Below are 45,841 nucleotides of genomic sequence, written 5' to 3' on the forward strand. Positions count from 1 at the left end.
GAAGTCGGCGCTTTTTCGTGGGTAACCGGTACCGGATCTCTCCCCTATCAGCGTGTCGGCGCGATCCGCCACAGGGTGTTGGAAAGGTCGTCGGCCACCAGCAGCGCGTTGCCGACGGGATCATAGGCGACTCCCACCGGCCTTCCGCGTGCGTGGCCATCCTTGATGAAGCCGGTGAGGAAATCCTGCGGCTTGCCGGAAGGCCGTCCTTTTGCGAAAGGCACCCATACGACCTTGTAGCCCGACAGGTCCTGCCGATTCCAGCTGCCGTGCTCGCCCACGAAGGCTCCTTCCGCGTAGCCACTGCCCAGGCCCGCCCCCGTCACGAAGGACAGGCCGAGCGCAGCAACGTGAGAGCCCAAGGCGTAATCGGGCCGGATCGCGGCTCGAACCAGGCCCGGCTTCTGTGGGTGAACGCGCGGATCGGCATGCTGGCCCCAGTAACTATACGGCCATCCATAGAAGCCGCCGTCCCTTACCGAGGTCAGATAATCCGGCACCAGCTGCGGGCCAAGCTCGTCGCGTTCGTTGACGACGGACCAGAGCTGCCCATTGGCCGGATTGATGGCGAGCGCGGTGGGGTTGCGAATACCGGAGGCGTAAGTCCGGCGCGCACCGGTCTGCCGGTCGATCTCCCAGATCTGCGCGCGATCCTCCTCCACATCCATGCCCCGCTCGCCGACATTGCTGTTCGAGCCGATCCCGACATAGAGCTTCGCCCCGTCGGGAGAAGAGGTCATGGCCTTGGTCCAGTGATGGTTGATGCGCGAAGGCAGCTTCACCAGTTCCTGCCCCGGCCCCTGGGCCTGAGTCAGACCGTCGCTGTAGGGAAACCGGACGATGGCATCCTGATTGGCGACGTAGATGCTACCGGCCGCATAGGCGAGGCCGTAGGGCGCGTTCAGACCCGACGCGAACACCGTGCGCAAGTCGGGCTTGCCGTCCCCGTTCGTGTCGCGCAGCAGGGTCACGCGATTGCCGCCTTTCACCGGAGTCTTGCCGGTCGACTTGATGTAGCCGGCTATCACGTCCTTGGGACGGAGGGTCGGCGCGTCCTGACCGCCCATGCCTTCGCCGATCAGGATGTCGCCATTGGGCAGAACCAGGATCTGGCGCGGCACCTTGAGGCCTGTCGCCATGGCCGTGACCGTGAAGCCCGGGGGAGCCTTCGGCGCTTCTCCCTCCCAGCCGGCCGGTGTCGCGATGTTCATCGGCGGCAGCAGGGTCTGCCGCTGCTTGGGCAGATCGGGCCGCGCGCCGGTCTGGTCGAGGCCGGGCTCGCTGCTACCGCAGGATGCGAGCGCCAGTGCGGAGACGCCGATGAGGATGGGACGCATGCTCATCGCGCGGCCTCCATGGCCGCCGTGCGGCTTTGCGAGAAGAACACCATACCGGCAGCCAGCACGAACAGAGTGCTCAGCACGGACAGCGCGAGACCCAAGGTTCCCACCGAACTCCATCCGTCATGACTATGCTGGAAGGCATTGAAGAGACCGGCGATCCACGCGAGCGCCAGCAGGAGCAACGAAACGCCCTTCCGGCGCCGCAGTGCTCCCCGGCTGACGATAGTCCCGATCGCGCTCCAAAGCAGAGTGAAGCCTCCGAAAACCAGCGCGCCGGTAATCAGCCAGGCGGAGAAGTTCGTCCACTGGATCTGCGAGGTCTGCACATAAGCGATATCCGACAGCAGGGCGGCGGGGAACAGCGCGACCGGGAAGGCCAGCAGCACGGCATGAAGCGGATGGGGCGAGAGACGCGGTGGACGAGTGGCCCGGAGTACCGGCGACGCGCTGGGCAAGGAACATCTCCCGATCGGAACGGCATTGTGACCCCTGCAATGCCCAAACTGCCGTTTTGTTTCCCGAAAAGGCCAAGCAACGCGCACGGCCGAAGCGGATCGGCCCTGACGTCGCTTCGGCGGTGGGCTGTCGGTTCCCGCCGAATCCTGTAGGCTGCGGCAATGAATGCTCCAGATACCGGCAAGCGCATTATCATCGAAGGCGACGCCATCCGCGATATCCCGTCCTTCTATGACGAGATCAACCGTGTTTTCATGGCGGGCGAGCACTGGAAGCTCGGGCAAAGCCTCGATGCCCTGGCCGACCTGCTATACGGCGGCTACGGCGCGATGGCAGGCGCACGCCAGGCCACCATCCTCTGGCGCGACATCGCGCTCAGCCAAGCCGCCCTTGGCATCGAAACGACACTGGACTTCCTGCGCGGCCGCGTTCTTGCGCGCAGCCAGTTCAACGGCAGTTCCATCGCCGGGCAGATCGCCGCGCTGGAAGCCGGGCGCGGCAAGACATACTTCGACATCGTGCTCGAGGTCTTCGCGGATCATCCGAACATCCGCTTCGCGCAGGCACCGCATGGACCCGACGGCTACTTCCACTTCGCCAGGGGAGCGCCCTAGGACGGCTTCTGCTTGCTCTTGAGCATTTCGACGGCGATCAACGAAGCTTCGTGCACATGTTCGCGGCAGGCCTTTGCCGCGGCGTCGGCATTGCGGCTGGCGATCGCATCGACGATCTTGGAGAGCCGCTTGAGCCCCGCCGCCTGACGCCCCACGACGGACAATGTCATTGCCCGCATCTGGCTGATCCGGCTGTTGAGGCGCTGGACGATTTCCCAGGCGATCTCATGCCCGCCAGTCTTGAAGATGACCTCGTAGAAATGAGTCGTGGCCGCCAGTGCGGCGATGGCGTTCTTGTCTTGGTGGGCGGCTTCGATCGCGCAAAGCGCCTCGCGCAGGCTGGCGACGGTTTCGGCCGAGGAATGCTCCGCGCAGGCGGCCGCCGCCGATGATTCGAGCTGCATGCGAATCTCGTAGATCTGCTGCGCCTGCTCCGGCGAGATCGAGGAAAGCCGCGGACCGGACGGCGTGCTTTCGACCAGCCCCTCTGACTCCAGATTACGGATGACTTCGCGGATGACGGATCGACTCACCCCCAGCCTGTCCCCGAGAGTGCGCTCCACCAGCCGCTCGCCGGGAGCGATCTGCCCCTGCATGATGGCATCACGCACACGATCCAGCGCGATAAGCCTCAAAGTCTGCGGCCGCGCTTCGATCCGTTCCAAAGTCATTCTCCACAAGGGTTTCGCTGTCTTCAACCGCTCATGACAAGAACCGTTGCAAGTGTCCAGTCTTCTGGTATACCACCATACAACATTCCAAGGAGGTTGCCCCAATGGCTCTGAAGATTCGCAAGCTGGTATCCTATGTCGAGGAAGTCCGGATCGAAGGCGGCAAGGATGCCGAGCGTCCCGTGACGACCGTGCTCGTGGCTGCCGTCGTGAAGAACCCCTGGGCCGGCCGCGACTTCGTGGAAGATCTCCAGCCCGAGATCCGCGCCTATGCCTCGGACCTTGGCGCGCTCATCGTCGAGAAACTGACGACCACCATCGGCGGCGCGGACAAGATCGAGGCCTATGGCAAGGCTGCCGTCGTCGGCGGCGCGGGCGAGATCGAACATGCCTCGGCGATGATCCACACGCTGCGCTTCGGCAACCACTTCCGCGAGGCGGTGAACGCCAAGTCCTACCTCAGCTTCACCAACAAGCGCGGCGGGCAGAACACCTCGATCCAGGTGCCGATGATGCACAAGGACGACGAAGGCCAGCGCTCGCACTACATCACCGCCGAGTTCGCCATTTCCGACGCGCCGCTCGACGATGAGATCGTCATCGTGCTCGGCGCTGCCGATGGTGGCCGCGTCCACCCGCGTATCGGCAATCGCTATCTCGACCTGGAAGCCATTGCCGCGGAAAAGGCCGCGCAGCAGGGCTGACCGTGCGGGCGGACACTTTCCCCACCGCATATGAGGATACGGGCGGCAACAAACCGCCCGTGATCCTGATCCACGGCGTCGGGCTGTCGCAGGCGATGTGGATCGCGCAGAAGACCGCGCTGGCGCAAGACTATCGCGTCATCACGCTGGACATGCTGGGGCACGGCGGAAGCCCGGCTCCCGCTACCGACGCCGGGCTGGACGACTATGCGGACCAGGTGGCGGGACTGATGGACCACCTGGCCGTCGACAAGGCGATCCTGATCGGCTTCTCGATGGGCGCATTGGTGGCGCGGGCCTTTGCCCTGCGCTTCCCGGCCCGTCTGTCGGGGCTGGTCCTGCTCAACGGCGTGTTCAACCGCTCCGAGGCTGTGCGCGCCACGATCCTCGGCCGGGTGGACGAAGTACGGCTGGCGGGACCTGCGGCCAACTCGGACGCCGCCATCGAACGCTGGTTCACGCCGGAGTTTCGCGCGGCTCAGCCCGGTTACATTGCCGATCTGCGTGCCCATATGGCGGGCAACGATCATCACGGCTATCTGACGTCCTACGGCCTTTTCGCAAGCCAGGACAATTTCGGTGCCGACCGCCTCGGCGAGATCGCCGTGCCGACGCTGGTCGCCACCGGAGAGTTCGATGTCGGCTCCACGCCGGAGATGACCCGCGAACTGGCCGCGCGCATCCCCGGCGCGAAGGCTGAAGTCATTGCCGATGCACGCCATATGATGCCGGTGGAAATGCCGGAAGAGACCAATGCCTTGCTGCTGGGCTTCCTCGATACGATCGCCCAGTCGCCCATAACTGCCGGAGAGGCTTCATGACGACACGTAAATTCCAGATGCTGGTGAACGGCGCGTGGATCGACGCTGGATCCGGTCGAACTTACGAATCCCGCTATCCTGCCACCGGCGAAGTCTGGTCCGTCCTGCCCGATGCCGACGAAGCGGATGCCGATCGTGCGGTTCGCGCCGCCGATGCCGCATTCCGCAGCCCGGCCTGGCGCGGCCTTACCGCCACCGCGCGCGGCAAGCTGCTGCGCCGCCTCGGCGACCTGGTCGCCGAGCATGCGGGCGAACTCGCCGAGCTCGAAACGCAGGACAACGGCAAGCTGATCCGCGAGACGCGCGGGCAGCTTTCCTACCTGCCCGAGTTCTTTCACTACAGCGCCGGTCTGGCCGACAAGCTGGAAGGTAGCACGCTCCCCATCGACAAGGCGGACATGTTCGCCTTCACCGTGCCCGAGCCGCTGGGCGTCGTCGCCGCGATCATTCCGTGGAACAGCCCGCTTTACCTGACCGCGATCAAGCTGGCGCCCGCCCTGGCGGCAGGCAACACGCTGGTCATCAAGCCCTCCGAGCATGCCTCTGCCAGCATCCTGCGCTTCGCGGCACTCGTCGAGGAAGCCGGTTTCCCGGCAGGCGTGGTCAATGTCGTGACCGGTCTCGGCCCCAGTGCAGGTGCGGCGCTCACGAAGCATCCGCTGGTGCGCCGTATCGCCTTCACCGGCGGTCCGTCCACCGCACGACACGTCATCAAGGCCAGTGCCGAGAATTTCGCCAAGCTCTCGCTGGAACTGGGCGGCAAGTCGGCAAACATCGTCTTCGACGATGCCGACCTCGAAAGCGCAGTGAATGGCGCCGTCGCGGGCATCTATGCCGCTTCGGGCCAGAGCTGCGTCGCCGGTTCGCGCCTGCTGGTGCAGGACGGCATCTACGACCGCTTCGTGGCCGCGCTGACCGAGCGCATGGCCCGCATCCGCATCGGTGATCCGCTCGACTCCAATTCGGATATGGGCCCCATGGCGACCGAGCAGCAGCTTGGCATCGTCGAAGCCATGGTCGGCCGCGCGCGCGAGGAAGGCGCCGAAGTGCTCGCCGGGGGCAAGCGTCCTGCCGGGCGCGACGGCTGGTATTACGAGCCGACGCTGCTCGCCTGCGATTCCGACCAGTTGGACGTGGTGCAGAACGAGGTGTTCGGCCCGGTCGCGGCGATCATGCGCTTTTCCGGCGACGCCGAGGCGCTCGCCCTGGCGAACGGCACCGAGTACGCGCTTGCGGCAGGTATCTGGACGCGCGACATCGGCCGCGCCCACCGGTTCGCGCGCGATGTCCATGCCGGGATCGTCTGGGTCAACACTTACCGCGCCGTCTCGGCCATGGCCCCGATCGGCGGCTACGGCGCAAGCGGCTACGGGCGCGAGGGCGGCATCCATGCCGTGCTCGACTACACCGAGTTGAAGACCGTCTGGGTCAACCTGTCGGAACAGCCGATGGGCGATCCCTTCGTGATGCGGTGAGAGGAGAGAACACGATGACCACGACCGTAATCGATACGGCTGAGTTCCGGAAAGCGATGGCCGAATTTCCCTCCGGCGTGACGGTGGTCACGGCCCTCGACGAGCAGGGCGGGCTGGTTGGCTTCACCGCCAGCGCCTTCTCCTCGCTGTCGCTCGACCCGCCGCTGGTGCTGGTCTGCCCGGCGCTGACCTCCGCCACCTATCCGCACCTGGTGCGCGGTGGCCGTTTCGCGATCCACATTCTCGCTTCCGACCAGAAGGACCTTGCCATGGCCTTTGCCTCGAAGGGCATGGACAAAGTGGCGGCGCTGGAATGGACGCTCAGCGATCTCGGCAATCCGCTGCTGAAGGGCGCGAGCTGTGTGCTGGAATGCAGTCTCTGGCGTGAATACGAAGGCGGCGATCATGCCATCCTCGTAGGCGAAGTCCTGCGCATCGACCGCTGCGAGAGCGGTGTCCTGCTCTACCACCGCTGGCAGATGAGCAACCATGCCGTTCCGGAAGTGGAGATCGCATCGGCATGACCATTCGCAATCTTCATCCTTTCCGCGAACAGGCCTTCGTCGGCGGGATCTGGACTGCCGCGCCTGAAACGGTGCCGGTGACGGACCCGGCCACCGGCGAGGTCATTGCACAAGTCCCTCACCTCGGTGCCGACGAGACCCGGACCGCGATCGACGCGGCGGCAAAGGCTCAGGCCGAATGGCGCCATCGTCCCGCGGGCGAGCGGGCCGACCTGTTGCTGCGCTGGCATGGCCTTATGCTGGAACATCAGGAGGCGCTCGCGGCGATCCTGACGGCGGAACAGGGCAAGCCTCTCGCCGAAGCGCGGGGCGAAGTGCTCTATGCCGCCAGCTTCGTGCGCTGGTTTGCCGAGGAAGCTCGGCGCATCGAAGGCGAGGTGATCCCCGCGCCGCGTTCCAACCAGCGCATCCTGGTCTGGAGCGAGCCGGTCGGCGTCGTCGCGGCGATCACGCCGTGGAACTTCCCGGCGGCAATGGTGACGCGCAAGGTCGCCCCGGCGCTCGCGGCGGGCTGCGCCATCATCGTCAAGCCCGCGCCGGAAACGCCGCTGACCGCGCTTGCTCTGGCGGCTCTGGCCGAAGAAGCGGGCCTCCCGGCCGGACTGCTCAGCGTCGTCACCGGAGAGGCGACCGCCATCGGCGGAGCGTTCATGGCCAGTGACGTCGTGCGCAAGCTCTCCTTCACCGGCTCGACCGGCGTGGGCCGCAAGCTCTACGAGCAGTCGGCACCGACGCTGAAGCGGCTTTCGCTTGAACTGGGCGGAAATGCGCCGTTTCTCGTCTTCGATGACGCGGATGTCGATGCGGCTGTCGAGGGTGCGCTGCTGGGCAAGTACCGCAATGCCGGGCAGACCTGCGTCTGCGTCAACCGCTTCCTGGTGCAGGACGGCATTCATGACGCCTTCGTCGAGCGGCTGCGGCAGCGGGTCGAGGGCCTTGTCGTCGGTCGCGGCACGGAGGCGGGCGTGACGATCGGACCGTTGATCAATGCGCGCGCGGTCGAGAAGGTCGAGCAGCATATCGCCGATGCCGTGGCACGCGGCGGGCGCCTGCTGGCGGGCGGTGCCCGGCAGGAGGGCCTGTTCTTCCCGCCCACGCTGATCGCCGACGTTCCGCGCGATGCGCTGGTGGCATCGGAGGAGACCTTCGGCCCGCTCGCCGCCGTGATCCGCTTCGAGACCGAGGAAGAGGCCATCCGCATGGCCAACGATACCGAATTCGGCCTGGCCGCCTATGCCTATACCCGCGACATCGGCCGCGCCATGCGCGTTGCCGGGGCGCTGGAATACGGCATGGTCGGGCTGAACGAGGCGGCGATCTCCACGGAAGTCGCGCCGTTCGGCGGCATCAAGGCATCGGGCATGGGCCGTGAGGGATCGCGCCATGGCATCACCGACTATCTCGAACTCAAATACGTGATGATGGGCGGTCTCTGACCGCTTCGACGAGGATCCCCTTGGGTCGCACAAGGGAAGCGCCGGCATCTGCAAGGATGCCGGCGCTTTTGTCTGTCGGTCCATGGCATCGTCCGGACTCGATCCGGGACCGGTGTGGTCTTTAGGCGCTACCTCGCGCCTGGCCGCCGTTTACGGAAGGACGCGCCCCGCCGGACAGCAGGCGCCTCAAGACGGCCAGCGGTCCCGGATCAAGTCCGGGACGACGTGATTGCCTAGCGCATCACCCTCGCGGCATCACCCCTGCGCGTCTATCTCCGCGAAGACCTCGCGCGCCAGGCGGAAGCTGTCGACGCCTGCGGGGATGCCGACATAGACGGCGATCTGCAGCAGCACCTCGCGGATTTCCTCGCGCGTCAGCCCGTTGTTCAGGGCGCCGCGTATATGCGCCTTGAACTCATGGCTGCGATTGAGCGCCGCGATCATGCCGAGGTTGAGGATCGAACGGCTGCGGCGATCGAGGCCGGGCCGGTTCCAGATCTCGTCCCAGCAATATTTCGTCGTCAGTTCCTGCATGGCCCAGTTGAAGTCGTCCGCGCCGTCCAGCGCCTTGTCGACATAGGCGTCGCCCAGAACGGCGCGGCGGGTGGCAAGGCCCTGCTCGAACTTTTCATCCCTTGGCTTGTCGGTCATCAGTCCAGTCCTTCGACGATCAGGATTTCCACCTCGGCCGCCCCGTGCCGCTTCTCGCGCGCGGCGCGGTATGCGGGCGAGTCATGGCAGGCCTGTGCGGCCTCCATGCTGGGGAACTCTATGACGACCGTGCGCTCGGAAGGCTCCGGGCCTTCGAGCGCCACCGAACGCCCGCCCCGCGAGAGCAGCGTCCCGCCGCCCGCGATCAGGGCGGCGGGGCCGAGGGCCATGTAACCGGCGTAGGCCTGCGGGTCGCTCACGTTGACCCGGGCGATCCAGTAGGCTTTCGGCATGGCTCAGGCGAAAGCCGGAAGCACTTCGTCGATGAAGAGACGCAGCGAGTCGCGCTTTTCCTCGAACGAGAGGCTGTTATCGACCCAGATGCTGTACTCGTCGACGCCCAGCGCCTCATAGCCCTTGAGGCGTTCGATCAGTTCGTCCGGCTTGCCGATCATGACGTTCTTGCGGAGCGTCTCTGGCACGTATTCGGGGAACTTCTCGGGATTGACCGGCGGTACGGCCTTCTGGAAACCGTTGACCGGCGGGACCTTGTTGACGAACCAGGCGCCGAACGAGCGGAAGAAGTACGAAATGCCCTCGGCCGCCGCCTGCCAGTCGTCGTCGCCCGTGTGGACGTGGGCGTGCTGCAGGATCATGATCTTCGGGCGCTGCGTGATGTGCGGCGCGGCGGCCACGGCGTTCTCGAACTTGTCCATCAGGTCGGCCACTTCGGCATCGCCCTTGGCCAGCGGGGTCGCCATCACGTTGCAGCCGTTGGCCACGGCGAACTTGTGCGATTCCGGGTCGCGCGCGGCGATCCACAGCGGCGGGCGCGCCTGAACAGGCTTGGGCACGCTGGTGGAGGCGGGGAACTTCCAGATTTCGCCGTCATGCTCGACATCGCCTTCCCACAGCGGCTGGAGCAGCGGCACCATCTCGCGCAGGTACTTGCCGCCGTCGGTGGCGGATTCGCCGTTGAGCATGCGGTCGAATTCGAACTGGTAGGCGCCGCGCGCCAGGCCCACTTCGGCCCGGCCGTTGCTGATCACGTCGAGCAGCGCGGCTTCGCCGGCCATGCGAATCGGATGCCAGAACGGCGCGATGAAGGTGCCGGCACCCAGGCGGATGCGTTTGGTGCGGCCCGCGACGGCCGCCAGCAGCGGGATCGGGTTCGGGGAGATGGTATATTCCATCGCGTGGTGCTCGCCGATCCAGACTTTGTCCATGCCGCCGGCCTCGGCCATGTCGCACAATTCCAGCAGTTCCTGGAACAGCTTAGGGTGCGAAACGGAGTCGTCGTAGCGCTCCATGTGCAGAAAGATCGAGAACTTCATCTTCCATCCTTTTCCCTGCCTCGCTGAGGGGAGGCTCAAAATTTCTCTTGCGACTCACTCGAAGCAAGAATACCGTCCGATGGTATACCACAAAAACGATGGTGCAAGAGGATAACTGAAGCATGGCTAAAGCGGGCGACACCTCGGCCGGCGTGATCGAGGAAAACAGCATCGGCTTCGTGCCGCTGGCACAGCGCCACGGCAAAGTGCGCGATCTCTTCACGCTCTGGTTCACCACCAACATCGCCCCGCTGCCGGTCGTCACCGGCGGCATGGCCGTGCAGGTCTATCACCTGCCGCTGACCTGGGGCATCACTGCGATCGTGCTCGGCCATCTCGTCGGCGCCCTCGTGCTCGGCGCCTGTTCGGCGCAGGGACCGCAGATGGGTCTGGCGCAGATGATCCAGAGCCGCGGGCAGTTCGGCCGCTACGGCGCGCTGCTGGTGGTGACGTTCGCTACCCTGCTCTACGTCGGGTTCTTCATTTCCAACATCGTCCTGGCCGCCAAGTCGGTCCATGCGCTGCAACCCGCCGTCGGCCTGCCGGTCGGCGCCGTGATCTGCGCGCTGGCGGCCGCTGGTATCGGCATCCTGGGCTACAACGTCATCCATCTGCTCAACCGGGTGGGCATGTGGTTCATGGGCGCGGGCCTCATCTTCGCTTTCGCCAATCTCGTGGCGCTCATGCCGTCCGAACTCTGGACCCAGGGCCAGGGCTCGATGATCGGCTGGCTGGCGATGTTCTCGCTGGCAGCGGTATGGCACATTTCCTACGCTTGCTACACTTCCGATTACTCGCGCTACCTGCCGCCCAGCGTCGGCATCCGCGCGCCCTTCCTGGCGAGCTTCGCCGGCGCGGCGCTGGGCGCGGGCGCCTCGTTCATCCTGGGCGCGGTGGCCGTTGCCGGAGCCCCGGCCGACGCCGATCCGATGGCGATCGTCAGCGGTGCGACCGGCGCGCTGGCACCGGTGCTGATGGCGCTGTTCGTCTTCAACATCATCAGCCACAACGCCCTCAACATCTACGGCGCAGTGCTGTCGCTCATCACCATGGCGCAGACCTTCTTCGCTTCCTGGCACCCCGGCCGCAAGGCGCGCGTCGTGCTCTCGACCCTGGTGCTGGCGGTCTGCCTGGTCATCGCGACGACCTCTGCGGACAACTTCGTGCCCCGCTTCATCGGCTTCGTGATCGGCCTGATGGTCGTCCTGGCGCCCTGGGCCACGATCAACATCGTCGACTTCTACTTCATCCGTAAGGGCCGTTATGACATCGACTCGTTCTTCCGGGCGGACGGAGGCATCTACGGCCGGATCGACCTGAAGGCTTCGGCGGCCTACCTCGCCGGCATAGCCGTCCAGCTGCCGTTCCTGGCCAGCAGCTTCTACACCGGTCCCCTCGCCGCGGCGATGGGCGGCGTGGACGTGGGCTGGCTGATCGCCCCGGTCGTCACCACGGCCGTCTACCTGGCCCTCGGCGCCAAGCGGAAGGCGGAACTCACCGCCGCCGCCTGCCCGGCCGAATGAACACGCACACCTGGGAGAGCGACATGGCCACGATAGCCCCCGATCACGACATCAAAGCCTTCCTCTCCAGCGCGGAGGAAATCATCGACGAGGCCCGCAACGGCCGGATGTTCATCCTCGTCGATGACGAGGACCGCGAGAACGAGGGGGACCTCGTGATCCCCGCGCAAATGGCGACGCCCGAGAAGATCAACTTCATGGCGCGCTACGGTAAAGGCCTGATCTGCCTGGCCATGACCGAGGCGCGTGTCGGCCAGCTTGGCATCGGGCTGATGAGCGCGCGCAACGGCACGCAGTACGGCACGGCCTTCACCACCTCGATCGAGGCGCGGGTCGGCGTCACCACCGGCATCTCGGCCGCGGACCGGGCAAGGACCATCGCCGTCGCCATCGACGGTAGCAAGGGCAGCGAGGAGATCGTCACGCCCGGCCACGTCTTCCCGCTGATCGCCCGCGAAGGCGGCGTGCTCGTCCGCGCCGGCCATACCGAAGCGGCTGTCGACGTCGCGCGGCTGGCCGGGCTCAACCCTTCGGGCGTGATCTGCGAGATCATGAACGAAGACGGCACCATGGCGCGTCTCGGCGACCTCCTGGCCTTTTCGCAGCTTCACGGCCTCAAGGTCGGCACGATCCGCGATCTCATCGCCTATCGCCGCCGCCACGACAATCTGGTCGAGCGCACCGCGCAGGTCAAATTCCAGAGCCGCTGGGGCGGCGAGTGGCAGGCCATCACCTATCGCAACCGCGCCACCGACACCGAGCAGATCGCGCTGGTGAAAGGCAGGATCGACCCGGCAAAGCCCACGCTGGTAAGGATGCATGTCATTTCCACGCTCACCGATATCTTCGCGGGAGAGACCGGCGGATCGGGCGTGCTGGAAACCGCCATGCAGACAATCGCGGAGGAAGGCAGCGGGGTGGTGATCGCCATCAACCGCGCACGCAACGACCGCTTCACCATGGCACTGAAAGCACAGGCCGGCACGCTCTCGCCCGCCGACATGGACGAACTGCGCGACTACGGCGTGGGTGCGATGATCCTCACGGACCTCGGGATCGAGAAGATGGTGCTGTTGACCAATACGCACCGTACGCCGGTGGCGCTGGCGGGCTACGGCCTCTCGATCGAAGGCGAGCGGCCTATAAAACCGCGCGGCTGAACCCGGAAAGGCGAGGCGCCGCCTAAAACGCATATTCGACAGTCCCGTCATCCTCGCTGCGGCCGCCTTGCCGCAAAGGAAGAGTCATGCTCCCCGTCATCGCCCCCGTCCTCGCCCCCGTCGTCCTGGCCGCAACCGCGCCGACGACGATCCCCGCTTGCACCGATCCCGCCACTTGCCCGGCACCGAGCGCCGAAGCCGCAGCTTCGGCCGACCCCGCGCCCGCTTCGAAACCGGACGCTCCGGCGCAAGTTCCGGCCGCGGAAGTTCCGGTGAAGGCCAAGCTGAACATCGGCGCGGCGCTGCGCGGTCGCTTCGATTTGCGCTTCAACGATGTGGGCAGCGCCGGTCAGCGCCGGACGTCGAACCACCTCTCGTTCGACACGCTGGCGCTCACCGCCGACTACGATTCCGAGAAATTCTTCGGCGCCGCGCAGTACCGCTTCTACGGCGCCAGCTTCATCTACGGCAAGAACGGCGGCTACGAAGGCTATCCCGGCGAAGTCCAGTTCCTGATGTACGCCTATGCCGGTGCCAAGCTGAGCAAGGAGGACAGCGTGACCGTCGGCATTCAACCGGTGCCGTTCGACGATCGCTACTGGGGCTCCTCGATCCTGGACGACCTGGGCTTCGTCTACGGCATGGAGGAAGTCTACAACCTCGGCATCAAGTACAAGCGCCAGACCTCCGACCTGCGGGTTGAACTCGGCTTCTTCCCCGGCAGCGGGCCTGCCGTGATGGGCATCAGCCGCGATGCCGCACGCTATTCCACGAACATCGCCAGGGCCGACAGCTACGTCCCCAACGGCTCGCAGAACGACGAACGGAAGATGGTGATCGGCAACGTCCAGTACGCGCTGATCAACCAGCCGAATACCACGCTGAAGGCCACCGCCTCGGCCTGGGTGTCCAGCATCTACAACTTCGACACGAACGACGAAGGCAGCAAGCACCTCTTCGCCTTCAGCCTCACCGGCAGCCACGGTCCCTGGAGCGCCAAGGCGCTGGTCGCGCGGCAGGACATCGATCCGCGTAATGCCGGCCGCAACGACATGATAACCATGGGCGGCTTCGACGGCAGCTACAATGTCGCCGCCAAGGGCACTTACGCTTTCGGTGAGATCGGCCGAACGATCGATACCGGCAAGTTCCCTTTCGATCTGCTCGTCTATGCCAACTACGGCAAGTTCATGAAGGACGCCGCCGGCTTCAAGGACAGCGAGCGCTTCGACCTGGGCGCAGTATGGACCGCCAAGGACAAGGGCAGGATCAAGGTCTATTCCGAATTCCTGCTCGGCCGGAACGATCCGTTCGTCGGAGCCGGACAGTTCATCTCGGGCGCGGCGCAAGGCGGCGACGACAAGTGGAAGGCGGCCTTCATGATGATCTTCGGCTACTATTTCTAGAGCGGTTTCCGAGTCATCAGGTAATTCCACCTGATTGGAAAATGCTCCAATGGGCGATCTTCCGGCAAACGGCTGAACGCCCTTCCCGGTCAGGCCGCGACCTGGCGGGCCGGATCGCTTGCGGCATCGTCCAGGGCCCTGCGGATTGTCGCCTCGCAGAGGCCGAAATCGGCGATGTCGTAGTGGTGGCGGCGCAAGCGGGCATGGCTGCGGCGCGCGGCGAAGCGGGCCATCCGGCGCTCCACGTCCGACGTGAAGGGCATGCCCAGGCTGTGGTAGACCCGGCGCATCTCGCTGCGCCAGTCTAGCTGCATTTCGTGGAAATCGACCGTCACGCTCGGCCCGGAATGACGGCTCAGGCCTTCGTCGATCCGCTGTTTGCGCAGCGCGGTCTTGGCCAGCCATTCCCGCCCGATCCACAGCGGATCGGCGCTGCGGCTCTGTACCGCCATCTGATTATGGACCAGCGAGGCGGACGACCCCACCACGCTCACCGGATCGCGCTCCAGCACGACAAGGCGGGCGTCGGGAAACACCTCGAGCACGGTTCGCAGATCCTGTCCGAACTGCGGGATCTTCAGCACCCATGGCCGGTCGCGCTGGTCGCCGCGCAACCAGCGGATGGTCTGCAAGTAGGCCCGGAACTCTTCATAGACCGTCCTGCAGTCCGCCGCCTCGCCCGCGCGCGCAAAGGAGGGTATGCGCCACTGCGCCTCGAACGCCGCTCCATAAAGGGCGATGTTGTGGATTCCGATCTCCTCGTCCGCCGCGAAAGCCGAGGCGGGATGGATAATCTTGAATTGCGGATTGAGCCATGACGCCAGGCGCAGCGCGAACCAGCCGCGGACGATCCGATCGTCGAAGCCCTTGTGCATCCGTCGCGGCAGGGGATTCCAGCTTTCGAAGAAGCGCGTGAAGGTCAGGCCGGGATCGCAGGCCAGCATACGCTGCATCCGCGTGCTGCCGGATCGCATCTGCCCGACGATGATGATCGGCCGTTCGATCGGAACCTCAAGGATCTCCGGGCGGCGCTGCCACAATGCCGCAGCGCGCAGCCGGTTCGCGAGTGCGGCTACCAACTGGCCGTAAGCGATGGTCGTCCCCAGCGAGGTGAGCGCCGCTTCCTGCGCCAAAGCCTCGCAAAGCCTCTCCAGCCGCCCGCGCCATCCGTTGTCCAGACCGAAATCGCTGAGCCCGACGGCGCCTGCGGCGGCCTTCATCAAAGCGGCGGGATGCAGTTCGGGCCGCTGGAGCCAGCCGCGCTGCCAGCATCGTTCGAGCCAGACATCCGCCTGCTCCGCCGAAGAGCGCCGGTCCGGCTGGCGGGCAGGTCGTTGAACGGGGCGGCTTAAAGGGGTTGGCGCCATCCGGAGCGGGGTGCTTTCGAGAGCAAAAAGGGCACGCGGCAAGCGGCAGCGCCCAAGGAGAGAGGCCAGGTATCGATCGACACCCGGCCCATCCGCTTACATGGCGTGGTCGGCGCCCTTCCCGGAGGGCATCTTCTGCAACATCGAGAGGTGCTGCTTCACGATCGGCACGGCAGCCTTGGCGCTGGTCTTCAGCGGGGCCTTGTCGCCGCCCGATGCATAGGACTGGTGCAAGTCGAGCGCCGCCTGGTGCGCGGGCAATTGCTGGCCGATATAGAGCCGGTCGAAATCCGCCGCAGATGCAGTCTGGAGTTCGTTGATCGATGCCGTCGCCCCGGCATCCAGCGCCGGCGCCATGGGCGACAGGCCCGCCGCCTGCGCTGCCTTGATCGTGGCGGCGGTGGTCTTCCGGTGATGGTCGATCATCATCTGCGCGAACTTGCGCACAGCCGGATCCCGGGACTTCTCGAGCGCGATCTGGCTGGAGTTGATCTCGTAGAGATCGCTCATGCCCGCAGCCTTCACATAAGGCATCGCCTGCATCTTCGCCTCTGCCGGCGGAGGTGGCGGCGGGGTTTGCGCAAAGACCGGAGCGGCCGTCAGGGCAAGAACGAGCGCAAGACCTGTAAGCTTGATCATGAAGTTCTCCTTATGGATCTCGCGGCAACCGTCCGTTTGACACTAAGTTCCGGTGCGAACGCGCAAGTTGATCGCGATCAACAATGACAACTGCCATCTCCGCTCCCTATCCCGGTACTTGCGCGCGGGCGGCGCCTTATCCCGTGTGCGCGACCGTGTCCGCCGCATAGGCACCGCGTTCGCCCATGGGCCGCGCCGCACCCGTGGTAGTATCCAGCGCGGTCTGCCGCTCCAGTTCGCAGTTCAGCTCGGCGCCCAGCAGAAGGACGTAGGCCGAAAGGTAAAGCCAGGTGAGCAGGACCATGGCCGCGCCCAGGGAGCCGTAAGTGGCGTCGTAATTGCCGAAGTTCGCCACATAGAGCCCGAACCCGAAAGTGATGATCATCCAGGAGGCCGATGCGAAGATCGAGCCGGGCGTGAGCCAACGCCATTTCGCCTGCGCCCGGTCCGGCCCGTACCGGTATACGGTGGCCGCGAGTGCGGCGCCTATCACCCCCACCAGCAGATAGGAGACCAGCGTAAGCGCGATCTTCACGAAAGGCGGCGCGGCAGCCGCCGAGCTTCCCAGCGCCGAGAGGGCTGCGATCGCCACCATCGCCAGAATGGCGACGAGCACGCTCCCGGCGGCAATGGCGAATGCCGTCAGGTTGACGCGCAGAAAGCTGCGGCCCTCTTCCTCGTCATAAGCGATGTTCAACGCGACGATCAGTGCCGAGGCCCCTTTCATCACGCCGTAGAGGGCGATGGCCAGCGCGATCAGCAGGCCCATGCCCTTCTTGCCGTCGGAGGTGTGAACCACGTTCGATAGCTGCTCGCCGATGAGCCTTGCCGCATCGCGTGGCATCATGCCCGTGAGGGAGGTTATGTTCGAAGCGACCGTTTCCGGCGTCGCGATGAGGCCATAGGTAAGCACGATCGCGCCCAGGGTCGGCACCATCGCGAGCACGGCGCAGAAGGCCACGCCCGAAGAGATCAGCCCGAGATTGTCCTGGCTCGATTCCTTCCAGGCGCGGACGATGACTTCTCTCCACCCCGCAGGCGGGATCGATGTCGGCTTGGCCGCCTGCATGCCGTTGGATGCTTCGGATAGGGTGTCTGACAATGCGTTTCCTCCTGTTTCGGGAAGCGAACAAGCCAGGACCCGACACGTTGCAGGACAAGTTCGATAAGGCAGCGGAGACGATTTGATGAGGCCGACGCCGCTCTACCGGATCGCATGTAAAAGGCGTCCGGCGGTAACGCGGAAGCCGCCGCGCGGCGACCACCCGTTACCGAACCAATAGCGGCGTCGCTCAGGCGCCGCTTGCCGTCTCGAATGCGCGCCGGATCGCTTGCTCGCGTCCGGCATCGTTGACATCCACGGACACCGTGATGCCGCCCGCCAGAGCGGCATCTTCGCGCCCTGACTCGAGCACGGCAGGCGCATCGCCGCCGCTGGCCGCTTCTCCCGAACTGTTCTGCGCGCCTTGCGCGGTCACGAAGATGTCCGTCCGCTCCACGCCCAGTTCCTGAACGAGGTGCTCGACGGCGAGTTCGGCCTGCTCGCGGGTGGCGAAGGTCTTTTCCAAGGTGCTGCTCATGCCGGTCTTCCTCCGTTCACGAGGTGTAGCCGGCCGGAACGGCAGTCGGCTTGAAGGTGACGGGACGCAGGCCCTCCAGGTCTTCCTTGGGCACATGCCCGTGCGGATCGGGTCGGAAGTGCGGGTCGGCGCGTAGATTGCGATCCCGCACCGGGTCGCGATCGAGATCGCGCGGCGTGTAGCCGACGTGGTCGGTCTTGGCGGCGCTGCGGGCCAGCAGCTTGCGGCCCGCGTAAGCGGCCAGCCCCAGCAGGGCGAGTTTACGGATCATGCGTGACGTTCCTTTCCCAATTGACGTTGCTCTGAAGCAAGCCAATCGGAGCCCGGTCGGTTCCAGCGGAAATCGCGTCTACACGCCAGCGCGCCGCGGTTTTTCCATCTCCAGGCGATTACGGCCTTTCGCCTTGGCGCAGAAAAGGGCGAGTTCAGCCCGTTCGATGGTGCTGTCCATGCTCTCCGAAATGGAGGCGACACTGCCGCTGGCGGTGATCGCCAGGCGGCTGTCGCCCACCTTCTGGCGCAATTCCGCCATCGTCGTGACTACACGCGCGCAGATCGCCTGGGCCTGCTGCGGCGTGGTGCGCGGCAGGAGCACGGCAAAGCGTTCGGAACCGATGCGCGAGATGATGTCGTCGGACCGGAGCATCTCGCGAAGCAGGTCCGCGAAAACCCGCAGCACGTCGTCCCCGGCGGTTTGCCCGTACTTCATATTGATCGTACGGAAGAAATCGATGCTGAACATCGCCAGGCAGCCCTCCATGCCTTGCGCGATCATGTGTTCGAGCATGGAGATGAAAGCGGCGCGATTGGTCAGTTGGGTCAGCGGATCGGTATAGGTCGCCGCGAAAAGCTGCTCGCGCAGACTGCGCCGCTCGTCGATCGAACGCATGACCGCCAGAGCGCCATAGACGGCGCTGTCTTCCATCAACGGACGGATGCGGATCTCGAACCAGGTCTCGCGGGCATCGGCCGTGACGGCGGGGAACTCCGTCCACCGGGTGCCCTGCCGGCCTTCCAACGCGCTCGACAAAGCACGGGTGACGGCCTCTCGGCCCTGCTCCGCCACCAGATCGAGCAAGTGCGGGCCAACGTCCCCATGCGGCTCCACGCCCAGCTTGCGGATACCAGGCGAGGCATGGACGATCATCCCGTCACGGTCGGTCTTGATGATGACGTCGGAAGAAGTCTCCGCCAGCAGTCCGTACAGCGCGGAACTCTCCTGAACGGTGAAATTCATGCCCATCTTGATATTGCCCCGGATCGGAGACCGCAGGTCTCCACGAAAATTGGCTACAGAAACACGCTCCCCTCCTCGCGCATCGTTAGCAAACGCCCGGTCAACAAGAAGACGAAACGCAAGCAGAACAACACCCGATTTCCGGGAACCGCAAAAATAACCCTCCTCGACGTTCGTTAGCCCTGTTACCTAACGAAAACGATTACAAGTTATTGTTATTCATGTATTTACCATTTTCACGATGAGTCGTGAAGAGAAATCGCCCGGCGCCTGGCCCAGCGCTGGTTGTTCACGCTCTAAAGTTCGATCATGATCCTGATCTTGTCGGGACTTGTCTCCACGGCCGCGGCAATCTGGTCGCGGCAGCGCGCGATGAGTTCCGGCAACCCGGCCACCGTCCGGCCCGGACGAAGTTCGGCTGCCGTGACGCCCAGTTCCGCCGCGATCGCCGCCAATCGCTCTTCTATCGGCCGGGCCCGGCCCTGCTCCCAGGCCCAAACGGTCGGCTTGCTCACGCCGAGGCGAGCAGCGAGTTCACCCTGGGTGAGGCCGCGCAGCTTGCGCAGGCGATGAACCCGCTCGCCAAAACTTTCCCCGCCGATCGCAGCGGGCGCGGTGACGGCGGGCGGCGGCGCGATATCCGCGTCCTGCGAAGCGCTGCGCAGCTGCGCGGCGCTGAGCACGGCGGGATGCAGCGGCGTATCGAACGCGCAGCCAAACAGGCGCCCACTGGCCCACACGACGCGCGCGCGGGTCAGGCCCGCCTCGGGAAGCGCGATATCCAGCACTTCGCCGATTTCCATGTCGACGCGCGTCTCCAGCAAGAGACCCGTCTCGGAAAAATTGTGAATCGTCACCGGAGTCTCGACGCCCGAAGGCAACGCCCCCTGCGTCTCGATCATCAGCCGCCTGCGCACGGCGCGCGGACTGTCCGCCTGCTGGCCGGCATTGCCTGACGCTTTATCCGTAATCGTGTCTTCAAAATGTGCCGCTATCGGCATGGCGCAATCTCCAGGAGAATCGCACCCTGTCCCCACAGGGATTAAGATTGAGTTAGCATTTCGACTAATTCCGGCTTTTGCACTATTCGCAAAAACCCGCAGATCGATGGTAACATTTCACGCAATGGAAAACACAATAAAGTCTCCGTTAATCACTTTCTAACCCGTCCATCCGTATCGCCCTTAGGTGAAAAACCGGGGTTGCAGTGTTCGACATCTATCTTTGCATCCGCGATGGGCACGATCTGAAATTCGTACTGCTCGCCGCGCTGATCTGTCTGCTGTCCTCGCTGACGGCATTGGCACTGCTGCGCCAGGCGGCCGACAGCACCGGGTCCGCGCGGCGGCGCTGGTGGTGCATGGCAGGCGCAAGTGCCGGTTTCGGCATCTGGGCCACGCATTTCGTGGCCATGCTGGGCTTTGCGCCCGGTATCGTCATCGGCTTCGAGTCCGGCCTGACACTGACCTCGCTGATCATACCGGTCGTCGCGCTCTCCCTGTCGTTCGGCCTCCTGACGGAAAGCAAGGGGCGCTTCGTCCTGATCGGGGCATCGGCGCTGGCCGCCTTGGGCATCGCCGCGATGCACTACACCGGGATGATGGCGATGGAAGTGCCGGGCGTCCTGCGCTGGAAGACCGGCTTCCTGGCGGCTTCGGTGATCATCGCCTTTCTGCCCCTCTACCCCGCCTTCACGCTGGCACTTGAAGACCGGCGGTTGCGCGGCCTTCTTGCCGCGACGGCCCTGCTGTCCGCCTCGGTCGTCGGGCTGCACTTTACCGGCATGACCGGCATGACGATCATTCCCACCCGCCTGCATGCGATCGAGCAGCTCATTTCGCCGCGCGAGATGGCAGGCGCCGTGGCCGGAGTGAGCTTCCTGCTCGTCGCGCTTTCCGCGATTTCGCTGGTCGTCAGCCGGCGGACCGCTGCCGCCGTCGCCCTGAGCGAGCGCAACTTCTCCTTTCTCGTGCGCGGTATCTCGGACTGCGCGATCTACATGCTCGATCTCGAAGGCCGCGTCAGGAACTGGAACGCGGGCGCGCAGCGCCTCAAGGGCTACGCCGAGGACGAGGTGATCGGTCTTCATGTCTCCTCCTTCTACACGCCGGAGGATCGCGAAGCCGCGCTCGACCGGGTCGCCTTGGAGGCCGCCCGGTCCCAGGGCCGCTACCACGGCGAGGGTTGGCGCGTCCGCAAGGACGGCTCGCGGTTCTGGGCTCATGTGACGATGGAGCCGATGCTGGACGACCTGGGCCAACCGATCGCCTTCGCTAAGATCACCCGCGACATGACCCGCTTCAAGGAAGCGCTGGACCGCACCGCCGAGGCCAATCGCCAGCGCGACGCGGCGCTGGGTCACATGCACCAGGGGCTCTGCCTGTTCGGCGCCGACGAGAAGCTGGTGCTCTCCAATATCCGGTACCTGGAAATGTACGGCTTGGCGCCCGACGCCCTGCGGCCTGGCATGTCCCTTTCCGAAGTGATCCGCCTCAGCAGCCTTACGCGTTTTGCACCGCATCTGATCGCCGACCGGGTTCGCGTGGCGGAGCGCGCCATCCGCGACAATCTCGCCACGGATGCCCACTCCCCGATCCTGGCCGAATATCCCGACGGCAAAGTCGTCTCCATCGCCACCAGGCCGATGCCCGGCGGCGGCTGGGTCTCGACGTTCGACGATGTGACGCGGCAGCGCGAGTCCGAAGCGCAGATCGCGCATATGGCGATGCACGACGGTCTCACCGGCCTGCCCAACCGCACGCGGTTCAACTTGTGGATCGACGAGATGCTGGAACAGGCCAGCCGCCACGGCAAGCGGCTCGGCGTGGCGGCGATCGACCTCGATCGGTTCAAGGAGATCAACGACACTTACGGCCACTCCTGGGGCGATGTGGTCCTGGCGGAACTCGCCCGCCGCCTCGGTTCGGCGCTGGGCGAGGAAGAGATCGCCGCCCGGCTCGGCGGCGACGAGTTCGGACTGGCCAAGCTGTTCGACAGCGACGAGCAGCTCGCTGAATTCCTTCGCCGGATCGAGCCTTGCTTCACCCAGCCGGTCGCGCATCAGGGCCAGGAGCTCAGCTTCGGCGCCAGCCTGGGTATCGCAGCATACCCGCACGACGGCATCGACCGCGAAGCGCTGCTCAACAATGCCGACCTCGCGATGTACCGCGCCAAGGCCCAGATCGGCGAGCGCATCTGCTATTACGAGCCGGGCATGGACGAAATCGCGCGGGCGCGCCGCCAGCTCGCCAATGACTTGCGCCTCGCCGTCGAGCGTGACGAACTGGTGCTGCTGTACCAGCCGCAATGCCAGCTGCGCAGCGGCCAGCTTTCCGGCTACGAGGCGCTGGTGCGCTGGCACCACCCCCTTCACGGGCTTGTTTCCCCTGCCGAGTTCATTCCGATCGCCGAGGAATCCGGGGCGATCCTCCAGATCGGGGAATGGGTCCTGGCCCAGGCCTGCCGCGAAGCCGCCACCTGGCATTCGCACCATCGCGTCGCGGTCAACGTCTCGCCGGTACAGCTCGTCCAGCAGGATCTGGCGCCGATGGTCGGCCGCGTGCTGACGGAGACGGGGCTTTCGGCCTCCCGCCTCGAACTGGAAATCACCGAAAGCGCGATCATCACCGACAAGGTGCGCGCACTCAACAACTTGCGCCAGCTGAAGGAACTCGGCGTCGCCATCGCCATGGACGATTTCGGCACCGGCTATTCCTCGCTGGACACCCTGCATTCCTTCCCGTTCGACAAGATCAAGATCGACAAGTCCTTCCTGCTGGAATCGGACCAGAACGAGCAGGCTCGCGCCATCATCCGCGCGGTCCTCGCCCTGGGCTCTTCGCTGCGCATTCCGGTCCTGGCCGAAGGCGTCGAGACCGCCAGCCAGTTCGAATTGCTCATCAGCGAAGGCTGCGAGGAAGCGCAGGGCTACTTCCTGGGCCGCCCCGATCGGGCACCCAGCCTCAAGTCTGAATCCCCGGACACGGTGCCGGAAACCAGGGCCGAGGCGTTCGCCTGACCGTTCCCGCGAACGCCGCTAAAGCCTCCCTTGCCCCGCGCAAAGCCATTATCGCTGGCAATCGAAGGCGCGGAGGATCATCTGCGCCACCATGCAAGCGAATCCCGCCTCTATCGGCCGAGTCCATCTGGTCGGCGCCGGTCCCGGAGACCCCGATCTCCTGACGCTGCGCGCCGCCCGGCTGCTGATGAATGCCGCGCTCATCGTGCACGACGGACTGGTCGATCCGGCGATCCTGGCCATGGCGAAGCCCTCGGCTCGCCTGATCTCCGTGGCCAAGAGCCGCGCGCGACACACGATGAGGCAGGAAGAGATCAACGCCCTGCTCGTGCGGGAAGCTCTGGCGGGACATGATGTCGTTCGCCTCAAGGGCGGGGACCCCTTCGTGTTCGGACGCGGCGGCGAGGAGGCGGAAGCCTGCCATGCCGCCGGTGTGCCGGTGGACGTGGTGCCCGGCATCTCCTCCGCGCTGGGCGCCTCGGCCGCCGCGCAGATCCCGCTCACCCACCGCGATCATGCCTCGATCGTCACGTTCGTGGCAGGCCAGTGCAAGGGACTGACCGACCAGGATTGGTCTGGCCTAGCCGGCAAGGGCCGCACTCTGGTCATCTTCATGGGCATCGCTACGGCCGGTCAAATCGCCGAGAAGCTCATGGCGGACGGCCTTGCTCCCGATGTGCCGGTGGCCGTGATCGAGAACGCCACCCGTTCGGCCATGCGCGTTCTGCGCGGGCCACTCGCCGGACTGGCCGACCTTATCGCGGATGCGAAAGTGCAAAGTCCCGCACTCATCGTCATCGGGCACGTCACCGCAGAACCCGACAACACCATTCGCGCCCTGGCGCTGGAGGCAACGAAGTGAAGATCCTGACGGGCAACGACCTGAAGACCGGAGCGGTCATCTGGTGGACCGGCGTGGGCTGGTCGCTCGACGTCAACGAATCCGCCGACGTGGGCGAACATGGCGCCGCCCTGGTGGCGCGCGAGGAAGGCGCCCAGCACGTCGTCGCCGCCTATGTCGTCGATGGCGGGAAGACCGCAGAAGGCATCCGGCCCGCCCACATCAAGGAACGCATCCGCGCCCTCGGGCCGACCGTCCGCCTCGACCTGACGCCGAAGGCCTCCGACCCCGCAGCCGCAGACTGGGTGATCTGAGCATGTACAAGTACGACGAATACGACCAGCAGATGGTCGATACGCGCGTCGCGGAATTTCGCGACCAGGTCCGCCGCCGCCTGGCCGGCGACCTGACCGAGGACCAGTTCAAGCCGCTGCGCCTGCAGAACGGCCTCTACCTCCAGCTTCACGCCTACATGCTGCGCGTCGCGGTGCCCTATGGCACGCTGAATTCCGCGCAGATGACGCTGCTGGGCGACATTGCGGACAAGTACGACCGCGGCTACGGCCATTTCACCACGCGCCAGAACATCCAGTACAACTGGATCAAGCTGGAAGACACGCCCGACATCCTGGCCGAACTCGCCAAGGTGGAAATGCATGCCATCCAGACCAGCGGCAACTGCATCCGCAACATCAGCTCGGACCAATATGCCGGCGCTGCCGCGGACGAGATCGTCGATCCGCGTCCTTATGCGGAACTGCTGCGCCAGTGGTCGAGCTTCCACCCGGAATTCCTGGTGCTGCCGCGCAAGTTCAAGATCGCCGTCATCGCCTCCGAAACCGACCGCGCGGCGATGCGCCTGCACGACATCGGCATCAAGATGGTGAAGAATGACGCCGGCGAGATCGGCGCCCGGTTCTACGCCGGTGGCGGCATGGGCCGCACGCCGATGATCGCTCCGCTGATCCGGGAATTCGTGCCGCTGGACCAGCTGATCACGTTTTCGGAAGCGTGCCTGCGCGTCTACAACCGCTACGGCCGCCGCGACAACAAGTACAAGGCGCGCATCAAGATTCTCGTCCACGAACTGGGCCGCGACGAATATGTCCGCCAGGTCGAGGAAGAGTTCGCGCACCTGCTGACCCAGCCGATCGAGCCGCCGCTGGCCGAGCTGGAGCGGATCAAGGCGCACTTCGTCGATCCCGGCTTCGATGCGAATGCGTCGGACGATCTGGACCTGACCGATCCCGACTTCCGCCTCTGGGTGGAGCGCAACACGCACGCCCACAAGCAGGCCGGCTACGTGATCGCCACCGTCAGCCTCAAGCCCGTCGGCGGCATTCCCGGTGACGCCACCGCCGACCAGATCCGCCTGATGGCCAAGCTGGCGAAGGACTACAGCTTCGACGAACTGCGCGTGACTCACGCCCAGAACATCGTCTTCCCGCACGTCCGCAAGGCAGACCTCTACACCGTGTGGCAGGCGCTGGACGAAGCCGGTCTTTCCACCGCCAATCTCGACACCGTGGGCGACATTATAGCCTGCCCCGGCCTCGACTATTGCTCGCTGGCCAATGCGCGTTCGATCCCGGTCGCGCAGAAGATCTCCGAGCGTTTCGGCAGCGCCCAGCGCCAGGCCGAGATCGGTGAGCTGAAGCTGAAGATCTCCGGCTGCATCAACGCCTGCGGCCACCACCACGCGGGCCACATCGGCATCCTCGGCGTCGACAAGAAGGGCCTGGAAAACTACCAGCTCCTGTTCGGCGGCAGCGAAGGCGCGGACACCTCGCTCGCGAAGATCATCGGCCCCGGTTTCACCGAGGACGGCGTGGTCGACGCCATCGAAAAGGCCACCGAAGTCTATCTCGCCAACAAGCAGGGCGAGGAACGCTTCCTCGACACCTATCGCCGTATCGGCATGGACCCGTTCAAGGAGGCTATCTATGGTTGACGTCCAGTTCCGCTTCCGTGACGACGAAACCGTCAACGACCCCGCCGTCACCGTGGATTCGTTCTCGGAACAGTCCAACGCCACCGCCGTCCGCATCGAGCCGGGCGACGATGCCCGCGACCTGCTGCCCTACCTCGACCGCCTCTCGCTGGTGGAAGTGAGCTTCCCCGCCTGGACCGATGGACGCGGCTATTCCTCGGCCCGCATCCTGCGTGAAGCAGGCTATCGGGGCGAGATGCGCGCGGTGGGCGATCTGGTGATCGATATGCTCCATCACCTGCGGCGCTGCGGCTTCGATGCCTTCGCGCCCGAAAAGGCCCTCAACGAAGAGGACGCCCAGAGCGCGTTCGATCGTTGGGAAAACGTCTACCAGGCCACCGTCGTCGACGGTCGCCCGGCGATCTGGGCGAAGCGCCACCCGGCGTAAGCGTCCACCGGAAGGGAATAGAAATGCCCAACACCGAAGCTGCACGTATCCGCGACCTGATCGACACCGGCCCCCGTTTCGACGAGGCCGATGCCGTTCGCCTGAACCGCCTCTTCCGCGGCACCGACACGAGCGAGATGCTCGAAACGGTGCTCAAGGAAGGCATGGCGGGCGATATCGCGATCGTGTCCAGCTTCGGTGCGGAATCGGCGGTGCTGCTGCACCTCGTTAGCCGTGTCGATGCGAACGTGCCGGTGCTGTTCCTCGATACCGGCAAGCATTTTCCCGAGACGCTGGACTATCGCGACCTGCTGGTGAAGCAGCTTGGCCTCACCAACCTCGTCAATCTCGTGCCCGATGCCGAGGAACTGGCGAAAAAGGACGAGAATGGCCTGCGCTGGTCCTACGACCCGGACGGCTGTTGCGAAATCCGCAAGGTGAAGCCTTTGGAAAAGGCGCTGCTGGGCTACGACGCTTCCTTCAGCGGCCGCAAGGCATTCCAGGCCTCCACCCGCGCCACCCTGCCCCGTTTCGAGGTGGACACCTCCGATGCACAGGGCCGCCTCAAGGTGAATCCGCTGATCGACTGGTCGCCGGAACGCATCGCAGCCTATATCGCCGAACACGACCTGCCGGCGCATCCGCTGGTTTCGCAGGGTTATCCCTCGATCGGCTGCATGCCCTGCACCAGCAAGGTCGCGGAAGGCGAAGATCCGCGCTCGGGCCGCTGGCGCGGTTGGAACAAGACCGAGTGCGGCATCCACGTCGCCACCCACTCGGACTACACCACCAAGAACGCGCCGGAGTTCGATCCGGGGCTTTAGGCAGCCGTCGTCCCGGACCTGATCCGGTACCGCTATCCGGGTCGCGTTCGTTCGCAGACGGGCGCCTAAGTATCGCCGGCGGTCCCGGACCTGAGCCGGGACGACGGGACTTAAGCAGCCGCACATTGCGCCGAACAAGACCACGAGTGCAATTATTGCACCTTCCGGCGGGTTGGCATGGCACAGCGGTCCACTAGATCGCAAGTGCCCCCAATATTGCAGTGCAACATGACTGATCAGCAAAAAGCCCATACCCATCCCGCGCTCGTCATCCTCGCCTTGGCGATGGGCGCCTTCGCCATAGGCACTACCGAATTTGCCGCGATGAGCCTCGTGCCCTATTTCGCGCGCGATCTCGGCCTGAGCGAGCCCGAAGCCGGCCATGCCATCAGCACGTATGCGCTGGGCGTCGTAGTCGGTGCGCCGGTCATCGCCGTACTGGCAGCCAAGCTCCCCCGGCGCGCGCTTCTGATCGGACTGATGGCACTGTTCGCAGTCGGCAACGCCCTTTCGGCCATGGCGCCGACATATCCGCTGCTTCTGCTGTTCCGCTTCATCAGCGGCCTGCCGCACGGCGCCTACTTCGGCATCGCCGCGCTGGTCGCCGCCTCGATGGTGCCTGCGAACAAGCGGGCGCAGTCGGTGGCACTGGTCATGTCGGGCCTGACCGTGGCGACGATCATCGGCGTGCCGCTGGCCAACTGGCTGGGACAGGCCTTCGGCTGGCGCACCGGCTTCGCCATCGTCTCGGTGCTCGCGGTGATCACCATGGCACTCGTCGCGCTCTATGCCCCGCACCAGAAGGCAGCCGAAGGGGCCAGCCCTATGCGCGAACTCGGTGCGCTGCGCCGTCCGCAAGTGCTGCTCACCCTGCTCACCGGCGCCATCGGCTTCGGCGGTCTCTTCGCCGTCTACACCTACATCGCCTCGACCATGATCGAAGTCACCAAGGTCTCCGAGCACCTCGTGCCGGTGGTCCTCGCTGTCTTCGGCGTGGGCATGACGGTGGGCAATCTGTTCTGGGCCTGGGCCGCCGACCGCTCGCTGAACAAGGCCGCGATCGGCGCGCTGCTGTTCAGCGCCTTCGCCCTTGCGCTGTTCCCGATGGCGGCAAGCAACGTCTGGACCCTGAGCGTGGTGGTGGTGATGATCGGTTTTGCCGGCGGCCTCGGCACGATCCTCCAGACCCGACTGATGGACGTGGCGGGCGACGCGCAGGCGCTGGCGGCCGCGGCGCACCACAGCGCCTTCAACATGGCCAATGCGCTTGGTCCCTGGCTTGGCGGGCTTGCCATCTCGGCAGGCTACGGTCTCACCTCGACGGGCTGGATCGGCATGTGCCTCTCGCTTGGCGGTCTTGCGATCTTTCTGGTGACCCTCGCCCTGCACAAGCGCGAGAACGAAGTGAGCGGACATCCCTTGCCGGCCTGCTGACACCGCGCCCGAGGGACAAGAAAAGGCCCACGAGTTCGTCACTCGCGGGCCTTTTTATTTTTTCGATCGCAGCCCTAAAGGGTCCTGCCATCGCAAAGAATCAGCCGATCATCATCAGACTGGCATTGCCCCCGGCCGCCGTGGTGTTGATCGAGGTCGAGACCTCTTCCAGCAACCAGACCAGGTTCGGCCCGGCCGTGACGTGGACGGGAACGATCGGCCCCGGCAGTTCCGCCACCGCCTTGCAGGCTGCGCGCACCGCTTCGGCATCACCTTCCACCAGACAGGCCGCGAAGTGCTCGCCCGCGTCCGGCGCGAAGCGTGCCGCCACGGCGGGGGGCAGTCCAGCCGGAAGCGCCATGCCTTCCACCGTCGCCGTATTACCGCTGGCCAGCACCGCCGCCATCTGCCCGTAAAGCCCCTCGCGGGTCGCGGGACGCAGGAGGATTCGGCCACGCGGGTGGAGCGCATAGAGATTGGTCTCACCGACCGGCCCCGGCAGCGCCAGTTCGATCCCCAGCCCCGAACCGGCCGCCATCGCCCGCGCCGCAGCGGCCGAGGCGGCGTCACCTTGGCCGCTCAGCCAGTTCGCGAAAGCCTCGACCAGCGGCGCGACGTGTGCGGGCGCATCCAGGACTTGCGGCGCCTGCCGTGCCAGTCGGCCGAGATAGAGCGGACCGCCCGCTTTCGGCCCCGTGCCCGAAAGCCCACGCCCACCGAAGGGCTGAACGCCGACGATCGCGCCGATCGTGTTGCGGTTGACGTAGAGATTGCCCGCGCGGATGGCCAAAGTTACCTGCTCCACCGTGGCGTCTAGCCGGGTGTGAAGGCCGAACGTCAGGCCGTAGCCGGTGGCATTGATCGCCTCGATCAGGTCGCCCAGTTCGTCACGCTTGAAGCGCACGACATGGAGAACCGGGCCGAACACTTCGCGTTCGAGCTGGGCGATAGTCGAAATCTCGACGATGGTCGGCGCCACGAACGTACCCGCCTCGCAGGCTGCCGGGATCGCCACTTGCTCGACCTTGCAGCCGCGCGACTTCATGCGCGCGACATGGCCGTCGATCATGCCCTTGGCCTCGGCCGTGATCACCGGGCCGATGTCGACCGCGAGTTCCTGCGTATTGCCCACGCGCAGTTCCGCCAGCGCCCCCTTGAGCATCGCCAGGGTACGATCGGCGACGTCCTCCTGGAGGCAAAGCACACGCAGCGCCGAGCAGCGCTGTCCCGCCGAATCGAAGGCCGAGGCGATCACATCGGCCACCACCTGCTCGGCCAGCGCAGAGGAATCGACGATCATGGCGTTCTGGCCGCCGGTCTCGGCGATGAACGGGATCGCCTGACCCTGGGCCGAGACGCGGCCCGCAAGCTGCTTCTGGATCAGGCGCGCCACTTCGGTGGAGCCGGTGAACATCACCGCCGCCACTTGCGGGGCGGCGACCAGCGCGGCGCCGAGCTTGCCCTCGCCCGGCAGCAGTTGCAGCGCGTCCTTAGGAACGCCCGCCTCGTGCAGCAGGCGCACGGCCTCGGCGGCGATCAGCGGGGTCTCCTCGGCGGGCTTGGCCAGCACCGGGTTGCCTGCGACCAGGGCTGCGGCGACTTGCCCGGTGAAGATCGCCAGCGGGAAGTTCCAGGGGCTGATGCAGACCACCGGCCCGAGGGGGATCTGATCGGCGCCGAACGTCTCGCGCGCCTGCTTCGCGTAATAGCGCAGGAAGTCGATCGCCTCGCGCACTTCGGCAATGGCGTTGGCGGCGGACTTGCCCGCCTCGCGGATGACGAGGCCCATGAGCAGGCCGATCCGCGCCTGCATGGCGTCGGCAGCGGCATCGAGCATAGCCGCGCGCTCGGCCACCGGCACCTGGCCCCAGCGGCTGATCGCGGCGCGGGCGACGGCGACGGAAGCCGCTTCGGGCGCGACTTCGATCACCCGCCCCACGACGTCCCCGTGGTCCGCCGGGTTCAGCACGGCGCGGGCCTCGCCCTGGGCATTGCCCGGCATGGCGAACCATTCGCGCGCGGCGGAGCGGCGCAAGTCTTCCGAGAGCGCGGCGAGCGCGGTCTCGTCCGCCATATCGATGCCGTCCGAATTGCGGCGACCGGGGTAGAGATCGGCGGCGAGCGGGATCAGGTCGTGACGGGCGCCGGGCGTTGGCATCGCGCGCACCACCTCGACCGGATCCGCCACCATGTCTTCCACCGGCACGGCCGGATCGGCGATGCGGTTCACGAACGAGGAGTTCGCGCCGTTCTCCAGCAAGCGGCGCACCAGATAGGCCAGCAGCGTCTCATGGGTGCCGACCGGCGCGTAGATGCGGCAGGGACGGTCCAGCTTGTCTTTCCCGACGACCTGCGAATAGAGCGGCTCGCCCATGCCGTGGAGGCACTGGAACTCGTATTGGCCCACGGCGAAGTCCGGTCCGGCAAGGTGGTAGATCGTCGCCAGGCTCTGCGCGTTGTGCGTGGCGAACTGCGGGAACACCGCGTCCGGCGCGGCCAGCAGCTTCTTCGCGCAAGCGATGTAGGACACGTCGGTGTGGACCTTGCGGGTATAGACCGGGAAGTCGGCCAGGCCGTCCACCTGAGCGCGCTTGATCTCGGCGTCCCAGTAGGCGCCCTTGACCAGACGCACCATCATTCGGCGACCGGCGCGGCGGGCCAGATCGACGATCCAGTCCAGCACGAAGGGGCAGCGCTTGCCATAGGCCTGCACCACGAAGCCGAGGCCGTCCCAGCCCTTGAGGTCCGGGTCGAGCGCCAGCGCTTCGAGCAGGTCGAGCGAGAGTTCGAGGCGGTCGGCTTCCTCGGCATCGATGTTGAGGCCGATGTCGTAGCCCTTGGCAAGTACGGCCAGCGCTTTCACGCGCGGCAGCAGTTCGCCCATGACCCGGCCTGCCTGGGCACGGCTGTAGCGCGGATGCAGGGCCGAGAGCTTGATCGAGATTCCCGGTCCCTCGTAGATGCCCTTACCTGCGCCGGCCTTGCCGATGGCGTGAATGGCGTTGACGTAGTCGGTGTTGTAACGGTCGGCGTCGGCGGCGGTGGTCGCCGCTTCGCCCAGCATGTCGTAGCTATAGCGAAAGCCCTTGTCCTCCAGCTCTTTGGCGCGCTTTACGGCCTCGCCAATCGTTTCGCCGGTGACGAACTGCTCGCCCATCAGGCGCATGGCAAGGTCTACGCCGCGCCGGATCACCGGCTCGCCCGCACGCGCCACGAGACGCGTGAGCGCTGCCCCCAGCCCCTTGTCGTCCACCGAGCCGACCAGCTTGCCGGTCACCACCAGGCCCCAGGTCGCGGCGTTGACGAACATCGACTTGCCGCCGCCAAGATGCGCGCTCCAGTCACCGTCCGAGATCTTGTCGCGGATCAGGGCGTCGCGGGTGGCATTGTCGGGGATGCGCAGCAGCGCCTCGGCCAGGCACATGAGCGCCACGCCTTCCTGGCTGGACAGCGAGTATTCCTGCACCAGCCCCTCGACGCCGCTGCCCTTGTGATTGGCACGCAAGGTCGTGACGAGCGCGCTTGCCGTCTCGCGCACGGCCCTGCGCTGCGCCTCCGGCAGCGTCGCGGCTTCAAGCAGCGGCGCCATACAGGCGGCCTCGTCACGACGGAAGGCCTCGGTTATCGCGCGGCGGAGCGGCGTCGGCGCGCTGACGGCGGGAGCGAATGCGGAGAACGGAGCGGTGTGGGTCATGAATCGCCAATATCCCAAGCTGGCTTGGCAATCTGTCTTTTCAGGGGCACAAGACCATCCATTCAGACTTATCTTGGCGTCATCGGCAGTTCAATCGCATGGCTAAACGCACCGATCCGGTCATTCTGGACGACTACGACCGCAAAATCGTCGCCGCGTTGCGCGAAGACGGCCGAATGAGCGTCACCGATCTCGCCAAAGCGGTGGGCCTGTCCAAGACTCCTTGCCAGGTGCGCCTGCGCCGCCTGACGCAATCCGGCGTGATCCGGGGCTTTCGCGCCGTCATCGATCCGGTCGCGCTGGGGCTGGATCATGTCGCCTTCACCGAAGTCAAACTATCCGACACCCGCGAGCAGGCGCTGCGGGAATTCAACGCCGCCATCCAGCGCATTCCGGAAGTGGAGGAGTGCCACATGCTGGCGAGCCACTTCGACTATCTTCTGAAAGTTCGCACCCGCGACATCCACCGCTACCGGGCCGTGCTAGGGGAGAAACTCTCCAGCCTGCCGCATGTATCCAGCACCTCGACATATGTGGCGATGGAGACGGTGAAGGACGTCAGCAGCTAAGCTATGAAACCTCAGGCGATTCATCGCATTCATGCGCGCCAAGACACCGGCGCAGCCTTACCAAGCCAGACTCCCCGAGCGCGTCGGCAGCTCAGGCATCGCCGCGCGCGTCGATATATTTGGTCTCCAGGAAACGGCCGCGCGTGGCCAAGGCGTCGAGATCGTTGCGGGACAAGTCCAGGCTCATGGCCTCGATCTGGCCGGCTATGACGCCCAGTCCTTCCACGAGTTGCTGCGACGGCGTGGTGCCGCCCGCATGGGGTTTATTGCGCAGTTCGGGCGGAATGCGGGTGTAGCTGTCGACCAGCGAAGGCAAGTGCTCGGACAGTAGCTTGCGCACTTCGCGTGCGGCCGGGCCGGTGTCTTCCAGCGTGGCGAGCTGCGGCGCAAGCTGTTCGAGGCGCACGCCGATCATGTCCACGGCATCCACGGCCGCATTGGGCAGAGCACGGCGGCGGTTCTCCAGCCAGATCTCGGTCGAGCCCGCCAGTTCCGGCAAACTCGCGCTGCCCAGATGCTCCGAACGCACTCTAGGCGTGGAGGGATAGATCGACAGCACTATGAACACCGCGAAGGCCAACAAGGTGGTCAGCACCGTCGTCGTGAACGACAGTCCGCCCAGGATCAGCCCAGCCGTCAGCGCGACGATGAAGATGCCGAACAGCGCCAGGAACGCCCGGCGCAGACGGCGCCAGCGAAACCTCCAGCGCTCCTTGCGGGCGTTGTAGAGCCGCGCTGCGCGCTGGCGGCGCGCGGCGCGGATGATCTCCTGGTTCACGGCATTGCGGTTGCCGGTCGTGGGAAGCTGGGCCATGGCGGTCAGTCGAGCGCCTCCAGCATCGCCTTCGCCGTCTTGTCGCTACCCGGTGCGGTACCCTCGGCCTGGCCTTGGGCGCGGGCGATATAGGCCTTGGACTTGGTGACTTCGCCTTCCAGCGACTGCACCGTCTGCTTCATGGAATCGAGCGCCTGCATCTTGAAGGTGTCGATCGAATCCATCGTGTCGTAGATGTTCTGGAAGGCGCGGCTGAGCGTCTCCAGCGGGATCGTGGAATTCGCCGCCTGTTCATGGATGCGCGCGGTATTGTCCTTGAGCATCTGGCCGGTGCCGTCGATGATCCGCGCGGTCGTGGTGTTGAGCGCGGTGATCTGGTCCAGCACCAGCTTCTGGTTGGCCATCGCCTGCGCCACGGTCACCGCCGTGCGCAGCGCGCCGACGGTGGTGGTGGAGGCGCGATCCACGCCCTTGATCAGTTCGACGTTGTTCTTCTTCACCAGATCGAGCGCGAGGTAGCCCTGCACCGAAACCGCCATCTGCGTCAGCAGGTCCTGCGTGCGCTGGCGCACATAGAACAGCGCGCTCTCGCGCACGGCCTTGGCCTTGGCGGGGTCGGTGTGATCGAGATCGGCGGCCTTCTGCTCCAGCGTCTCGTCCAGCGCCTTCGACATGAAGATCATCTGTTCGAGCTTGCCCATCGCCGCCCAGAGGTTCTGGCGCTCGACGTCGATCGAGGCGTTGTCCATCAGCAGCTCGTCCTTGCCGCCCTGAAGCCGGGCGAGGATCGCGCTGATATGGCCCTGCGCGCTCTGGTAGCCGTCGAAGTAATTGCGCAACTTGTTGCCCATCGGGATGATCCCGAAGATCTTGCGGCGCGAGAGCAGATCACCCTTGGTGGAGGGGTCGAGGTCTTCCACGGTGCGGCGCAGTTCGGCAAGGTCGGCGCCGACGCCGGCGTCCTTGTCCATGGCGCGCACCGGGCGGTCGAGGAAGCGGTTGGACTGGCCCGACGCCTCGGAGATTTCCTTGCGGCCCATATTGGTGATCTGGTCCACTCGGCGGCCGAATTCGGGCGAGTTCACGTCCTGCGAGACGAGGTCCTCGACGAATTCATCGACCCGGACCTGCAGCTTGGACTTCTGCTCATCCCCGATCGGAACCAGCCCCGCCGCCTTTTCCGGCTGGACGACCGGCACGGGATCGGGTGGCGTCAGCTTGAGTTCGCCAGCGGTCGCCTGATCGGTCGTGGTGGCCATCGAAGAAAATCCCGTCCTTCAAAAATGATGTCGTCGTTCGTGAATCTAGGTTTGCAGGAGAATACTGCAAGCAAAACAGGAAAGCCCGCGTTACGGTTCGACGAGGCCGGTGGCACTTTCGTCGGCCTCTTCCCCGTCCGGCATCGTCAGCATCGTATCGTCGCGCGCCACGAAGCACAACTTCAGGCCCGCCGCCCGCGCGCGATGGACCGCCAGGTTGGTCGGCGCTGAAATCGCCACCAGCAAGGGACATCCGGCGCGCGCGGTCTTCTCGACCAGTTCGTAGGAACAGCGCGACGTCACAATCATGAAGCCCTGCCCCGCATGGACGCCTTGCCGAGCCAGCGCGCCGACCAGCTTGTCCAGCGCATTGTGGCGTCCCACGTCCTCGCGCACGGCCACAAGGCTGCCGTCCGCGTTGCAGAAGGCCGCCGCATGGGTCGCCCTTGTCTCCCGCCCCAGCGCCTGCGCCGTTCGCAGGCCGCCGAGCCCGCGTCGGATGGCTTGCGGCGAAGCCTCGCTCATCCGGGCAAGCGGCGGCAGCGGCCGCAGCGCGGCTTCCACCCCTTCGATCCCGCAGATACCGCAGGAACTGTCCCCCACCCGCCGCCGCGCCCGCTCGACGATGGCGCCGAGCCGCTCGAACGGCAGGTTCACGCGGGCGACGTAGCCGGTGCCCCACTCCCCGTTCTCGACCTCATGGACCGTCACGTCGCCCACCTCCCCGGCTTCGGCGAGCCCCTCGGCCATCAGGAACCCGGTGACGAAATCCTCGATGTGCTCGGGCGTCGCCATCATCACGGCATAGGCGATGCCGTTAGTCTCTATGGCGATGGGCGCTTCCACCGGTATGGCGAAAGGCTCGGCGGCACCTAAGTCGAGGCCGTAAGCATTGCGCCGGACGACGATTGTCTCTGAACCGTTCATCGCGCCCTACTAGCGCGCTTGGCGGGCAAGATCATCCCGCATCGATCTCCGCCTTGATCTGGCCGAAAGCCAGCAGCGCGAAAAGGCAGGTGCCGCCGATTACGTTGCCCACCAGCGTCGGCGCGAGATGCAGCGCGAAGGCATCGAAGACGGGCAGTTCGCCGTGAAGGACGAGGAGGAACATCTCCGTCGATCCGGCAACCACATGGGCGAACCCGCCCGCTGCGATCAGCCAGGCGAAAAGCCCCACCACGAAGATCTCGAAGCCCTTTGAACTGGGCAGCATCCATACGAAGCCGGCGATAAAGAAGCCGGCCGGTACACCGTCGAGCAGGGCCGTCCAGCCACTTGCCTGCCCGGCCTTGCGTGATACCTCAAGCATGCCGGCTACCGTGGGATGGACAGGATCGGCAAAGATGTCGATCAGCAGGGCCGTCAGGAACGTGCCCACCAGGTTGGCCGCCAGCACGATCGTCCACAGCCGCGCGGTGCGCCAGAGCCGCTCCCCGTTCGGCCCGGCAAGCAGCGGCAACACCGCCGTCAGCGTGTTCTCGGTGAAGAGTTGCAGGCGGGAGAGCACAACCAGCACGAAACCCATGGCATAGCCGAAGGCCGCGATCAGCTCTCGCTGGGGATGGTCCTGGAAGGATTGGTGAAGCAGGCCCTGCGCGAAGACCGAAGTGGAAATGCCGATGCCGGCGGCTATTCCCGACCACCAGAGCGACATGGCGGGTCGGTGCAGCTCCTCCTCGCCTTCGCGGCGGATCACGGAGAATACGGTGACTGCCGAAAGGCGCAGGTTGTCCTTGATCTGTCCGCGTTCGTGGCCGGTCAAGCCGGATTCGTCGCGTTCAATCTCGCGGTCGGTCTTCTTGCGCTCGGGATCGTCATGCGAGAGATCGCGGGCTTCGGAGGCTTCCGGGTAAGCTGCGGCTTTGTCCATGCCGGGAGAACCGACGCTGCGGGTCTAATGTTCCGCCGTGCTTCGTCGCTCTTTATTGCTGGGTCGCTTCGCTCCTCGCAATGGCGAGATGAAGCGCAAAATCCCACCAGCGGAACACCCCTCAACCTTCGCATAGCGAGCGCAGCGAAGCAATCCAGAGCGGCCGACAGCGAAGCCTGCCTCAGGCGTAGTCCTCGGTATCGATGCTGGGCTTGATCATGTCCGGGTAGCGGTGCCCGGCAATCGTCTGCTGGTTCATCAACGCGCCCGCCTGCTCCAGCACTTCCGCGTCGATCGCGAGATCGGCGGCGGGATGGTTCTGGTCGAAGTGTGCGATCGCGCGCGTGCCCGGAATGGCGTGGACGTGCTCGCCCTGCGCCAGTACCCAGGCGAGCGCCAGCTGCGCCGGTGTGGCATGGACCGAGGCCGCGAGCGCGTTGAACTCCGCGATCAGCGCCAGGTTGTGCGCCCAGTTCTCGCCCATGAAGCGCGGGAAGTTGCGGCGCAGGTCTTTCTCGGTGAGCGTGTTGACGTCGGTCAGTTCACCGCCCAGCGCCCCGCGGGCGATCGGCGAGAAAGCGACGAGCGCAATCCCGAGGTCGCGCGTGGCGTCCATCACGCCCAGTTCGACGTTGCGGGTCCAGAGCGAATATTCGGTCTGCACCGCTGCCACCGGATGCACGGCATGCGCCTCGCGGACATGCGCGGCGGACCATTCCGACACGCCATAGGCGCCGATCTTCCCCGCCTCGATCGCGCGCGCCATGGCGCCCACCGAGTCGGCAATCGGCACCTTCGGATCGAAGCGGTGCATGTAGAACAGATCGATGTGATCGGTGCCCAGCCGCTTTAGGCTGGCGTCAAGCGAGGCGGTGATGCTGTCCGGCGCGCAGTCGATGCCGCGGCGGGCGCCGTCGATCAGGATGCCGGTCTTGGAGGCCAGCAGGAACTCGCCCCGCCGGTCCATGATCGCTTCGCCAAGGATCTCCTCGCTGAGACCCATGCCGTAGATATTGGCGGTGTCGAAGTGGTCGCAGCCCGCATCCAGGGCATGGCGGAACAGACGGGCCGCCTCCTCGCGAGACGGCGGATTGCCGTAAGCCCAGGCCACATTCATGCAGCCGAGACCGACGGCGTGGACCGGACGGCCCGCGAGGAGGCGTTTCGTCATCAGGACCAGCCGTCCTGTGCTTCCAGGCTCTGCGCCAGTTCGCCGATCACGCGGTAGCAATCGAGCACCTTGCCGACCGACGAATTGGGCTCACGCCCTTCGCGGATGGCGGCGACGAATTCGCGGTCCTGCAGCTCGATGCCGTTGTTCGACACGGTGACGCCGGTGAGGTCGATCGGCTCTTCGCGGCCGTTCACCAGATCGTCGTACCGCGCGATGTAGGTTTCGCTGTCGCCGATGTAGCGGAAGAAGGTGCCGAGCGGGCCGTTGTTGTTGAACGAGAGCGAGAGCGTGCAGATCGCGCCGGTCTCTGCCTTCAGCTGGATCGACATGTCCATGGCGATGCCGAGTTCCGGGTGCTTCGGCCCTTGCAGCACGTTGGCGGCGACGATCTTGCCCGACTGGTAGGCGAACAGGTCGATCGTGTGCGCGGCGTGGTGCCACAGCAGGTGGTCCGTCCACGAGCGCGGCTGGCCCTTTGCGTTCATGTTCTTGCGGCGGAAGAAGTAGGTCTGCACGTCCATCTGCTGGACGTTGAACTCACCCGCGGTGATCTTGTTATGCACGTACTGGTGCGAAGGATTGAAGCGGCGGGTGTGGCCGACCATGCAGACCAGCCCGGTTTCCTTCTGCTTGGCGACGACCGCCTCGGCATCGGCCCAGGAGTCCGACAGCGGAATTTCGACCTGCACGTGCTTGCCGGCGTTCATGCAGGCGATCGCCTGTTCGGCGTGCATCTGCGTGGGGGTGCAGAGAATTACGGCATCGACGTCCGGCATGGCCAGCACTTCGGCCAGATCGGTGCCGGAGTGCGGCGCGCCGTACTTGGCGGCGACTTCGGCAGCCTGCTCGGCCGAGCGGCTGATGACCGAGGCTATCTCTACGCCATCGATGTTCTTGAGGCCGTCTAGGTGCTTTTCACCGAAAGCGCCGGCGCCTACGAGGGCAATACGCATGGGAATCTCCTTGGGGTGTCTGTCAAAGACAAAGGGCGTGCCGGCGTCAACCACCGGCACGCGGAATCGATCAGTCGATCAGGCTTTGCGCGGCGGCATTGTTGCCTTCGACGGTGGTCGAGGGCGGAACCTCGCCGTTCACCGGCTCCAGCACGATATGGCCCACGGCCGTGTTGCTGGCGGGGACGTGGTAGAAGCGCCGCAATTCGCGGGTTTCCTTGCCGAGCGCGCCGCGCATGATCAGCCACATCACCATCTCGATGCCTTCGCTGCCAGTTTCGCGCAGGTATTCGATATGCGGAATGTGCCGCAGTTCCTGCGTATCGCCCGAAAGCTTGTCGAGGAACATCTGGTCCCACTCGGCATTGATCAGCCCGGCGCGCGGGCCCTGAAGCTGGTGGCTCATGCCGCCGGTGCCCCAAACCTGCACGTTCAGGTCTTCGGGGAAGCTTTCCACGGCGCGCGCGATCGCCTCACCCAGCGCCCAGCAGCGGTTGCCCGATGGCGGCGGATAGGTGACGACGTTCACCGCCAGCGGGATCACCTTGACCGGCCACTTGGCAGGCTTGCCGAACACCATCGAGAGCGGAACGGTAAGGCCGTGATCGACATCCATCTCGTTGATGATGGTCATGTCGAACTCGTCGAGGATCAGGCTCTGCGCGATGTGCCAGGCGAGGTCCGGATGGCCTTCCACATCAGGCACGGCGCGCGGCCCCCAACCTTCGTCGGCAGGCTTGTAACTTTCGCCGCAGCCGATCGCGAAAGTGGGGATGATCTTCATGTCGAAGGCCGATGCATGGTCGTTGTAGACCAGGATCACGACGTCCGGCAGGTTCTCCGCTTCCCACTTCTGAGTGGGCGCGAAACCTTCCTGGATCGGCTTCCAGTAGGGATCTTCCCACTTGTCGAAGTCGCTGGCGACGCCGAGCGCCGGGATATGGCTACAGGCGATGCCGTGCGTAATGCGGGCCATCTTAGCGGTGCTCCTTTATGGAGCGCACGCCCTCGGGCGAGCGGCCCCCGGCGACCATCATCGCCTGATAATCCTCGACCGACATGCCGGTCATCGTCGAAACGGCCTGAAGGAAACTCAGGCCATCGGTCGAGAAGACCTTGGCGAGGAAGTAGATGTTGCCGCCCAGATCCAGCAGGCGATTGTAGTCGCGCGCGAGCACGGCCAGCTTCTGATCCTCGGTCATCGGCCATTCGTCGAGATAGGCGCGCTCGTCGGCCTTCCAGCGCTCGCGGTTTTCCGCCTTCATCAGGCTCATCGCGAACTGGTTGAGGTGATAGCCCTGCCGCGCGCGCTTCGCGGTGTAGACGCGCGTGCCCGGAATATCGTCGAACTCACCGAGATAGGCGTGGATGTCGGTGATCTTGTCGGTCACAGGCCTCGGTCCTTCAGCTTGGCGTCGAGGCGCGGGAAGACCTTGCGGACATTGCCTTCGAAGATCGCGTGGCGCTCCTCGTCAGAGATGTCGAGCGCATCGACATAGCGCTTGGTGTCGTCGAAGTAGAAGCCGGTCTGCGGGTCGATCCCGCGCACCGCGCCGACCATTTCGGAGCCGAACAGGATGTTCTTGTTGTCGATCACGTCAGCCAGCAGGTTCACGCCCGGCTGGTGGTAGACGCAGGTATCGAAGAACACGTTGTTCATGATGTATTCGTCGAGCGAAGGCTTCTTCAGCATGTCCGCCAACCCGCGATAGCGCCCCCAGTGGTAGGGCACCGCGCCGCCGCCGTGCGGGATGATGAAGCGCAGCTTGGGGAACTTTGCGAAGAGATCGCCCTGCATCAGCTGCATGAAAGCCACGGTGTCCGCCGCGATGTAGAAGCCACCGGTGGCGTGCATCGCCGGGTTGCACGATCCCGAGACGTGGATCATCGCCGGAACGTCCAGCTCGCTCATCGCCTCGTAGATCGGGAACCAGTATTCGTCGGTCAGCGGCGGATGCTCGAAGTGCCCGCCGCCCGGATCGGGATTGAGGTTGCAGCCGATGAAGCCCAGTTCCTCGACGCAGCGGCGCAGTTCCTTCACCGAGGCGGAAAGGTCCGCCTTGGGGCTTTGCGGCAGCATGCACACGCCCACGAACGTCTCGGGGAACAGGTTCACCACGCGGGCGATAAGGTTGTTGCAGTGAACCGCCCAGGCCTCGGAAACCGACTGATCGCCGACATGGTGCGCCATCGCGCTGGCGCGCGGGCTGAACACGGTAAGATCGGCGCCGCGCTCCTTGATGAGGCGAAGCTGGTTGTCCTCGATGGTCCGGCGGATCTCCGCGTCGGAAATTTCGGGGTACGGCGGCGCGGCTTCCCCGGCCTTGAAGGCGGCGATCTGCGCCTCGCGCCAGGCGTCGTGCGCCTTGGGCAGGACGGTATAATGTCCGTGACAGTCGATGATGAGCGACATGCTCAATTCTCTCCCTTGAGTACGCCCGCCGCGCCAACCGCCTTAACGATTGCCGCCAGCTTGGCTTCTAATCCTTCGGGCGGCGGCGCGATGCCCAGCTCGCCCAGCGCCTGCTGCCAGGCGACGGTATTTTCGGTCATCAGCGGCGGAATGCCCAGCGAACGCAGCATTTCCGCAGCCTCGTCCATCTCGGCGGCGCGGCGGCGGCCGTGGACCAGCATGCGGTCGAGATTGTAGTCCGCTCGGCTTGTCCAGGGAATGGTCTTCTCGCTGGCGTCGAGCGAGGCCAGCACTTCGTCCCCTACGCCTTCGGCATGGGCGGCCATCATCATCTCGGCGGTCAGCGCCTCAAGCCCCTTGACCATGACCGAGCGCACCAGCTTGATCGCCGAAGCGCGGCCGACATCGGCGCCCACGGTGCGGACATTGGCGAAGCCCACCGCCTCAAGAGCGGTATGCGCTTCTGCAGCGTCCGGCCCCGAGACCAGCAGAGGCACCTTCATCCGCGCGGGATTGACCGGGGCGAGCACGGCAACGTCCACGTATCGCCCCTTGCCGGTGGCGATCGCCTTGGCAGCTGCCCGTTTGGTGCCTGGCGCGACCGAGTTCATATCGCAGAACAACGCGCCCTCGCCCAGCACGGGCGCGACGGCTTGCGCCACCTTCGGCGCGGCGTCTGCGGTGACGAGCGAAAGCACCAGCGCGGCGCCCGAAAGGGCCTGCTCTACGCTATCGCAGGCGGTGATGCCGAGTTCGGCCATGACCTCACGGCGTTCGGGAAGCACATCGAAGGCACGAGCCTGTCCGGCCCAGTCCCCAGCTCCCGCAAACGTCGATCCGGCCTCTCCGAACCCGATAAGGGCAATGGACCTGTTCATGATGCCAGTCTGCCCCGATCGGCCGAAAGCCGCCAATTGGAACCACCCAGAAGCTATAAGCTTCACGTAATACGGGGATTGCGTCCGCCTGGCCGCACATGCCCGCTTTAAGCCAGGCCATCGGCCAAGACCTTACCGAGAAACCTCTCGCGCCGCCCATTCGAGATCGGCAAAGAACTCGCTCTGTACCTCGGTCGGCCGCAGCGACGCGCGGGTGGTCATACCGATGTGACGCGTGAATTCGGCGGGAAGCCGCGAGAGTTCGCAGAGCCACCCGGCCTCCACCTCGACCGACACCTGATCGGGCGAAAGCACGGTGAGGAAATCCCCGCCCATCATCACCTGCCGGATCATCATCACCGACCCCGACTCCACCGGCACCCCGGGCAAGGGTACCTCGTGCTCCTCGAAATAGCGCTCGAAACTGTCGCGCAGGGGCGTTCCGCGCGGCGGTAGGGTGAAAGGATACCGTGCCACGTCGGCCGCGCCGGGGTTGGTGCCTTCCAGCGGATGGCCCTTGCGCCCGTAGACCGCCGGGCGGTCTTCGAAAAGCGGGTGTTGGACCAGATCGCCTTCCACCAACGGGTCGCGCAAGGCGCCCACTATGAGGTCGAGCGTGCCGTTGCGCAGCGGCTCCACCAGTTCGGCGCGCGAACCTTCGACGATCGTCAGCTTCACCCTGGGCCGCCGCGACAGGAACCGCGCCACGGCGGCGGGCAGAATACGCGCCCGAGACAACGGCATGGCGCCGATGGCGATCCGCCGCGTCTCCAGCCCGCGCAGCGCCTCCACTTCGGACAGGCCCGCCTCCAGTTCCACTTTCGCCAGGCGGAACTCGCGCGCGAGCTGGGTGCCCGCCTCGGTGGTGATGACGAACTTCCCCTGCCGCGCCACCAGCGGTCGGCGCAGCGCCAGGGCAAGGTCGTTGACCGCGCGGTGGATCGAGGGCAGCGACAGCCCGGTCTCTTGCCCGGCCCCGGCATAGCTCCCTGTTTCGGCGAGTGCGAGCAATGCGCGCAGGCGCGACATGGTGACGTGCGGGCTCTGGATATGGGCAAGCGCGGCGCCGATGCGCGGCGCCAGGATCTCTCCGGCACGGGTGGGAATCATCCCGTCGTGACGGCGCTCGAACAAAGGCAGGCCGATCATCGCCTCAAGCCTGCCAAGCGCCTGTGTTATCGCGGGCTGACTGAGGTTCACAGCCAGCGCGGCGGCGTTGACCGTCCCCAATTCGGCAATCTTGGCGACTGCGCGCAAGTGCCGGAGGTTGAAGTTCCAGATGTCCATGGAACTACTCTTAGCCAAATCCTATCGCAGTTCCAAAGTTTCTCTTTCCCCCTTCCCACGCGCTTGGGCAGGACACAGCTTGCGGGAAAAGGAGATCTGCGATGAGTGGCACCGAAGCGAACAGGGACGGCGTGCGCTGCATGTGGATGCGCGGCGGCACGTCCAAGGGCGGCTATTTCCTCAAGAGCGATCTCCCCGCAGACACCGCCGCGCGCGATGCCTTCCTGCTTTCGATCATGGGATCGCCCGACCCGCGCCAGATCGACGGCATGGGCGGCGCCGATCCACTGACCAGCAAGGTGGCTGTCGTCAGCAAGTCCGAGCGCGAGGGCATCGACGTCGATTACCTGTTCCTTCAGGTCTTCGTCGACAAGGCGCTTGTCAGCGACCAGCAGAACTGCGGCAATATCCTCGCCGGGATCGGCCCCTTCGCCATCGAGCGCGGACTGGTCGAGGCCCGGAGCGATGAAACCCCGGTCGCCATCTTCATGGAGAACACCGGGCAGGTCGCCGTCGCCACCGTGCAGACGCCGAACGGTGCCGTATCGTATAAGGGCGATGCCGCGATCGACGGCGTGCCTGGCACTCATGCGCCGGTTCCGCTGGAATTCCGCGACACTGCGGGTTCCTCCTGCGGCGCGCTGCTGCCCACCGGCAACGCCGCCGACGAAGTGAACGGCGTGCGCGTGACGCTGATCGACAATGGCATGCCCTGCGTCGTCATGAAGGCCGAGGATGTCGGCGTGACCGGCTACGAGGACCGCGACAGCCTGGATGCCAATGCCGAACTGAAGGCGAAGATCGAGGCCATCCGCCTGGCCGTTGGCGAGCGGATGAACCTTGGCGATGTCAAGGACAAGTCGGTCCCCAAGATGATGCTGGTCGCCCCGCCACGCCATGGCGGCGCGGTGACCGTGCGCAGCTTCATTCCCCACCGCGCCCACGCCACGATCGGCGTGCTCGGCGCGGTCTCGGTGGCGACGGCCTGCCTGATCGAAGGCTCGCCCGCTGCCGAAGTGGCGCAGATCCCCGAGGCCAAATCCCCGACGGATCGCCGCAAGACACTGTCGGTCGAACATCCGACCGGCGAGATGTCCTGTGTCCTCGACACGGACGAGGGCGGCGCCGTAACCAGCGCCGCCCTCCTTCGCACCGCGCGCAAGCTGATGGATGGGGTGGTTTTCGGCTGACATTTCAAAAACCATTCGCTGCATGGCGACGACAGCGGTTATCAAGCGCTTGGGACCAAGGCCGACGGGCAAACAAAGTACGGCCTCCCGCTCAAGGATAACTGCCAGGAGCAGCGAAATGGCATCGAAGACTCTCGTCACGACCTCCCTAGCCGCTTTTGTCTTTGCGGCCGCCCTGACCGGCTGCAAAGGCTCTGAACCCGCCGCGACCACGACCGATGCCTCGCCCGCCCTGGTAAAAGTTGCCGACACGATCGAAGCGCGCGAAGCCAATTTCAAGGCCATCGGCAAGGCGAACAAGGCCGCCAAGGAAGCGCTGGAAGATGCCGCGCCGGACTTTGCGGTCGTCTCTGCTTCCGCCACCTCGATCCAGACGGACGCAGGCGAGATCGTCGGCCTCTTCCCCAAGGGTAGCGGCAAGGAATCGGGCGAGAAGACCGAGGCACTCCCCGTGATCTGGGACAAGCCCGCCGAATTCAAGGCGGCCGCCGACAGGCTGGCCACCGCGGCCGGCAAGCTCAAGGCCGCAGCCGGCGCCAGGGATGCCGCCGCCGCGAAGCTGGCGATGGGCGAGATCGGCGGCTCCTGCAAGGGCTGCCACGACACCTTCCGCGAGAACAAGCAGTGAGCAGCAGCAAGGGTGCGGAGACCGTCCGCACCCCCTTGTGGGACTGGCCTGTCCGGGTCATCCACTGGAGCTTCGCCGTCCTGATCCCCGCGCTGTGGTGGACGGCCGAAAACGGCGAGATGGGTTGGCATACCAGCATCGGCACGGTGTTGATGCAATTGCTGGTTATCCGGGTTCTCTGGGGCTTCGTGGGTGGATCGACCGCGCGGTTCTCATCCTTCGTGCGCGGGCCGGGCGCGGTAATCGGTCACCTGCGATCGAGCGGCCACGAGCCCACAGTCGGTCATAATCCGGCGGGCGGATGGAGCGTACTGGCGATGCTCGGCCTCCTCGCCTTGCAGGTCACGCTGGGCTTCTTCGCCGGCGATCCCGATGACGGCACTACCGGGCCGCTCAATCACCTTGTCTCCTCGACAACGGCCGGACGCGCTACGGAACTGCACGGAGTGGTGTTCTATCTGATCCTGGCGATGATCGTGCTGCATCTGAGCGCGATCGTCTATTACCGCTTGGTGAAGCGGGACCAGCTTATCGGGGCCATGGTCACGGGCGCGCGGATGATGCCCGCTGGAACCAGGGGTATGGTGAAGGCGCCCGTGTGGCGGCTGATCGCCTGCGTGGTCGCGGCCTGGCTGGTGGGCTGGGTTGTCTGGGTCGGCGCCGCCTGAACCAGGAACGGGGCGTAAAACGAGAACGGGGGCGGGCGCCCGGCGCC

General features: G+C 65.4%; 45 protein-coding genes. 20 read left to right on the forward strand and 25 right to left on the reverse strand.

Features of this window, described 5'->3' with window-relative positions:
- Positions 1-47: 47 nt before the first annotated feature.
- Together L284_RS38605 and L284_RS38610 are read right to left on the reverse strand one after the other, a co-directional pair.
- Positions 48-1,343 carry a PQQ-dependent sugar dehydrogenase gene (locus L284_RS38605; RefSeq protein ID WP_021234732.1) on the reverse strand — a complete coding sequence of 432 codons (1,296 nt, stop codon included), beginning with the start codon at positions 1,341-1,343 and terminating at the stop codon, positions 48-50.
- Positions 1,340-1,798, reverse strand: coding sequence for a DUF2231 domain-containing protein (locus L284_RS38610; protein WP_040713592.1), 459 nt, complete (start codon positions 1,796-1,798; stop codon positions 1,340-1,342). The genes L284_RS38605 and L284_RS38610 overlap by 4 nt, the downstream gene beginning before the upstream one ends.
- 162 nt (positions 1,799-1,960) lie before the next feature.
- Between L284_RS38610 and L284_RS38615 the strand changes: the two genes are divergently transcribed.
- Positions 1,961-2,413 carry a barstar family protein gene (locus tag L284_RS38615; RefSeq protein WP_021234734.1) on the forward strand — a complete coding sequence of 151 codons (453 nt, stop codon included), beginning with the start codon at positions 1,961-1,963 and terminating at the stop codon, positions 2,411-2,413.
- Here the strand turns inward: L284_RS38615 and L284_RS38620 are convergent.
- On the reverse strand, positions 2,410-3,084 hold the full coding sequence (locus L284_RS38620) for a GntR family transcriptional regulator (protein ID WP_021234735.1): 675 nt from the start codon (positions 3,082-3,084) through the stop codon (positions 2,410-2,412). The genes L284_RS38615 and L284_RS38620 overlap by 4 nt on opposite strands.
- Before the next feature lie 104 nt (positions 3,085-3,188).
- On the opposite strand from L284_RS38620, the gene L284_RS38625 reads away from it, so the two are divergent.
- From L284_RS38625 to L284_RS38645, 5 genes are read left to right on the forward strand one after another with little or no spacing between them, the layout of a single operon-like run.
- Positions 3,189-3,788: an amino acid synthesis family protein gene (locus L284_RS38625; RefSeq protein WP_021234736.1), complete on the forward strand. Its 600-nt coding sequence runs from the start codon at positions 3,189-3,191 to the stop codon at positions 3,786-3,788.
- A gap of 2 nt (positions 3,789-3,790) precedes the next feature.
- The gene (locus L284_RS38630) at positions 3,791-4,609 is read left to right on the forward strand and encodes an alpha/beta fold hydrolase (protein WP_021234737.1); all 819 of its coding nucleotides are present in this window, start codon (positions 3,791-3,793) and stop codon (positions 4,607-4,609) included.
- Positions 4,606-6,084 (forward strand): aldehyde dehydrogenase, encoded by a 1,479-nt coding sequence (locus tag L284_RS38635; RefSeq protein WP_031342547.1) that lies wholly within the window; start codon positions 4,606-4,608, stop codon positions 6,082-6,084. The genes L284_RS38630 and L284_RS38635 overlap by 4 nt, the downstream gene beginning before the upstream one ends.
- A gap of 14 nt (positions 6,085-6,098) precedes the next feature.
- On the forward strand, positions 6,099-6,608 hold the full coding sequence (locus L284_RS38640) for a flavin reductase family protein (RefSeq protein ID WP_021234739.1): 510 nt from the start codon (positions 6,099-6,101) through the stop codon (positions 6,606-6,608).
- Positions 6,605-8,044, forward strand: coding sequence for an NAD-dependent succinate-semialdehyde dehydrogenase (locus tag L284_RS38645; RefSeq protein WP_021234740.1), 1,440 nt, complete (start codon positions 6,605-6,607; stop codon positions 8,042-8,044). Before L284_RS38640 ends, L284_RS38645 begins: the two co-directional genes overlap by 4 nt.
- Before the next feature lie 255 nt (positions 8,045-8,299).
- Here the strand turns inward: L284_RS38645 and L284_RS38650 are convergent, their stop codons facing one another.
- Genes L284_RS38650 through L284_RS38660 form a run of 3 tightly spaced genes read right to left on the reverse strand, consistent with a single transcriptional unit; the run spans position 8,300 to position 10,029 of the window.
- Positions 8,300-8,695 (reverse strand): carboxymuconolactone decarboxylase family protein, encoded by a 396-nt coding sequence (locus L284_RS38650; RefSeq protein ID WP_021234741.1) that lies wholly within the window; start codon positions 8,693-8,695, stop codon positions 8,300-8,302.
- Positions 8,695-8,988, reverse strand: coding sequence for a DUF1330 domain-containing protein (locus tag L284_RS38655; protein ID WP_021234742.1), 294 nt, complete (start codon positions 8,986-8,988; stop codon positions 8,695-8,697). The genes L284_RS38650 and L284_RS38655 overlap by 1 nt, the downstream gene beginning before the upstream one ends.
- Before the next feature lie 3 nt (positions 8,989-8,991).
- Positions 8,992-10,029 (reverse strand): LLM class flavin-dependent oxidoreductase, encoded by a 1,038-nt coding sequence (locus L284_RS38660; protein ID WP_021234743.1) that lies wholly within the window; start codon positions 10,027-10,029, stop codon positions 8,992-8,994.
- Positions 10,030-10,151: 122 nt separating this feature from the next.
- Here L284_RS38660 and L284_RS38665 point away from each other — a divergent pair, with 122 nt between their 5' ends.
- The 3 genes from L284_RS38665 (at position 10,152) to L284_RS38675 (ending at position 14,118) form a co-directional block, all read left to right on the forward strand.
- Positions 10,152-11,552 carry a purine-cytosine permease family protein gene (locus tag L284_RS38665; protein ID WP_021234744.1) on the forward strand — a complete coding sequence of 467 codons (1,401 nt, stop codon included), beginning with the start codon at positions 10,152-10,154 and terminating at the stop codon, positions 11,550-11,552.
- A 23-nt stretch (positions 11,553-11,575) separates the two neighbouring features.
- Positions 11,576-12,712 (forward strand): 3,4-dihydroxy-2-butanone-4-phosphate synthase, encoded by a 1,137-nt coding sequence (gene ribB / locus L284_RS38670; RefSeq protein WP_152524693.1) that lies wholly within the window; start codon positions 11,576-11,578, stop codon positions 12,710-12,712.
- Between the two features lie 86 nt (positions 12,713-12,798).
- Entirely contained in the window at positions 12,799-14,118 is a 1,320-nt protein-coding gene (locus L284_RS38675; RefSeq protein WP_021234746.1) for a hypothetical protein, read from the forward strand.
- An 89-nt stretch (positions 14,119-14,207) separates the two neighbouring features.
- Here the strand turns inward: L284_RS38675 and L284_RS0124400 are convergent, their stop codons facing one another.
- The 7 genes from L284_RS0124400 to L284_RS38705 form a co-directional block, all read right to left on the reverse strand.
- The gene (locus tag L284_RS0124400; protein WP_021234747.1) at positions 14,208-15,485 is read right to left on the reverse strand and encodes a sulfotransferase family protein; all 1,278 of its coding nucleotides are present in this window, start codon (positions 15,483-15,485) and stop codon (positions 14,208-14,210) included.
- 96 nt (positions 15,486-15,581) lie between these two features.
- Complete coding sequence (locus tag L284_RS38680; RefSeq protein WP_021234748.1) at positions 15,582-16,124, reverse strand: DUF4142 domain-containing protein; 543 nt, start codon at positions 16,122-16,124, stop codon at positions 15,582-15,584.
- Between the two features lie 136 nt (positions 16,125-16,260).
- On the reverse strand, positions 16,261-17,226 hold the full coding sequence (locus L284_RS38685; protein ID WP_235054423.1) for a YihY/virulence factor BrkB family protein: 966 nt from the start codon (positions 17,224-17,226) through the stop codon (positions 16,261-16,263).
- Between the two features lie 190 nt (positions 17,227-17,416).
- Positions 17,417-17,704 (reverse strand): hypothetical protein, encoded by a 288-nt coding sequence (locus L284_RS38690; protein WP_021234750.1) that lies wholly within the window; start codon positions 17,702-17,704, stop codon positions 17,417-17,419.
- Between the two features lie 16 nt (positions 17,705-17,720).
- Positions 17,721-17,975 (reverse strand): hypothetical protein, encoded by a 255-nt coding sequence (locus L284_RS38695; RefSeq protein ID WP_021234751.1) that lies wholly within the window; start codon positions 17,973-17,975, stop codon positions 17,721-17,723.
- A 78-nt stretch (positions 17,976-18,053) separates the two neighbouring features.
- Entirely contained in the window at positions 18,054-18,941 is an 888-nt protein-coding gene (locus tag L284_RS38700) for a sensor domain-containing diguanylate cyclase (protein ID WP_235054425.1), read from the reverse strand.
- A gap of 296 nt (positions 18,942-19,237) precedes the next feature.
- Positions 19,238-19,942, reverse strand: coding sequence for a helix-turn-helix domain-containing protein (locus L284_RS38705; protein ID WP_021234753.1), 705 nt, complete (start codon positions 19,940-19,942; stop codon positions 19,238-19,240).
- Between the two features lie 206 nt (positions 19,943-20,148).
- Between L284_RS38705 and L284_RS38710 the strand changes: the two genes are divergently transcribed.
- From L284_RS38710 to L284_RS38740, 7 genes are all read left to right on the forward strand, one after another.
- Positions 20,149-22,959, forward strand: a complete 2,811-nt coding sequence (locus L284_RS38710) for a bifunctional diguanylate cyclase/phosphodiesterase (protein ID WP_021234754.1) — start codon at positions 20,149-20,151, stop codon at positions 22,957-22,959.
- 91 nt (positions 22,960-23,050) lie between these two features.
- The gene (gene cobA / locus L284_RS38715; protein ID WP_021234755.1) at positions 23,051-23,821 is read left to right on the forward strand and encodes a uroporphyrinogen-III C-methyltransferase; all 771 of its coding nucleotides are present in this window, start codon (positions 23,051-23,053) and stop codon (positions 23,819-23,821) included.
- Complete coding sequence (locus L284_RS38720; RefSeq protein ID WP_021234756.1) at positions 23,818-24,114, forward strand: DUF2849 domain-containing protein; 297 nt, start codon at positions 23,818-23,820, stop codon at positions 24,112-24,114. The genes cobA and L284_RS38720 overlap by 4 nt, the downstream gene beginning before the upstream one ends.
- A gap of 2 nt (positions 24,115-24,116) precedes the next feature.
- Complete coding sequence (locus L284_RS38725) at positions 24,117-25,751, forward strand: nitrite/sulfite reductase (protein ID WP_021234757.1); 1,635 nt, start codon at positions 24,117-24,119, stop codon at positions 25,749-25,751.
- A complete protein-coding gene (locus L284_RS38730) occupies positions 25,744-26,178 on the forward strand; it encodes a DUF934 domain-containing protein (protein ID WP_021234758.1) in 435 nt (144 codons plus the stop codon). The genes L284_RS38725 and L284_RS38730 overlap by 8 nt, the downstream gene beginning before the upstream one ends.
- Before the next feature lie 23 nt (positions 26,179-26,201).
- Positions 26,202-27,002 carry a phosphoadenylyl-sulfate reductase gene (locus L284_RS38735; protein WP_021234759.1) on the forward strand — a complete coding sequence of 267 codons (801 nt, stop codon included), beginning with the start codon at positions 26,202-26,204 and terminating at the stop codon, positions 27,000-27,002.
- Positions 27,003-27,230: 228 nt separating this feature from the next.
- On the forward strand, positions 27,231-28,436 hold the full coding sequence (locus tag L284_RS38740) for an MFS transporter (protein WP_021234760.1): 1,206 nt from the start codon (positions 27,231-27,233) through the stop codon (positions 28,434-28,436).
- Positions 28,437-28,536: 100 nt separating this feature from the next.
- Here the strand turns inward: L284_RS38740 and putA are convergent, their stop codons facing one another.
- On the reverse strand, positions 28,537-32,130 hold the full coding sequence (gene putA / locus L284_RS38745) for a trifunctional transcriptional regulator/proline dehydrogenase/L-glutamate gamma-semialdehyde dehydrogenase (protein WP_021234761.1): 3,594 nt from the start codon (positions 32,128-32,130) through the stop codon (positions 28,537-28,539).
- Positions 32,131-32,228: 98 nt separating this feature from the next.
- On the opposite strand from putA, the gene L284_RS38750 reads away from it, so the two are divergent.
- Entirely contained in the window at positions 32,229-32,699 is a 471-nt protein-coding gene (locus tag L284_RS38750; protein ID WP_021234762.1) for an Lrp/AsnC family transcriptional regulator, read from the forward strand.
- A 91-nt stretch (positions 32,700-32,790) separates the two neighbouring features.
- On the opposite strand, the gene L284_RS38755 is transcribed toward L284_RS38750, so the two are convergent.
- The 11 genes from L284_RS38755 to L284_RS38805 all read right to left on the reverse strand — a co-directional run bounded on the left by L284_RS38755 (position 32,791) and on the right by L284_RS38805 (position 43,308).
- Positions 32,791-33,513 (reverse strand): hypothetical protein, encoded by a 723-nt coding sequence (locus L284_RS38755; protein ID WP_021234763.1) that lies wholly within the window; start codon positions 33,511-33,513, stop codon positions 32,791-32,793.
- A 5-nt stretch (positions 33,514-33,518) separates the two neighbouring features.
- Positions 33,519-34,733 carry a toxic anion resistance protein gene (locus L284_RS38760; RefSeq protein WP_021234764.1) on the reverse strand — a complete coding sequence of 405 codons (1,215 nt, stop codon included), beginning with the start codon at positions 34,731-34,733 and terminating at the stop codon, positions 33,519-33,521.
- Positions 34,734-34,823: 90 nt separating this feature from the next.
- A complete protein-coding gene (gene fdhD / locus L284_RS38765; protein WP_021234765.1) occupies positions 34,824-35,660 on the reverse strand; it encodes a formate dehydrogenase accessory sulfurtransferase FdhD in 837 nt (278 codons plus the stop codon).
- Positions 35,661-35,691: 31 nt separating this feature from the next.
- Entirely contained in the window at positions 35,692-36,603 is a 912-nt protein-coding gene (locus L284_RS38770; RefSeq protein ID WP_021234766.1) for a formate/nitrite transporter family protein, read from the reverse strand.
- A 181-nt stretch (positions 36,604-36,784) separates the two neighbouring features.
- Positions 36,785-37,774 (reverse strand): aldo/keto reductase, encoded by a 990-nt coding sequence (locus L284_RS38775; RefSeq protein ID WP_021234767.1) that lies wholly within the window; start codon positions 37,772-37,774, stop codon positions 36,785-36,787.
- Complete coding sequence (locus L284_RS38780; protein WP_021234768.1) at positions 37,774-38,730, reverse strand: Gfo/Idh/MocA family oxidoreductase; 957 nt, start codon at positions 38,728-38,730, stop codon at positions 37,774-37,776. Before L284_RS38780 ends, L284_RS38775 begins: the two co-directional genes overlap by 1 nt.
- Before the next feature lie 70 nt (positions 38,731-38,800).
- Entirely contained in the window at positions 38,801-39,706 is a 906-nt protein-coding gene (locus L284_RS38785; protein ID WP_021234769.1) for a class III extradiol dioxygenase subunit beta, read from the reverse strand.
- A gap of 1 nt (position 39,707) precedes the next feature.
- A complete protein-coding gene (ligA, locus tag L284_RS38790) occupies positions 39,708-40,121 on the reverse strand; it encodes a protocatechuate 4,5-dioxygenase subunit alpha (protein WP_021234770.1) in 414 nt (137 codons plus the stop codon).
- Entirely contained in the window at positions 40,118-41,143 is a 1,026-nt protein-coding gene (locus L284_RS38795; protein ID WP_021234771.1) for an amidohydrolase family protein, read from the reverse strand. The genes ligA and L284_RS38795 overlap by 4 nt, the downstream gene beginning before the upstream one ends.
- A gap of 2 nt (positions 41,144-41,145) precedes the next feature.
- Positions 41,146-42,021, reverse strand: coding sequence for an NAD(P)-dependent oxidoreductase (locus L284_RS38800; protein WP_021234772.1), 876 nt, complete (start codon positions 42,019-42,021; stop codon positions 41,146-41,148).
- Between the two features lie 132 nt (positions 42,022-42,153).
- The gene (locus L284_RS38805) at positions 42,154-43,308 is read right to left on the reverse strand and encodes a LysR substrate-binding domain-containing protein (RefSeq protein WP_021234773.1); all 1,155 of its coding nucleotides are present in this window, start codon (positions 43,306-43,308) and stop codon (positions 42,154-42,156) included.
- 101 nt (positions 43,309-43,409) lie between these two features.
- Here L284_RS38805 and L284_RS38810 point away from each other — a divergent pair, with 101 nt between their 5' ends.
- From L284_RS38810 to L284_RS38820, 3 genes are all read left to right on the forward strand, one after another.
- Positions 43,410-44,498, forward strand: a complete 1,089-nt coding sequence (locus tag L284_RS38810; RefSeq protein WP_021234774.1) for a 4-oxalomesaconate tautomerase — start codon at positions 43,410-43,412, stop codon at positions 44,496-44,498.
- A gap of 118 nt (positions 44,499-44,616) precedes the next feature.
- On the forward strand, positions 44,617-45,126 hold the full coding sequence (locus tag L284_RS38815; RefSeq protein WP_021234775.1) for a c-type cytochrome: 510 nt from the start codon (positions 44,617-44,619) through the stop codon (positions 45,124-45,126).
- Complete coding sequence (locus L284_RS38820) at positions 45,123-45,794, forward strand: cytochrome b/b6 domain-containing protein (protein WP_021234776.1); 672 nt, start codon at positions 45,123-45,125, stop codon at positions 45,792-45,794. Before L284_RS38815 ends, L284_RS38820 begins: the two co-directional genes overlap by 4 nt.
- Positions 45,795-45,841 lie beyond the last annotated feature (47 nt).

This window comes from Novosphingobium lindaniclasticum LE124 (assembly GCF_000445125.1).
Taxonomy (GTDB): Bacteria; Pseudomonadota; Alphaproteobacteria; order Sphingomonadales; family Sphingomonadaceae; genus Novosphingobium; species Novosphingobium lindaniclasticum.

Excerpts from the sequence above, each read along its gene's own strand:
- L284_RS38605 (WP_021234732.1), bottom strand. The coding sequence starts at position 1,343 with ATGAGCATGCGTCCCATCCTCATCGGCGTCTCCGCACTGGCGCTCGCA.
- L284_RS38615 (WP_021234734.1), top strand. The coding sequence starts at position 1,961 with ATGAATGCTCCAGATACCGGCAAGCGCATTATCATCGAAGGCGACGCC.
- L284_RS38620 (WP_021234735.1), bottom strand. The coding sequence starts at position 3,084 with ATGACTTTGGAACGGATCGAAGCGCGGCCGCAGACTTTGAGGCTTATC.
- L284_RS38625 (WP_021234736.1), top strand. The coding sequence starts at position 3,189 with ATGGCTCTGAAGATTCGCAAGCTGGTATCCTATGTCGAGGAAGTCCGG.
- L284_RS38635 (WP_031342547.1), top strand. The coding sequence starts at position 4,606 with ATGACGACACGTAAATTCCAGATGCTGGTGAACGGCGCGTGGATCGAC.
- L284_RS38640 (WP_021234739.1), top strand. The coding sequence starts at position 6,099 with ATGACCACGACCGTAATCGATACGGCTGAGTTCCGGAAAGCGATGGCC.
- L284_RS38645 (WP_021234740.1), top strand. The coding sequence starts at position 6,605 with ATGACCATTCGCAATCTTCATCCTTTCCGCGAACAGGCCTTCGTCGGC.
- L284_RS38650 (WP_021234741.1), bottom strand. The coding sequence starts at position 8,695 with ATGACCGACAAGCCAAGGGATGAAAAGTTCGAGCAGGGCCTTGCCACC.
- L284_RS38655 (WP_021234742.1), bottom strand. The coding sequence starts at position 8,988 with ATGCCGAAAGCCTACTGGATCGCCCGGGTCAACGTGAGCGACCCGCAG.
- L284_RS38660 (WP_021234743.1), bottom strand. The coding sequence starts at position 10,029 with ATGAAGTTCTCGATCTTTCTGCACATGGAGCGCTACGACGACTCCGTT.
- L284_RS38665 (WP_021234744.1), top strand. The coding sequence starts at position 10,152 with ATGGCTAAAGCGGGCGACACCTCGGCCGGCGTGATCGAGGAAAACAGC.
- ribB (WP_152524693.1), top strand. The coding sequence starts at position 11,576 with ATGGCCACGATAGCCCCCGATCACGACATCAAAGCCTTCCTCTCCAGC.
- L284_RS38675 (WP_021234746.1), top strand. The coding sequence starts at position 12,799 with ATGCTCCCCGTCATCGCCCCCGTCCTCGCCCCCGTCGTCCTGGCCGCA.
- L284_RS0124400 (WP_021234747.1), bottom strand. The coding sequence starts at position 15,485 with ATGGCGCCAACCCCTTTAAGCCGCCCCGTTCAACGACCTGCCCGCCAG.
- L284_RS38680 (WP_021234748.1), bottom strand. The coding sequence starts at position 16,124 with ATGATCAAGCTTACAGGTCTTGCGCTCGTTCTTGCCCTGACGGCCGCT.
- L284_RS38690 (WP_021234750.1), bottom strand. The coding sequence starts at position 17,704 with ATGAGCAGCACCTTGGAAAAGACCTTCGCCACCCGCGAGCAGGCCGAA.
- L284_RS38695 (WP_021234751.1), bottom strand. The coding sequence starts at position 17,975 with ATGATCCGTAAACTCGCCCTGCTGGGGCTGGCCGCTTACGCGGGCCGC.
- L284_RS38700 (WP_235054425.1), bottom strand. The coding sequence starts at position 18,941 with ATGAATTTCACCGTTCAGGAGAGTTCCGCGCTGTACGGACTGCTGGCG.
- L284_RS38705 (WP_021234753.1), bottom strand. The coding sequence starts at position 19,942 with ATGCCGATAGCGGCACATTTTGAAGACACGATTACGGATAAAGCGTCA.
- cobA (WP_021234755.1), top strand. The coding sequence starts at position 23,051 with ATGCAAGCGAATCCCGCCTCTATCGGCCGAGTCCATCTGGTCGGCGCC.
- L284_RS38725 (WP_021234757.1), top strand. The coding sequence starts at position 24,117 with ATGTACAAGTACGACGAATACGACCAGCAGATGGTCGATACGCGCGTC.
- L284_RS38730 (WP_021234758.1), top strand. The coding sequence starts at position 25,744 with ATGGTTGACGTCCAGTTCCGCTTCCGTGACGACGAAACCGTCAACGAC.
- L284_RS38735 (WP_021234759.1), top strand. The coding sequence starts at position 26,202 with ATGCCCAACACCGAAGCTGCACGTATCCGCGACCTGATCGACACCGGC.
- L284_RS38740 (WP_021234760.1), top strand. The coding sequence starts at position 27,231 with ATGACTGATCAGCAAAAAGCCCATACCCATCCCGCGCTCGTCATCCTC.
- putA (WP_021234761.1), bottom strand. The coding sequence starts at position 32,130 with ATGACCCACACCGCTCCGTTCTCCGCATTCGCTCCCGCCGTCAGCGCG.
- L284_RS38750 (WP_021234762.1), top strand. The coding sequence starts at position 32,229 with ATGGCTAAACGCACCGATCCGGTCATTCTGGACGACTACGACCGCAAA.
- L284_RS38755 (WP_021234763.1), bottom strand. The coding sequence starts at position 33,513 with ATGGCCCAGCTTCCCACGACCGGCAACCGCAATGCCGTGAACCAGGAG.
- L284_RS38760 (WP_021234764.1), bottom strand. The coding sequence starts at position 34,733 with ATGGCCACCACGACCGATCAGGCGACCGCTGGCGAACTCAAGCTGACG.
- fdhD (WP_021234765.1), bottom strand. The coding sequence starts at position 35,660 with ATGAACGGTTCAGAGACAATCGTCGTCCGGCGCAATGCTTACGGCCTC.
- L284_RS38770 (WP_021234766.1), bottom strand. The coding sequence starts at position 36,603 with ATGGACAAAGCCGCAGCTTACCCGGAAGCCTCCGAAGCCCGCGATCTC.
- L284_RS38775 (WP_021234767.1), bottom strand. The coding sequence starts at position 37,774 with ATGACGAAACGCCTCCTCGCGGGCCGTCCGGTCCACGCCGTCGGTCTC.
- L284_RS38780 (WP_021234768.1), bottom strand. The coding sequence starts at position 38,730 with ATGCGTATTGCCCTCGTAGGCGCCGGCGCTTTCGGTGAAAAGCACCTA.
- L284_RS38785 (WP_021234769.1), bottom strand. The coding sequence starts at position 39,706 with ATGGCCCGCATTACGCACGGCATCGCCTGTAGCCATATCCCGGCGCTC.
- L284_RS38795 (WP_021234771.1), bottom strand. The coding sequence starts at position 41,143 with ATGTCGCTCATCATCGACTGTCACGGACATTATACCGTCCTGCCCAAG.
- L284_RS38800 (WP_021234772.1), bottom strand. The coding sequence starts at position 42,021 with ATGAACAGGTCCATTGCCCTTATCGGGTTCGGAGAGGCCGGATCGACG.
- L284_RS38805 (WP_021234773.1), bottom strand. The coding sequence starts at position 43,308 with ATGGACATCTGGAACTTCAACCTCCGGCACTTGCGCGCAGTCGCCAAG.
- L284_RS38810 (WP_021234774.1), top strand. The coding sequence starts at position 43,410 with ATGAGTGGCACCGAAGCGAACAGGGACGGCGTGCGCTGCATGTGGATG.
- L284_RS38815 (WP_021234775.1), top strand. The coding sequence starts at position 44,617 with ATGGCATCGAAGACTCTCGTCACGACCTCCCTAGCCGCTTTTGTCTTT.